Origin of the sequence: Micromonospora sp. NPDC049900 (genome assembly GCF_044461025.1) — a bacterium.
Lineage (GTDB): Bacteria > Actinomycetota > Actinomycetes > Mycobacteriales > Micromonosporaceae > Micromonospora.
Genome location: NZ_JBITKM010000026.1, coordinates 1 through 50,520, shown reverse-complemented (window position 1 = coordinate 50,520; position 50,520 = coordinate 1). Strand labels below are relative to the sequence as shown.

The window sequence follows — 50,520 nt, the reverse complement described above, 5'->3', positions numbered from 1 at the left end:
ACCACGAAGGCGGAGATGCCCCGGGAACGCGCCGTCGGGTCGGTCACGGCGAACACCGTGTAGTACTCGGACACCCCGGCGTTGGTGATCCACCGTTTCACGCCGTTGAGCACCCAGTGATCGCCGTCGCGCACCGCGCGGGTGGTCATCGACGCCGCGTCGCTGCCCGCCTCCGGCTCGGAGAGGCAGTACGAGAACATCGCCTCGCCCCGGGCGACCGGTGGCAGGTATCGCTGTTTGAGGTGGTCGTCCGCGGCCAGCAGCAGCGGCATGGTGCCGAGTTTGTTGCCGGCCGGGATCAGCGACGAGGTGGCGCAGGCCCGGGCGACCTCCTCGATCACGATCGCGGTCGCGAGGGCGTCGGCACCCGCGCCGCCGTACTCGACGGGGATGTGCGGGGCGTGGAAGTCGGCCGCGCGTAGGGCGTCGTAGGAGGCCTGCGGGAACGCGGCGTTCTCGTCGGCGGCGGCGGCGTGCGGGGCGACCCGGTGGTCGCAGACCGCCCGGACGGCCTCGCGAACGGCCTCGTGCTCCTCGGGCAGTTGGTACGCGGAAAACGCCACGGAGTACCTCCTCGTCCTGAACCCTGGCGGGAGCATACCATCCGGTCGGTATGCTTTGACTCCCGCCGTCCCACGAATGGAGCCGCCCGATGCGCACCGCCTCCCGCACCATCGCGCCCACCCCGGCCGACCTGCTCGATCTCGTCGGCCGGGAACTGGGGGCCAGCGAGCCTCGGGTGATCACCCAGGAAGAGGTCGACCGCTTCGCCGACGTGACCAAGGACCACCAGTGGATCCATGTCGACGTCGAGCGGGCCCGCTCCGGTCCGTTCGGCACGACGATCGTGCACGGGTTCCTCACCCTGGCCCTCGTGCCGCGTCTGCTCGCGGACATCCTGGAGGTCACGACGTTCTCGATGGGCGTCAACTACGGGTTGGACCGGGTCCGATTCGTCAAGCCGCTGCCGCCGGGCGTACCGATCCAGGGCACCGCCACGTTGCTCGCCGCCGAGCCGATCGCCGGCACGGAGGGCGGCGTCCAGGCCAAGGCGTCGGTGGTGGTGGAGTTCGCCGAGGACTCCACCACCTGCTGCGTGGCGGAGATCCTCTTCCGCTACCTGCCGTGACGGCGGTGACCGCCGGGCGTACCGGCGGTCACGTCCCCGGCGTCCCGGCGGGTCACTGCCCCGGCGTGCTCGACGGTGCGACGAACCGTCCCCGGTAGAACGACAGCGCCGGGACGGTCGTCTGCTTCAGGTGCACGTGGTCCACGTCGAGCAGGATGATCACGTGGTCGCCGCTGGTGATCGCGGTGTCGCGGCGCCCGGCCAGGACCGCCGGCGTGCCCGGCAGCAGCGGGACGCCGTCGGGGCCGGGCACCCAGGACACCCCGTCGAGCTTGTCCGCCCCCGAGAGCCCGGAGGTGGCGAACCGGCGCGCCACGTCCTCCTGGTCCTGGCTGAGGATGTGGATCGCGATCCGGGCCGAGTCCATCAGCACCGGGAAGCTCGACGAGGAACTGGTGACGCAGAACAGCACCTTCGGGGGCCGCAGCGAGACCGAGGTGAAGGAGTTCACCGTCAACGCGGCGACGGTGCCGTCACCGGTCACCGCGGTCACCGCCGTGACGCCGGTGGGGAAGTGTCCGCACACCTGGCGGAACTCGGCGGAGTCGAACAGGGGCTCGGCCGTCATCGGGTCACCGCCGGGTCGGAGGAGGGATGGTGCGGGCGAAGTCCGCCTTCCAACTGGATCAGGCAGAGGGTGTGCCCGCCGGGATCCTTCACCAGGTGCAGGCGTCCGTGCGGGCTGTCGACCGGGCCGACGGTGGGCGTGCCGCCCAACGCGACGACCTGACGCAGCGTCTCGTCCAGGGAGGCGACCGCGAAGTAGGTGATCCACTTCGACGGGATCAGGTTCGGCCAGTCGTTGTCGAGCGCGAGCACGCCGGCCACCGGTACGTCGTCGAGCATCAGCAGGCTGTACGGGCGGGCGGTGGGGGAGTCCCCGTGCTGCTGGGTGGTGTAGCCGAACAGCGACCGGTAGTAGGCCACCGCGCGGTCCGGCTCCCCGGTGTCCAGCTCGTTCCAGCAGAGCGCGCCGACCGAGTTGAGCATCTGCACACCGGCCCGGGACTCGCCCTGGTAGAGACCGAACGCGGCGCCGAACGGGTCGATGACGGCGGCGCCGGTCCCGGCGGCGGGCAGGTAGCGCGGCGGGGTCACCAGCTCGCCGCCGAGCGCGACGGCCTGCGCGGCGGACCGGTGGATGTCGTGGACCGCGAAGTAGGCGATCCACCCCCGGGGTCGACCGCCGTGCAGGGCGGTGGCGTCGGAGATGCCGGCCACGTCGCGGCCGTTCAGACTGCACATCCGGTACGTGGTGGTGCCCAGCCGCTCGGTCCGCACGGTCCAGCCGAACAGCGTGCGGTAGAACTCCTCGGCCTGCTCCGGGTGCGGGGTGCACAGCTCGACCCAGACGGCCTCGCCGGGCCGGAACGGTTCGCTCATCCGGACACCTCCGGGGTGCTCAGCCCCGCCACGATGGTGTCGGCGGAGATCTCGTAGGCCCGGTCGGGTGTGCCGGACTCCCGGCTCGACTCGACGACCTGGACCACCGCGCGCACCGTCCGGGCCGGCACGGCGAGCAGCGTGTCGACGAGGGCGTCCACCGCCCGGTCGACCTCGTCGTCGGGTACCACCTGGGCGACCAGGCCCCAGGCGAGCAGGTCCCGGGCGGTCGCCGTCGCGGCACCGGTCAGCAGGTGGTAAGCGTGCGGGCGGGGCACGGACCGGGCGATGGTGTGGCCGACCCCGGCGGGGGCGAAGCCGTACCGGGCCTCCGGGAGGGAGAGCCGGACGCCCTCGCCGGCGACCGGCAGGTGGATCGCGCTGAGCAGGCCGGCACCGAAGCCGACGACCTGTCCCCGGACGGCGGCGACCACGGGCACCGGGAGTCGCCGGACGCGGTGCAGGGCGGCGTCGCTGTCGCGCAGACCGGCGGCGACCGTCGCGGCGGTCGCGCCCCGGAGTCGGCCGAAGGCCGAGGTGTCCCAGCCGCTGCAGAAGTGCCGACCGGCCATGTCGAGGTGGATGACGGCGCACGCCTCGTCGGCCGCCACGGTCTCCAGGGTGTCCACGAGATCGCGGAGCGTCGTGTCGTCGAGGCAGTTGCCGCGGGCGCTGTTGTCGAACCGCACCCGGGCGACGTGGCCGTCGCGTTCGTGGGTGAGTGTGGGGGTCACCCTCGGCATAATACGTACCGGTCGGTATGAAGGCAATGTCTGGCCTTGACCTGCCCATGTGATCTGATTGTCATGAACGAGATACCGGCTTGACCCGTTGACTTGATACCGGCTGGTCGGTACTTTGTGGCGAACGTCACCGCCGCGTCACGCGGGGCACGACGGGTCCATCCCCTGTGAAGGACAGCCATGATGATCATGAAATCTTCGCGCTCCCGGCGCACCGTGGCGCTGGCCACGGCACTGACGCTCGCCGGTATCGGCCTGACCGCCTGCGGCGACTCCGACTCATCGGACTCCGGCGCATCGGACTCGACGCCCATCCGGGCGCTGCTCGCGGCCCAACCGGCGACCCTCGACCCCATCGTCGGCGCACGGTCCGGTCAGATCGTCTGGGCCACCATGCTCGAAACGCTGATCGGTACCGACGACAACCTCGGCCCCGCCGACACCAGCCTGCTCACCAGTTGGACCCGTACCGACGCGACCACCTGGACCTTCGCCGTCCGGCCCGACGTCAGCTTCAGCAACGGCGAGAAGGCCGACGCGGCGGCGGTCGCGAACACCATCACCCTCACCCGGGACAGCGAGGCGTCACAGCTCAAGTCCTACTTCGGCAACGTCACCTCGATCGAGGCCCCGGACGCGACCACGGTCGTGCTGAAGACCAAGACCCCGCAGTACAACATCCCGGACCTGCTCACCACGGTCTACCTCGTGCCCCCGAAGTACTACGAGGAGAAGGGCTCGGACGGCTTCGCCGCCGCCCCGATCGGCACCGGGCCGTACGTGTGGGCGGGCGCCAACGCCGGACGTGACATGTCGGTGAAGCCCAACCCCGACTACTGGGGTACGGCACCCAGCAACCAGGGCATCACCTTCACCTGGGCCAACGAGGCCGCCCAGCGGCTCGCCCTGATCCAGAGCAGGAGCGTCGACATCGCCTTCGACCTCCCGCCGGCCCAGGCGTCCGCCGCCAAGGCGGCCAATGTCGAGGTGGTCAGCACCGAGACCGCCATGAAGATCATCGCTTTCCTGGACTCGACCAAGGCCCCGTTCGACAAGCCCGAGCTGCGGGAGGCGGCGGCCCTGGCCATCGACCGCGACGCGATCGTGCGCGGCATCTTCGACGGCCAGGCGGTCGCCGACGCCGGACTGCTCAACGTCCGGCCCGGCGAGCAGCCGGCGCAGAGCGTGGCCCCGAACCTGGACCGGGCCAAGCAACTGGTCGGTTCCGGTGGCCCGACCGTCCAGATCACCTACCCGGCCGCGCAGTACACCAACATCGAGGAGGTCGCGCAGGCCGTCGGTGGTGGCCTGGAGCAGGCCGGCTTCAAGGTCACCTACGAACCGCTCGACTACGGCACGCTCGTCAAGCGCGTCATCGGTCGCCAGGTGCCCGGCATCGCGATCTTCGCCGGGGTGCCGAACGTGGCGGTGCCGGACTTCTTCGCCAGCGGCTTCATGAAGACCCAGTCGATCACCGGCAACTGCCCCGACCCGCGCTTCGACGAGATGGTCCAGGACGCGCTGGAGCAGGACGACGCCGACCAGGCCGCCCCCATCTACGAGCAGCTCAACACCATGGGCGTGGTGGAGAAGCACTGCTACGTGCCGCTGTACCGGCAGGTGTTCAACTACGCGACCGGCCCCGGCGTCACCGGCGTCGAGTTCGGTCCCCTGAACACCGTGGACTTCACGAAGACGACCCGCTGACGATGTCGGAGGCAGTGGAGACGGGGATGCCGGGCGACACCCGGCATCCCCGCACCCCCGAGGCGGACGTGCCCGTCCTGGCGGTCGACGACCTCGTCGTCGAGCACCGCAACCGCAGCACGGGGGAGGTCTTCCGGGCGGTGGACCGGGTGTCGTTGCGCATCGCGGCCGGGGAGAGCGTCGCCGTCGTCGGCGAGTCCGGCTCCGGCAAGACGACGCTGGCGATGGCCGCGACCGGACTCGGGCCACGCGGTACGGGCGACATCCGGCTGCTCGGCCGCTCGCTCTCCTCGATCGGACGCGGGCAGCTACGCCGGCTGCGTCCCGAGGTGCAGGTGGTCTTCCAGGACCCGCACGGCTCCCTCGACCCCCGCCAGTCCGTCCGCTCCGGGCTGCGGGAACTGCGTACCCTGCAACCCCGACGCACGTCCTGGATCACCGACGCCGACCTGCTCGGCCGGGTCCGGCTCGCGCCGGAGATCCTCGACCGGTTCCCGCACCAGCTCTCCGGCGGACAGGCACAGCGGGTCTGCATCGCCCGCGCGCTGCTCATGCGTCCCCAACTCATCGTCGCCGACGAACCGACCTCCGGTCTCGACGTCTCCGTCCAGGCCGACGTGCTGGACCTGCTCCGGGAGATCCGGACGACCACCGGCGCCGCGTTGCTGATGATCAGCCACGACCTGGCCGTGGTCCGCGCCGTCTGCGACACCGTGCACGTCATGTTCCGCGGTCAGGTGGTCGAGGCGGGACCGTGCGAGACGGTCTTCGTGACACCGCGACACGACTACACGCGCGAACTGCTCGCCGCGATGCCCGGCGCGCGATGGAGGAACCGCCGATGAAGGCCAGCACCGTACGCCGGGTCGGCGTCCGCCTCGCGTCGCTGTTCGCGTCGCTGCTCATCGCGCTCAGCCTGGCGTTCGCCCTCGGCCGTCTCTCCGGCGACCCGACCACGATGATCCTCGGGCCGATGGCGCCACCGGAACAACGCGAGGCGCTGCGCGCCGAACTCGGGCTCGACCAACCGCTCGTGGTGCAGTACCTGAACTACCTCAAGGGCGTCTTCACCGGCGACCTCGGACAGTCGTTGCAGTTCTACCAGGCGAACACCGCCATGATCGCCGACCGGCTGCCGTACACCCTGCAACTGGTCGCCGCCGGCATGGCCCTCGCCCTGCTCGTCGGCGTCCCGCTGGGTGTGCTCGCGGCCACCCGGGAGGGCACCTGGTGGGACCGGGCCGCCTCCACGCTGGCCCTGCTCGGCCAGTCCGTGCCGGTCTTCTGGTTCGGCATGATGCTGGTGGTGCTGTTCGCGGTGAACCTCGGCTGGCTACCCGCCGGACAGTCCGGCAGCCTCCGGCACCTGGTGCTGCCCGCCCTCACCATGTCGGTCTATCCGATGGCGCACATCGCCCGGCTGACCCGGGCCTCGATGAGCGAGGCGCTGACCGAGCCGTACGTCGACGCCGCGCGGGCCCGGGGCATCGCCGGGCTCCGGGTGGTCTGGCGGCACGCGTTCAAGAACGCCATGATGCCGATCCTTACCATCGTCGTCCTACAGACCGGCATCCTGCTCTCCGGCGCGGTCGCCGTCGAGTACGTCTACTCCTGGCCCGGCCTCGGGCAACTCGCGTTGCAGGCCATCCAGTTCCGTGACTTCCCGCTGGTGCAGGCGATCGTGGTGTTCGGCGCACTGGTCTTCGTCCTGCTCAACCTGCTCGTCGACGTCCTCCACTCGATCGTCGACCCGAGGGTGAGGTGAGTGCCGTGAGCCAACTCGAACTCGATCCGGTCACCGCGCCGGTGCCACCGGCCCGCACCGCCCGACGTGCGCGTACCTCGGTGTTCTGGCTGTCCCTGCCGCTGGCCGTGGTCGCCGTGCTGGTGTTCGTCCTGCCGTTGACCGGGCTGCTGCCCGAGCGCGGACAGAACCTGGACGCCACCCGCCAACCACCCGGCTTCCTCGACGGCGGGAGCTGGGCGCATCCGCTGGGCACCGACAAGCTCGGCCAGGACCTGCTGACCCAGTTCGTCTCCGCCGGCCAGCTCACGATCATGATCGGCCTGGTCGGCGCGCTGGTCGCCATCGGCCCCGGCACGCTGCTGGGCGTCCTGGCCGGCTACTTCCGGGGCTGGGTCGACCGGGTCATCTCGATCCTCATCGACGCCCAGCTCGCCCTGCCGTTCATCCTGGTCGCCCTCGCGATCATCTCCAACCGGGGCAGCTCGCTGCCGGTGCTGTTCCTGGTGCTGGCGCTCACCGGCTGGGCGGTCTGCGCCCGGGTCACCCGCTCGGCCACCCTGGCCGTCCGGGAACGCCAGTTCGTGACCGGACTACGCGCGGCCGGCGCCTCGGAGGCCCGGATCGTCTTCCGGCACGTCCTGCCCAACCTCGCCGGGACCATCGTCGCGCTCGGCACGCTCCAGGTCGGCACCGCGATCCTGATCGAGAGCGCACTGAGCTTCCTCGGCCTCGGCGTCGGACCCGCGCGGGCGAGCTGGGGCTCGATGCTCGCCTCCGGTCAGGACGAACTGAGCCAGGCCTGGTGGCTCGCGTTCTTCCCCGGCCTCGCCATCACCCTGCTGGTGCTGCTGGTGAACCTGCTCGGCGACGCGTTGCTCACCCACCACGACCCACGGAAGAGGCGCCGATGACCGACCTGTTGGCCATCAACGGCCTCACCGTCACCGCCCGACTCGCCACCGACGACCTGCGGCTGCTCGACGCCGTCGACCTTGAGGTGCGGGGCGGCCAGATCGTCGGGGTGGTCGGCGAGTCCGGCAGCGGCAAGACCACCCTGGCCCGCTGCGTCGTCGGGCTGCTGGAACGCAACGTCCGGGTGGAACAGGGTTCCGTCACGCTCGCCGGTGACGTCGTCGTGGCCCCCGGGGTGGACCGCACCGGACGGGTCCGGGGCAGCGCCGTGGGCATGGTGTTCCAGGACGCGTCGCGCTCGCTCAACCCGCTGATGAAGGTCCGGGTGCACCTCGCCGAGGTGCTGCGCCGACACGTCCCGGGCATCAGCCGGGCCGAGATCGAACGCCGTTCGGTGCAGGTGCTGGAGCAGATGCGTATCACCGACCCCGCCCGGGTGCTGGACAGCCATCCCCACCAGCTCTCCGGCGGGCTGCGGCAGCGGGTGGCCATCGGCCTCGCCGTCGTCACCCGCCCCTCGCTGGTGATCGCCGACGAGTGCACCACCGCCCTCGACGTCACCACCCAGACCAAGGTCGTCGAGCTGTTCCGCACCCTGGTCGACGAACTCGGCATCGGCCTGCTGTTCGTCACCCACGACCTGATGCTCGCCAGCGACCTGTGCGACCGCATCGCGGTGATGAGCGGGGGACGGGTCGTCGAGGAGGGAGCGGCCGAACGCGTACTGGACCGGCCGGAGCAGGACTACACGCGGCGACTGCTCGCCGCCATCCCCTCGTGGAGCTGAAGGAGAACCCGGCACCCATGCACGAGCAGCACGGCATCGACGCGTACGCGGCCTATCTTCCGGCGTACGCGCTCGACGACAACAGGATCGACGCGTCCGGACCACCCCGCGCCGGAGGGCCGGTGCGCGGCGTCGCCGCCTTCGACGAGGACAGCATCACCATGGCGGTCGAGGCGCTGCGGCACATCGCCACCGGCATCCCGGCCGACCGGCACCTGCTGCTGGCCACCACGAGCGCGCCCTACCAGGGGAAGACCTCCGCCGCCGTGGTGCACGAGGCGGTCGGCCTGGACCCCGGGATCAGCGCCGTCGACCTGCACGGGCACCGGTCCGGTGCGGTCGCGCTCGACACGGTCCTGCGGGCCGGAGCGGTGGCCGCCCTGGCCGACGTACGGACCACCCGCCCGGGTGCGCCCGACGAACTGGCCCAGGGCGACGCCGCCACGGCGTACGTGGGTGGCGGCACCCGCGCCGCCGTCCTGCTCGCCCGCGCCGGCCGGACCGTGGAGCTGCTGGAACGGTGGCGGCTGCCGGGGGAGCGGCACGACCGGGTCTGGGACGAGCGGTTCACCGCGGAGGTCCTCGCCGAGGCGGGGCTCGACGTGGCCCGCCGGGCCCTGACCGAGGCGGGTCGGGACGGCGTCGACCACGTGGTCGTGTCGTCGTCCAACGCCCGCTGCGCGGCGGTGCTGCGGCGCGCGCTCGGCGGCGCGGGTCAGGACGCGGCGATCGAGCGGCTCACCGGCTTCACCGGTGCCGCCCATCCGGGACTGCTGCTCGCCGCGACGCTGGACGAGGCGGAACCCGGTCAGCACATCCTGCTGCTGTCGGTCACCGAGGGGGCCGACGCGTTCGTGCTCCGGGTCGGCGACCAGGTCCGCGTGGCGCGCGGCGGAGCGCCGGTCCGCGCCCAGCTCGACGCCCGGCACCGCCTCGGCTACGGCCGCTACCTGCGCTGGCGTGGACTGCTGGACGTGCAGGGTCCGGCCCGGCCGGCGGCACCGGCACCGGCCGCCCCCCCGATGCACCGCCGCGCCGGCTGGAAGTACCGGCTGGAGGGCTCCCGCTGCACGGCCTGCGACACGGTCACCACACCGCCCAGCCGGGTCTGCGCCCGCTGCGGTGTCGCGACCCTGGCGGAACCCACCACGGTCTCGCTGCGCGACCGCACCGCCCTGGTCGTCTCGTCGACCCGGGACCACCTGACCACCATGCCGGAACCGGAGGTGGCGATCGTCGTCGCCGACGTGGCCGGCGGAGGTCGGCTCAGTGCGTACGCGACCGACGTGGACCCCGCCGACGTGGTCGTCGGGATGTCGATGACGCCCACCTTCCGGCGACTGTGGACCACCGACGCGATCCACAACTACTTCTGGAAACTCCGCCCGCGCAAGGAGACCCCCGATGGCCAGTAGGCGTATGGCCCACGACGTCGCGATCGTCGCGATGGGCTGCACCCCGTTCCGGGACCACTGGCACTCCTCCGCCGACGACCTGCTGGTCGACGCGGTCCGCGAGTGCGTGGCCTCCCAACCCCGCCTGACCCTCGACGACGTCGACGCGTTCTGGGTCGGCACCCAGGGATCCGGTATGTCCGGGCAGACGCTGGCCCGCCCGTTGCGGCTGGTCGGCAAGCCCGTCACCCGGGTCGAGAACTACTGCGCCACCGGCTCGGAGGCGTTGCGCAACGCCGCGTTCGCGGTGGCCTCCGGCGCGTACGACATGGTGATGGCGACCGGCGTGGAGAAGCTGAAGGACTCGTCGTACTCCGGCCTGTCGGCGGTCTTCCCACCGGCTGACGGCACCGACGTGGACTGGACCGCGCCGGCCGGGTTCTCCCTGCTCGCACCCGCCTACCAGCGCGCGTACGGGGTCGAGGCCCGGGACATGCGCAGCGCCCTGACGAAGGTCGCGACGAAGAACCACGCCAACGGCGCGTTGAACGAGCGCGCCCAGTTCCGCAAGGCGGTCTCCGCCGAGGCCGTGGAGCGGTCGCCCCGGATCGCCGGGGACCTCGGCGTGCTGGACTGCTCCGGGGTCTCCGACGGCGCGGCGGCGGCGGTGCTGGTCCGCGCCGAGGACGCCTACCGGTACACCGACAAGCCGATCTTCCTGCGGGGGATGGGCTTCGTCGCCGGCTCCGGTGCCGGGCTGGCCGCCGACGGCTACGACTTCACCACCTTCCCCGAGGTGGTCGAGGCGGCGCGGCAGGCCTACGAGCAGGCGGGGATCACCGACCCGGCCACCGAGATCTCGCTGGCCGAGGTGCACGACTGTTTCACGCCGACGGAGGTGGTGCTGATGGAGGACCTGGGATTCTCGGCGCGCGGAACGGCCTGGCGGGACATCCTCGACGGCCGGTACGACCTCGGTGGCGCGCTGCCGGTCAACACCGACGGCGGGCTGAAGTCGTTCGGCCACCCGATCGGCGCCACCGGGCTGCGGATGGTCTTCGAGTGCTTCACCCAACTGCGGGGTGAGGCCGGTGCGCGGCAGGTGCCCGACGCCCGGTTGGCGGTGGCCCAGAACCTCGGCGGCCAGCCGGGTTCCTGCGTGGCGTTCGTCGCGGTCCTGGGGAGCGGGCGATGAGCCGGGTCAGCCTCGACGGTCGGGTCGTCATCGTCACCGGTGCCGGCAACGGCATCGGTCGGGCACACGCCCACGCGCTCGCCGCACGCGGCGCCAAGGTGGTCGTCAACGACCTCGGCGGCGCGGTCGACGGCTCGGGCTCCTCCGGTGCCGCGCAGACGGTGGTCGACGAGATCCAGGCGGCCGGTGGCACCGCCGTCGCCTCCACCGACTCGGTGGCCACCGCGTCCGGCGGCGCCGACCTGGTCGGCCGCGCCATCGACGCGTACGGGCGGGTGGACGGCATCATCCACAACGCCGGCATCCTGCGCGACCGGACCCTGGCCAAGATGACGGAGCAGGACGTCAGCGCCGTCCTCGACGTGCACCTGGCCGGTGCGTTCCACGTGCTGCGGCCCGCCTGGCCGCACCTGGTCGGGCAGGGCTACGGCCGGATCGTGCTGACCAGTTCGTCGTCCGGACTGTTCGGCAACTTCGGGCAGGCCAACTACGGTGCGGCCAAGACCGGCCTGATCGGCCTGATGAACGTGCTCGCGTTGGAGGGCGCCCGTCGGGGCGTCCTGGTCAACGCCATCGCGCCCACCGCTGCGACCCGGATGACCGAGAACCTCCTCGGCGACCTGACCGACCGGTTCGACCCGCAGCACGTCGCGGCGGTGGCCACCTTCCTCGCCTCCGAGCAGTGCCAGCTCAACCGGCACATCCTCACCGTCGGCGGCGGCCGGGTCGGGCGGATCTTCCTGGGCGTCACGCCCGGCTGGTACGGCGGCGTCGCACCGGCCTCGCCCGACGACATCCTCGACTCGATCGACGACATCTGCCGGCTGGACGACTTCATCGTGCCGGACAGCGGCGCCGACGAGGTCGCCCTGATCCAGCAGGCCCTGTCCGGCCCGTCGGACCGTACGGAAGGCGAGTGACATGCCGGTCAGCGAAGTGCACCACGTGGCGGTGACCGTCTCCGACGTCGACCGGGCCGCCGACTTCTACGAGCAGGCGCTCGGTTACCGCCGGACGCTGCGTACCGACGTCGGCGGGCCGGGCATCGAGGTGTCGCTGGGGCTGCCCGCCGGCACCACCGGCCGGGTGCAGTACCTCCAGGGGCCGAGCCAGATCGGCCAGCTCGAACTCATCGAGTGGAACGGCACCCCGACCCGGACCGCCACCGGCGGGCACCTGGAACTGGGTACCTTCCTGCTCAGCTTCGCGGTGCCGGTGGACGAGATGGAGGAGCTGCACGCCCGGCTGGTCGCGCTGGGCGCCGAGTGCCTGACCCCGCCCAACCGGGTGCTGCTGGACAACTACGGGTACATCACCGCGTTCGCGGCCCGCGACCTCGACGGCAACCTGTTGGAGTTCGTGTCGCTGCCGTCGCGGGAGGAGATCCTCGCCCGGCGGCGGGAGGCGGACGGCTGATGGCCGGCAGCAACTTCTCGCTGACGCTGCGCCGGCAGGCCCTGCGCCGCGCCGACCGGGAGGCCCTGGTCGACGGTGCGGCCCGGTGGACGTACGCCGAGCTGGACGCCGACGTCGACCGGCACGCGGCGGCGCTGCTCGCGGCCGGGCTGCGCCCCGGTGAACTGGTCGGCGTGCTGGGGCGCAACACCGCCACGTACGTCCTCGAACTGCTCGCGCTGAGCCGGATCGGCGCGGTGTCGGTCCCGTTGAACTGGCGGCTGCACCCGAACGAGCAGGCGTACGTCATCGACCAGGCCGGCATCACCGCGCTGCTCTACGACGACGACTTCGCCGACGACGCGGGCCGGCTGCTGGCCGGTACCGGCCTGCGGACCGCCGTGGCCAACGGCGACCGGGTGGTCGGCGACGCCCGGCGGCTGGCCGTGCTGCTGACCGGGCAACCGGCGGGTGTCCGGGTCCCGGACGCGGCCAAGGAGCCCGGCGACGTGCACCGGCTGCTCTACACGTCGGGCACCACGGCCCGTCCCAAGGGCGTCGTCCACACCTACGGCAACCTGACCGCCAACCACCTCGCCCAACTGCTCGAACTGGAACTCACCCCGCAGGACCGGATCCTGGTCTCCGCGCCGCTGTTCCACGTCAGCGGTCTGGAGGCACCCGGCCTGGCCACCTTCGTGGCGGGCGCGACGATGGTGCTGACGCCGACGTTCAAGGCGGCGGACATCGCCCGCGTCGCCGCCGAGGAACGCGTCACCGGCATGGTCCTGGCCGCCCAGATCCTCTTCGGACTGCTCGACCTTCCCGAGCCGCCGGACCTGCGGTCCCTGCGCTACCTGCTGTTCGCCGGGGTCGCGCCGAGCGTGCGGCAGGAGGTGAAACGGCGGCTGCCGCACGTGCGGCTGGTCGACACGTTCGGCATGACCGAGCTGTGCAACGGCGCATGCTACCTCGACGCTGCCCACGAGCAGAGCAAGCTCGGCGCGCTCGGTGCACCGTTCCCCGGCGTGCGGATCGAGATCGTCGACGAGCGGTTCCAGCCGGTGCCCCCGGGCGTGGAGGGCGAGATCGTGGTCCGGGGCGAGAAGGTCTCGCCCGGCTACTGGAACGACGACGAGGCCAACCGACGGACCCGCCGCGACGGCTGGTTCCTCACCGGCGACGTGGGCCGGATCGACGCCGACGGCTACCTGTGGTTCGTCGACCGGCGCGCCGACCTGATCAAGTCCGGCGGGGAGAACATCGCCAGCGCCGAGATCGAACGGGTCCTCGCGCAGCATTCCGACGTCGCCGAGGTCGCCGTCATCGGCGTACCGGACCCGACGTGGGACGAGGTGCCGAAGGCGTTCGTCATCCTGCGCGACGGCGCGACCGTCACCGGTGAGGATCTGCGCGGGCACTGCCGGGCCGAGCTGGCCCGCTACAAGGTCCCGAAGTACGTGCAGGTGGTCACCGCGCTGCCGCGCAACGACTCCGGCAAGGTGCTCAAGAAGGGGCTGCGCGAGATCGAGGCGGCCCGGTGAGCACCGCCAACCTCGCCGCCATGCTGGGCCGCAACGCGCGGCGCTTCGGCGACGACGACGCGCTGGTGTTCGAGGGCCGGCGCTGGACCCACCGGCAGCTCGACGAGGACGTCAACGCGCTCGCGGCCGGTCTCGCCGCCGAGGGGCTGGGCCGGGACGACCGGATCGCGATCGTGGCGAACAACGTGCCCGAGTTCCTCATCCTGTCGCTGGCGGCGGCGAAACTCGGTGCGGTGTTCGTGCCGCTGAACTACCGGCTGACGCCGGGCGAGATCGAGCGGCTGCTCGCGCACGCCGACGTGTGCGCGGTCGCGACCGTCCCCGAGTTCGCCGGGCTGACCGACCTGGCCACCGCACGCCTGCCGCAGGTACGCCGGTTCGCGCTGGAACCGATCGGCGACGGCTGGACCGACCTGCGGGGGCTGATCGAGGCCCACCGTGGCGCCCGGGTGCCCGACGCCGACCTCGATCCGGACGCCCTGCAACGGATCGTCTACACCTCCGGCACGACCAGCCTGCCCAAGGGCGTGCTGCTCACCCACGGCAACGTGAACATGAACATGCACGCCCAGATCGTCGAACTCGGGCTGGGGCCGGGCGACCAGGTGCTCAACTTCGCGCCGCTCTATCACGTCGGCGGCACCGACCTGCCCGGGTACGGCATCTGGCACGTCGGCGGCTGCATGGTGCTCCAGCGCCGCTTCGCCCCGGCGGCCGTGCTGGCGGCGATCGACACGGAACGGATCACCGGGATGGTGATGGCCGCGACGATGCTCGACATGCTCCGGCGCGAGACGGCGGACGCCGACCTGTCCTCGGTGCGCTGGGTCATCTACTCCCAGGTGAGCGCGGCCCTGTACGCGGTGGCGCGCACGCTGTTCCCGAACGCGCGGCTGATCGAGGGGTACGGGCTCACCGAGACGTGCAGCGGGCTGACCTACCTGGACGCCGCCCACGCGCAGAGCAAGCAGGGCTCCGTCGGTATTCCCGCCCCGTGGGTGCAGGTGCGGGTGGTGGACTCGAACGGCGACGACGTGCCGGTGGGGGAGAACGGCGAGGTGATCGCGCGCGGGCCGAAGGTGAGCCCCGGCTATCTCGACGACCCGGAGGCGACCCGTGCCGCGTTCCGCGACGGCTGGTTCCACACCGGCGACGTGGGCTGCTTCGACGCCGACGGCTACCTCTACATCCGGGACCGCCTCAAGGACATGATCCGCAGCGGCGGGGAGAACATGTCCAGTGCCGAGATCGAGAACGTCCTGGCCGGGCATCCGCTGGTCCTGGCCGTCTCGGTGGTGGCGGCACCGCACCCGGTGTGGCTGGAGGTGCCGGTGGCGTTCGTGGTAAGCCGCCCGGGGCTGGACGCCGAGGAGCTGATCGCGTACGCCCGGGAGCGGCTCGGCGGGTTCAAGGTGCCCAAGGAGGTCTACCTGGTGACCGAGTTGCCCACCAACCCGTCGGGCAAGGTACTCAAGCGCAGTCTGCGGGAGCTGCGCCCGACGTTGCGGCCGGACTGGACGTACGGCGACCCGCGGCCCGGCTGAGCGTCACCGGCCGGGGCCGGTCGCCGTCCGCAGCAGGGCGAGGGCGTGCACGAGGTGGAAGCGGCGGGTGCCCCGACCCAGTTCCTCCCACGGCTTCTGCCAGGTCATCCGCCGGGCCAGCGTCCACGCGTCGTCGCCGACCGTGGTCAGGTCCCGCACCGCGTCGACCTCGTCGCGGTGGTACGCGCTCAGCTCGTCGACCCGGGCGGCGACGTCGCGGTAGGGGAACTGGTGGGCCGGGCAGGCCACCGCCGCGTCGAGCGCCCGGATGCGGGCCAGGCTGCCGAACAGGTCGGCGGCCGGGTCGTCCTCGGGGCGGCTGACGATCGCGAGTTGGGTGGGTCCCTCGGCCATCATGGTGTCGCCGGTGAAGACCAGGCCCCGGGTGTCGAGATAGACGGTGTGCCCGTAGGTGTGCCCCGGGGTGGGTACGGCGCGCACGGTCACGTCGCCGAAGCGGAACTCGGTCTCGTCGGTGACGGTCACGTCCGGCCGCAGGTTCTCGTGGTGCACGGCGACGTCGACGGCGTCGGCGTACATCGACTCGACCACGTCGGTGGGGGCTCCGGTGAGGTCGAGCGCGGCGCGCAGTTGGGCGAGGAACGTGCCCCGGGTGCGGTGCATGGTGGCGAAGTCGTCGGGGCGGCCGATCACGATCCGGGCCCCGGCGACCGTCTGGAGCCGGGTGGCGAAGCCGACGTGGTCGGGGTGGTTGTGGGTGAGCAGGACGGTGCCGATCGCCTCGACCCGGTGCCCGAGGGACTCCACGGACTGCGCGAACGCGCGCCAGCAGACCGGGTGGTCGTAGCCGGCGTCAACGAGGACGAGCCCGTCGGCGGTGTGCAGGAGGTAGACCGTCACGTAGCGCAGGGCGCTTCCGGGCAGGGGCACGGGCACGGCCCAGACACCGTCCACGACCTGGGCGGGGGTGGGCACCTCACGGGCGCGGTAGCTGGCGGCGTGGGCGTCGATCGCGGGTATGGACATCGTCGCTCGGCTCCCTTACGGTGGGACAACACAACATACCGGATGGTCGGAATTTAACTCAAGGAGTCCGATGAGCGAGGAGCGGACCGGCTTTCGGCTGTGGGCGACCGCAGCACCCGACCTGTGCGCGGTCGTCACCCACGACGACCGTCGGATCTCCTACGGGGACCTGTTCGCCGAGGTGAACCGGATCTCGCACGGCCTGCGTACCCGGGCCGGGCTGGAGGTCGGCGACACGGTGGCCGCGGTCATGACCAACAGCGCCGGGATGATCGCGCTCTACCTCGCGGCGATGCAGTCCGGCCTGTACCTGGTCACGCTCAACTACCACCTCACCGAGCCGGAGATCGCGTACATCCTGGCCGACAGCGGCGCCAAGGTGGTGGTCGGGTCCGCGCGTGTCGAGCAGGTCGTCGTCTCCGCCGCCGAGGCCGCCCCCGGCATCCAGGTCTTCGTCGACGGCACGCCGCAGACCGACCGGGCCCGGCCGCTGTCGGCGCTCACCGCCGACATGCCGGCGGTGAGTCCGGAGCAGGTCCCCGCAGGGTCGCTGATGATGTACACCTCGGGCACCACCGGCCGCCCCAAGGGCGTCAAGCGACCGCTGAGCGGCATCGACGCCGATGCCGGAGCGCTGACCTACCGCTGGCTGTTCGCCGAGTTCGGGATGGAGCGTCCGGCCTTCGCGTCCTGGCTGGTCTCCGCGCCGATGTACCACTCCGCCAACATCACCCCGGCGATGGGCGCCCTGCACGCCGGCGGCACGATGGTGCTGATGGACGGCTGGACGCCGGAGGGCTTCCTGCGGCGCGTCCAGGAACAGCGGGTCACCGGCACCAGCATGGTGCCGACGCACTTCTACCGACTGCTGCAACTGCCCGAGTCGGTACGCGACGACTACGACGTCTCCTCGCTGCGCTACGTACTGCACGGCGCGGCACCCTGCCCGCTGGAGGTCAAGCAGCGGATCATGGACTGGTTCGGGCCGGTGGTCTACGAGTACTACGGCTCCACCGAGGTCGGCACCACCATCGCCCGCCCGCACGAGTGGCTGGCCCACCCCGGCACGGTCGGGCGGCCGGCGTCCATCTCCACCCTGCGGATCCTCGACGAGCAGGGCGAGGAGGTGCCGGTGGGACAGACCGGCATCGTCTACATGCGTCAGGGCGAGGACCGGGTCGAGTACCACAACGATCCCGGCAAGACCGAGGGCGCCCGCCGCGACGGCCTGATGACCGTCTGGGACGTCGGCCACGTCGACGCCGACGGCTTCCTCTACATCACCGGCCGGGCTTCCGAACTGATCCTGGTCGGCGGCGTGAACGTCTACCCGGCCGAGATCGAGGCGGCGCTGCTGGCCCACGAGTGGGTCGCCGACGCCGGGGTCATCGGCGTACCCGACCCGGAGTTCGGTGAGGTGCCGCAGGCGCACGTCGTCCTGCGCGACGACGCACCCGACGGTGACGCCGCCGTCGACGAACTGCGCCGCTACCTCGCCGACCGACTGGCCAAGCCGAAGCGCCCGGTCTCCTACCTGGTGCGCGACGCGCTGCCGCGCGATCCCAACGGCAAGCTCTACAAGGCCCGGCTGCGGCGTCCCCGTGAGGTGACCGCGTGACCGGGCGGCACGACACGAGGGGAGGGACGGATGGACTTCGATGACAGCGCGTCCGACCTGGCGTTCCGGCGCGAGGTCGGCACCTGGCTGGACGAGGCGCTGCGCGACGTCCCCGACCAGGAGGAGTTGTCGCAGGACGAGCGCGAGCACTGGTCGCGGGTGTGGCAGGACCGGCTCTGCGCCGGCAACTGGGCCGGCCTGTCCTGGCCGGTCGCGCACGGTGGTCGGGGACTGGACTCGTTGGCGCAGGCCATCTTCAACGAGGAGGCCGCGGTGCGCGGAGCGCCGTACCCGCTCAACGGGGTCGGCATGATGCTCGCCGGACCGACCGTCATCGCGCACGGCACCGACGAACAGCAGGCCCGGCACCTGCCCGGCATCCTGCGCGGCGAGGAGTACTGGTGCCAGGGCTTCAGCGAGCCCGGCGCCGGATCCGACCTGGCCGGCCTGCGGACCGCCGCGACGAAGGTGGACGGCGGCTGGCTGATCAACGGCGCCAAGATCTGGACGTCGAACGCGCACAACGCGTCCCGGTGTCTGCTGCTCGCCCGCACCGACGCCGACGCGCCCAAGCACCAGGGGATCACCTACTTCCTCGCCCCGATGGACGGGTTCACCGTCCGGCCGCTGACGATGATCAACGGGGACACCGAGTTCAACGAGATGTTCCTCGACGACGTCTTCGTCCCCGACGCCGACGTGCTCGGCGGGGTCGGCAACGGCTGGCGGGTGGCCCTGACCACGCTCGCCTTCGAGCGCGGCAGCATGGCGCTGAACCTGTGGGTGTGGGCCCGCCAGGCGGTGGACCGGGTCGTCGACCTCGGGATCGCGCGCGGGGTCGCCGACGACAACGCCTTCGTCGACGCGGTCGGCGCGTTGCAGTGCGACGCCGAGGCGGTGCGGATCGGGTCGATGCGGATGCTCGGCGAGAGCCGCGCCGGGGGAGTGCCCGGGCCGGAGACCTCGGCCCTCAAGAGCCTCTGGGCCGGGGTGGTGCAGCGCGCCAACCGTCTCGCCGTGCAACTCGACGACGGGGGCGGCGTGCTGCTCGACGGCGACGGCGCCGCCGCCCGGATGCGCCGCTACCTGCGCGCCCGTGCCCACACCATCGAGGGCGGCACGGAGGAGGTCCAGAAATCGATCCTGGCGGAGCGGGTGCTGAACCTGCCCCGCTCACGCTGAGCGGAGTCATCGCGTGCGGGCAACTTTCACCCAGGAACAGCAGGACATCGCCAAGACCGTCGGCGCGTTGGCCGAGTCGGAACGGGCCACCGGCGGGCTGCCGACGCACTGGCAGGCCCCCGTCGGTGACGCGACCCTCCTGCGGGACTTCGGGCTCCTCGGGGTGCCGGAGCAGGTCGGCGGCATCGGGTCGAGCCTGATCGACCTGCTCGTCGCCGTCGAGGCGCTCGGCGAGCGGCTCGTCGCGAGCCGGTTCCCGGCGCACGCCGCGGCGGTGCAACTGCTCTGCGGCAGGGGGCACGGTACGCCGCTGCCGGACGACGTGCTCGACGGCAGTCGGGTGCTGACCCCGGCGGTGGACGTCCCGGGGCACACCGCGCGGGCCGACCAGGTGTCGACCCGGACGCCGGTACGCACGCTGGTGCCGTACGCGGCGCAGGCGGACGCGGTGGTCGCGTTGGGCGCCACCGACGGGGTGTGGACCACCCGGCCGGTCGAGGTGACCGCGCGTGAGTCGGTCGACCCCTCCGTGCCGCTGTCCGACGTCACGCTGCCCGATCCGCAGGACATCGTGCCGGCCGGCACCGGGGCGGCCCGTGCCACGCTGGTGGTCGCCGCCGAACTCTGCGGGGTCGCGCAGGGCGCGATCGAGCTGGCCGCCGAGCAGGCGCGTACCCGTCAGCAGTTCGGACGGGTGATCGGCTCGTTCCAGGGCGTCGCCTTCCAGCTCGCCGAGGCGGCCACGGCCCGCAAGGCCGCCTGGGACCTGACCCTCTACGCCGCCTGGGCGGTCGACAACGGACGACCGGACGCGGAGATCCAGGTGCACGCGGCCAAGGCGGCGGCCGGGGCGGCGGCGGTGTTCGCCGCCGAGCGGTGCATCCAGGTGCACGGAGGCATGGGCATCACCATGGAGGCGGTGCCGCACCTGTACCTGCGCCGGGCGATGGTGCTCGACGCCCGGTTCGGCCGCGGTTCCTGGCACCGCCGCCGTGTCGGCGAGCTGCGCATCGCCACCCGACGTTCGTCGTAACCCCACTGACCTGCGAAACCCTTGCAGGCCGGATACCACGGCGGTAACATACCGGCTGGTCGGAATAAACGAGGAGAAGCCGTGAAGTTCGGAATCATGAACCTGTTCCCGGTGAGTGACGGCACATCCGATCACCAGGTGCTGCGAGAGACCCTCGACGAGATCCAGTTGGCCGACGAGCTCGGGTTCGACTCGATCTGGCTGGCCGAGCACCACTTCTCGAAGTACGGCATCCTCGGCAGCCCGGTGAACTTCGGCATGGCCGTCGCCGAGCGGACCCGACAGATCACCATCGGCACCGCCGTCCTCGTGCTGCCGCTGCACCACCCGCTGCGGCTGGCCGAGGACATCGCCGCCCTCGACGTACTCAGCGGAGGCCGGGTCTCCATCGGCGTCGGCCGCGGCTACCAGCCCGCCGAGTTCGCCGGCTTCGGCATTCCACTGGAGGAGTCGAAGCAGCGCTACCAGGAGACGCTGGAGGTGTTGCGACTCGCCCTGTCGCAGGAGAACTTCTCCTACCACGGCAAGATCTTCCAGTACGACAACGTCACGACCTACCCCCGGCCGTACACGCCCGGCGGGCCGCCGATCCTGCAGGGCACCGTCTCCCCGGACAGCTTCCGCGAACGCGGCGCCCTGGGCGAATCGATCATCACCTCGCCGAACTTCACCCCGTTGGGCGTGATGCAGCGCAACTTCGACCTCTACCGGCAGAGCATGCGGGAGAACGGATTCGACATCAGCACCTACGACCTGCCCTTCATGCAGCAGGTCTGGTGCGGTGACGGCAGCGAGGGACTGCGTGCCGCCGCGCAGGCCGCCCTCAACTACTACAAGTCCGTCGGCAAGGTCATCCCCGGCTCGGAGGAGGCCATCGACAAGGAACGCGCCTACTACGCGGCGGTCGCCAAGAACATCGAACTGCTGACCCTGGAGCAGACCCTCACCCACGGCGGCAACTTCGGCTCCGCGCAGCGCGTCATCGAGACCATCGAGATGCTGCGCGAACAACTCGGCATCAACCACTACATCGGCTGGCTGCGGATCCCGTCGCTGGACCGCAAGGCCGCGCTCAAGTCGATGGAGGAGTTCGCCGCGAAGGTCATCCCGCACTTCCGCGCCACCGCCGCCACCGACGACCAGGTGAGCGCGCCCGCCGCCGCCCAGGCGGTCGTCGGGTGAGGATCAGCTGCTTCCTCAGCGCCCAGTTCGACCCGGCGGCCTCGGCCACCGAGGGCATCGACGGCGTACTGGCCCAGGCCGCCGCCGCCGAGGCGGCCGGCTTCCACGCCGTCTACCTCGGACACCACTACCTGGCCCGGTCGGCGTTCGTGCAGCCGATCCCGCTCGCCGGTCACCTGGGACACGCCACCAGCCGGATCCGCATCGGCTTCGGGGTGCTGCTGGCCCCCCTGCTCAACCCGATCGCCCTCGCCGAGGAACTGGCCTCCCTCGACGTGCTGACCCGCGGACGGTTGACCGTCGGGATCGGCGCCGGCTACCGCCGCCGGGAGACCACCGCCTTCGGCGTGGCGTGGGAGGACCGGCTGCGCCGCCTCCGCGAGTACGTCCCGATCCTGCGCGCCCTGTGGCGTGGCGAGACGATCGACGCCGCCGGCAGTTGGGGCGAGGTGCCACAGGCCGACCTGCCGCTGCGCCCGGTGCAGCCCGGCGGCCCACCGATCTGGATCGGCGCGTTCGCCGAACCCGCCATCCGACGCGCCGCCCGGCTCGACGCCCCCTGGCTCATCGGCCCCAAGGGCGACGACGCCGAACTCGCCCGACTCCTCGGCATCTACCGTGCCGAACTCGCCGACCGGGGCTTCGACCCCGTCCGCGAATACCCGATGAGTCGTGAGGCGTTCATCGGCGACAGCTACCGCAGCGCCGTCGCGGCGGTCCGCCCGCACCTGCAACGCCAGTACGCGGGCTACAAGTCGTGGGACGAGGCCCAGTCGCTGGATCTGGACCGGTACCTGGCCCAGGACTGCCTGGTCGGGTCCGCCGACGAGATCGTCGACAAGCTCCGCCGCTGGGAGAACGACCTCGGCATCACCGAGGTGTCGCTGCGACACCAGTTCGTCGGCGCCAGCCAGGAGGAGGCGATGGAGCAACTCGCCCGGTTCGGCGCCGAGGTCATCAGCCGGGTCGCCACGCCGAGCACCGAGGAGACGACGCGATGAGCGGCGCGAATCTCGCCCTGATCCTGCACGGCCGCAGCACCGACCGGGCCGACGTGCCGGGCCTGCACGGCGAGGACGGCCGGTCGTGGACCTTCGACGAGGTCGACCTGCTCTCCGGTGGCGTCGCCGCCGCGCTGCGCGCCGAGGGCGTCGGCGCCGGTGACCGGGTGGCCTGCTACCTCACCAACGGCCCCGAGGTCGTGTTCTTCCTCTTCGGCGCGTGGAAGATCGGCGCGGTGCCGGTGACGGTCAGCAGCCTCTACAACGCCGCCGAACTCGCCGAGTCGGTCGCCAAGACCACGCCGCGCCTGCTGCTCGTGGACGACCGTCGGCCCGAGGTGGTCGCCGAGTTCCGCACCGGCACCGACCTGCCGGTCCGCTCGGTCACCGAACCGGTCGCCGGGGCGCCCGCGCTGTCCTGGCGACACCCGACCCGGGTACCCGCCGTCGACGTCGCACCGGACGCGGAGGCGTGCATCCTGTTCACCGGCGGTACCACCGGCCGACCCAAGGCGGTCAGCGTCACCCACGGCGGGTCCCGGGAGTCGCTGATGCGGATGGCGCGGGTGGCCACCGGCACCGACGCCGAGGGCAGCGCCGCGACCGATGCGAGACCCAACCTGATCGCCCTGCCGCTGTTCCACAGCGGTGGCCAGCACTCGCTGCTCTTCGCGTACTTCGTCGGCCGGGCCGCAGTGGTCTGGGAGCGCTTCGGCGTCGACCGCCTCGACACGCTGATGCGACGCTTCGCCTTCGACAACTTCTTCTTCCTCCCCACCATGGTCTTCGACATCGTGCACACCGAACGGGACCTGCCGTTCGAGGGCGTCAAGTCGGTCCTGGTCGCCGGGCAGGCCATCTCGTGGCCGGTACGACGCGCCTTCGAGCAGCGCTACCACGTACCCATCCTGGTCAACTACGGGTCGACCGAGGCCGGGCACATCGCCGGATGGAACGGCCGGGACATGAAGGCCGGCCGGTGGAAGCCCGGCTCGGCCGGCCGGGTCTACCCCGGGGTGGAGCTGGAGATCCGCGACGACGCCGGCACCGCGCTGCCGGCCGGCGCGGAGGGCGAGGTGGTGGTCCGCTCCGCGCTGACCAAGGGGTACGTCGACGACCCGGACGCCTCCCGGGAGTTGGTCCGCGACGGCTGGGTGCACACCGGCGACATGGGCTACGTCGACGACGACGGCGTGCTGTTCCTGGTCGGTCGGAAGCGAGACATGATCAAGTGCGGCGGCTTCCAGGTGTGGCCCGAGGAGATCGAGGACGAACTCCGCGAGCACCCCCTGGTCAACGACGTGCGGGTGCTCGGTCGCCCGGACGACCGGCTGGGCGAGATCCCGGTGGCCCTGGTGGTCCGGCGGGCCGACGACTCGATCCCCGACGCGGTCCTCGCCGAGGGCATCGTCGCCTTCGCCCGCGACCGCCTGGCGCACTTCAAGGCACCCCGGCGCGTCGAGTTCGTACCCGCCCTGGAACGCAGTGCCACCGGCAAGACCAGCCGGGTCGCGGCGCCCGCCGCCGAGGGAGGTCGGAGCTGATGAAGTTCGGCATCATGGCGTCACACCAGTACCCGCACGGCGACGACCTCGGCCGGCACCTGAACGACCTGTTCGGCACCGTGGAACTCGCCGCCGAACTCGGCTACGACTCGGTCTGGACGATCAACCACTTCCAGTCCAACCTGGCCACCCCACAGCCCATCTCGATGCTGGCCAGCCTCATCCCGCGCTCCGGCGAGATGACCCTCGGCACCGGCATCCTGCTGCTGCCGATGTTCCATCCGGTGCACGTCGCCGAGGAGTTCGCGACCCTGGACCACCTCTCCGGCGGCCGGGTGGTCCTCGGCGTCGGCGCCGGCTACCGGGAGAACGAGTTCGCCGCCTTCGGTCTGGACCCGCAGGCCCGGTTCCGTCGCTTCGACGAGAGCCTGCGGCTGATCCGGGCCCTCTGGAGCGGCACGCCGGTCACCCACGACGGCGAGTTCTATCCACAGGCCGAGGCCACCATCGGCATCCGGCCGCTGACCCCGGGCGGCCCGCCGATCTGGATCGGCGCGGGCGGTCGCAAGGCCGTCCGCCGCGCCGCCCGCCTCGGCGACGCCTGGTACGCGCCGGGCAACTCGCCGAGCCGCCGGTTCCTGCCCGAGCACCTCGCCGTCTACGACGAGGCCCTGGCCGAGTACGGCCGCGACCCCGCCACCGTGCAGCGGCCGGTCGGTGTCGAGCTGTACTGCGCGCCCACCACCGAACAGGCCGTCGAGGAGGCGCTGCCGCACGCCCGGCGGGAGTACTCCACCTACGCCGAGTACCCGGCGCTGCGCTGGCAGCGCGACCGCTTCGACGACCTGGTCCGCAACACCCTGCTGCTGGGCTCGCCGGAGTTCCTGATCGAACGCATCTCCGCCCTGCGGGACCTCGGCTTCGACCATCTCATCTTCCGCCCCGGGTGGCTCGGCATGCCGACCGAGCGACTGCGCGCCTCGCTGCGGCTGTTCGCCACCGAGGTGTTCCCCGCCTTCCGCACCAGCCGACCCTAAGGAACCGCCGTGAAGAAGACCGAAGCCGAACTGCTCGCCGACCAGTGGGACGTCGAGAACATGGAGGTCGACCCCGAGGTCCTCGCGACGTACGTCCGGTACGACGTGGACGAGGAGCGGTCGGTCGCGACGATCACCTTCGACCGCCCCGACCGGCTCAACGCCATCCCCGTCGCCGCCTTCGAGCGCGTCGGTGACCTGGTCCGTGAGGCGGAGACCGACGACCGGGTGAAGGTCATCGTGTTCAAGGGCGAGGGCGACCACTTCGGCACCGGCGCCGACGCCGCCGAACTCGGCCACTACATCGGCTACAAGACCGGCACCGACAAGGCGTCCCGCCGTCGCCCGGCGCAGCGGCAGCGCATCCTGCCCGACCGCAACGTGCTCAGCTCCGGCTTCACCCGCCCGATCATCGAGTCGTTGAAGGCGACCATCTGCCAGGTGCAGGGTTACTGCTACGGCGGACACTTCCAGATCGCGCTCTCCGCCGACATCGTCATCGCCAGCCCCGACGCCCGGTTCACCCACCCGGCCTTCCGCTACCTCGGCCCGGCCCCGCAGGACATGTACCACTGGATCGAGAAGGTCGGCCTGACGACGATGAAGGACGTCATGCTGACCATGCGGGCCATCGGCGCCGAGGAGGGCGAACGCAAGGGCCTGGTCACCAAGGTCGTCGAGCGCGAGGAACTGTCGCGCTGGGTGGACGACTACGCCGACGCCATCGCCGTGATGCCGCTCGACTCGCTGATGATGGGCAAGTCGATGATGCAGGTGGTGATGGAGGCCCGGGGCAAGGGTCTGGGCGCGATGACCGGGTGGGTCGGCCACGGCTGGGCCACCAACGTCAGCTTCGAGGAAGGCGACTGGAACTTCCTCAAGGAGCGGCGGGAGAAGGGCATCGCGCAGGCGCTGGCCGACCGGGACCGGCTGGTCGCGCCGTACTTCCGGCTCAGCGACTCGCGGGCCCGCGAGAAGTAGGCCGCGATGAAGTTCGGCGTCCTGCTCGACCACCAGTACGCGTACGACGACGACCTGGGTCGACGCCTCGGCGAGACCGTCGAGTACGTCCAGCACGTCCGCGACCTGGGCTACGACTCGGTCTACGGCATCCACCACTACCTGTCGTCGCTGCGGACCCCACAGCCGTTGCCGCTGCTGAGCCGACTGATCGACCACTCCGGCACGATGGAGCTGGGCACCGGGATCCTCATCCTGCCGCTCGGGCACCCGGTGCACTGGGCCGAGGAGATCGCCACCATCGACCAGATGTCCGGCGGTCGGTTCGTCCTGGGCATCGGTGCCGGCTACCGGGAGGTGGAGTTCGCCTCGTTCGGCATCGACCGGCGCACCCGGGTCTCCCGGATGAACGAGGCGCTCGCCGTGATGCAGCGGCTGTGGACCGGCGAGACGGTCCACCACGAGGGCCGACACTTCACCCTCGACGGCGTACGGTGCAGCGTGCTGCCCGTCCAGCAGCCGCACCCGCCGGTCTGGGTCGGCGCCAACGGCCCCACCGGCATCGCCCGGATCGCCCGGCAGGGCCTGCCCTGGCTCGCCCCGTCCAACGTCCGCCGTAACTGGGCCGTCGGCAACCTCGCCGACTACCGGGAGCAGCGCCGCGCGGCCGGCTTCGGCGAGGAGGGGGCGGTCTTCCCGATCCACCGCGACCTCTGCGTGGCCGACTCCTTCGACGACGCGTACGCCCTCGCCGGTGACGCGGTCCGTCGCTCCTACGGCGAGTACGTGCAGTACGGCATGGACTTCTTCGAGTCCCAGTGGGAGGCCATCAAGGAGCGGGCCCTCTTCTTCGGGTCCCCCGACGACATCGCGGCGAAGGTCCAGGACTTCGCCGACGCCGGTTTCAACCACTTCGTCTTCCGCGCGCAGTGGCTCGGCCTGCCCATCGAGGACTCGATCCGGATCGTCGAACGTTTCGCCCGCGAGGTCATGCCGAGGTTCCGCAGATGAAGATCGGACACGTGATCGTCCCCGCCGACGAGCTGGACGCCCAGCTCGACTTCTACACCGGCCTCGGGCTGGCCGTACGCTTCCGCGACGGCGACCGGTACGCGGCGCTCACCGACGGCACGGTGACCGTCGGCCTGGCCGACGCGTCGCAGCAACCCGTCGCCGGTCGTACCCTGCTCAGCATCCAGGTCGACGACCTGGACGCCTGCCTCGCGCAGGCGACGGCCGCCGGTGGCACGGCGGGCGACGTCGTGGTGGGCCCGCACGAGCGACGCGCGGTGGTCGTCGACCCGGGCGGCAACCCGCTCGTCGTCTACCAACGCCTCGCCTGACCGACTACCGTTCGGCCCCGGCCCGGGACGTCGGCCCGGTCGGCGTCGGGGAACCTCGCCGGAGTCCGGGTCAGCCGGGGGCGGTGGCGGCCACCGCCAGCAAGCGGTCGAGTACGGCGAGCTGCTCGTGCTCGCCGGCCTCGTCCAGGATGTCGAGGGCTTCCCGGCAGCGCACCTGCGCGACGTGATGGTTCCCGGTGACCACGAGAGCCTCCGCGAGGACGGCGAGCGCCCGCGCCTGGCGTAACGGATCGGCCAGTTCCTCGCTGACGGCGCGGGCCAGGGTGGCGTCGGCCAGGCAGTTGCGGTGTTGCCCCAGCCGCAGGCGGGCCTCGGCAGCGACGACGAGGGCGTCGCAGCGGATGCCCTCGTCGTTGACCCTGCCGTGTAGACCCAGCGCGACCTGGGCCTGCGTGAGGGCGGACTCCGGGTGACCGGTCTGTACGTGCAGTTCGGCGAGACGTACGTGGTTGAGGCTTCGTCCGCGCAACGAACCGACCCGCTCCCAGAGGGTCAGGGCCTCCTGGAAGAGGCGACGGGACCGGTCGTACTGCTCAAGCTGCCGGTGCGCGTCACCGAGGTGGTAGAGGGTGTACGCCTCGCCGGTCACGTCGCCCACCGCCCGGCACGCGGAGAGTACCTGCTGAAAGACCTCGACGGCGGTCGTGACCCGACCGGTACGGAGATGTACCGAGCCGAGGTTGTGCAGACAGGCCAGCTCGATCTCGGTGAAACCGTGCTCCACCGCGAGGTCCAGCGCCTGGGTGAAGAGGTCACCGGCCTGCTGGTAGCTGTGTCTGGCGAAGTGGACGGCACCGAGGTTGGCCAGGGTGCCGGCCCGGCCGCGCAGGTGCCCGTCGGCGGTTGCGGCATCGAGCGCGACCGTCAGCATGTCCCACATGTCGTCCTGGGGACCGGAGCGGTCGTACACCTCGTGCACCGTGTCGGCGAGCTGCCAGGCATGGCGCGAGAAGCCCTGTGCGGCTGCGGCCCGGACGACTCCGGGCAGATTGCTCCGCTCTGCTTCACACCACCGCAGCGCGTCACCCTCCGTGGTGAATCGGACCGGCGTGACCCCGACGCCCTCGGGCAGGTCCGGCACTGCCGGGCGCTGCGGTTCCAACCACCGAACAGCATCGACGGCGGTCAGCAGATACCAGTCGAGCAGCCGCCGCAGGGTGGCGTCGGGTGCCCCGTCGGGCCGGTCGTCCTGTTCGCTCGCGTATCGGTGCAGCAGGTCGTGCATCCGATACCGACTGACGGAGTCGTGGTTGACGAGATGAGCGCGGGCGAGCCGGTCCAGCGCCCGCTCGGCCACGACGGCGTTCGTCCCGAGAAGCGCCGCTGCGGCCTCCGCCGCGACGGTCGCCCCGGGAAAACGCCCGAGACTTCGGAACAGTCGGGCCGGCAGAGGCGCGAGCGCATTGACCGACCACGCGAAGACGGTACGCAGGGTTAGTTCGTCGCTGTCGTCGCCGTCGAGGTCGAGCAGCCGGTCCGCGAGATCGTCGGCCAGGTCGCCGAGAGGGGCCCGAGGGTGGGCGGCGACACGCTCGCCGATGATCCGCAGTGCGATCGGGAGGCCGCCGGAGAGTCGACCCAACGTGTCCAGGGCGGCGGGGTCGGTAGCGGCGCGTTCGGCTCCGACGATGCGGGTGAGCAGGTGCTGCCGGTCGGCGTGCGGGAGCGGCGTGACAATCAGGCTACGGACTCCGTGTCGGACGCTGAGTCCGCTGAGACGATTTCTACTGATCACGATCGTCAGGCTGGTGTCGGACCGGGGGATGAGCTGTTGTGCCTGGTCCGAGTCGAGCACGTTGTCGAGCACGACGAGCATCCGCCGGCCGCTCATCAGCCGGTGGTACAGCTCGCCCCGTTGCATCGGGTCGACCGGCACCCGGTCGGCGGGTACGCCGAGGCCGACGAGGAAGCGCCGCAGGGCGTCCTCCGGACACATCGGTGGCACCCGGCTGTGCGCCTCGGCGTTCAGATAGAGCTGACCGTCGGGAAACCAGTCCCGCCGATGGTGGCCCCAGCGGGTGGCGAACGCCGTCTTGCCGACCCCCGGCATCCCGGCCAGCGCGATCACGTTCGGGGTGCCCTCGTCGGTGGCGAGGGTGTCCAACTCGGACAGGAGTTCGGTGTGACCGGTGAAGTCCGGTACGTCGTAGGGCAACTGCCGGGGCACTGATGTCGCCCCGTCCCCGGTCGGGGCCGTGCCCTGCCGACCTGCGGGGGCAGGCGGGGAGAACTCGGTGAGGTCCAGTTGCGGATCGGTGCGCATCCTGCGCCGGAAGCGGCGTCGGAAGGCGACGACGAACTGGCGGGCGTCGTGGGTGCGACCGGCGCTGTGCAGAGCGGTGGCCCGCAGCCGGGCGACCGCCTCGTCGTACTGGTTCTCCGTGACCAGGTACTCCGATCGGACCAGCGCCCGGTCGTACTCGCCGACGGCCAGTTCGCTGGACGTGAGTAGTTTCTGCGCGGCCAGCAGATGCTCCTGCATGTCCCGCCGCAGGTGTTCACACCGTGCTCCGCGAAGTTCCGGAAGGGGATCGTGCCGCCACAGCCCGAGCGCGGTGTCGAGCAGCGAGACACACCGGTCGTGCCGGTTCTCCTCGGCAGCGCGCCGGGCCTGCGAGGTGAGGCTGCGGAACCGGTGATAGTCGACGAGTGTCGGCTCGACGTCCAGCCGATAGGCGTTCACCCCGGGAACTCTTTGCAGCGCCTCGGGTAGACCGGCGTCACGTAGAACGCTGCGAAGTCGACTCGCGAGCGGATAGAGCAGGGTGCGACAGGAATCGACATCCCGTTCCGGCCATAGAAGTTCCACGATGGTCTCGACCCGTACTGGATCGCCGGCGTGATAGAGAAGGACGGCGAGCAGGCCACGTTGCTTCGCGGTGCCGAGTGGTGTCGACCGTTCCCCGATCCTGAGTTCTGTGGGCCCCAGAATCGTGAACTCCATGGACCCCACCCCCGCCAGGATTGATCGATCGCCAGCGATTTTTATTCTGTGTCATCTCGACGAATGGGCCAACCCTCCTGCTCAGAGTCCGAAATCGGACAATCCACTGCCCAGCTCCGGATAAGCGGACTGCAAGGTGGTCGGCAATGTGATCGGCAGGTCGGCCGTCGACGCTGGCCTCCTCGAGCCGGGTCCCCGAGGAGGTCGAAATGACGTTGCCGGAATGGTTGTCCACTCCCGTTGGTATCGATTCTGATCATTGGATCACGCGTGCCGGATGCCGGACGGTGCTCGCGGTGGCGCACACGATCGCCAGTTGCCACCGGCTACTCGACGTGATCGATCACATCGAGGGGGACGCCCGGGTGCAGGTGGTCTTCACCGTCGCGCCCGACGTGTTCAACCAGCGGCTGACCCGTCACCTGGAGCGCCTCGGCGCTCTCACGCTGCCCTGGTCGCAGGCGACACGGGAACGATTCGACCTCGGCATCGCCACCTCCTGGGGTGGGCTGCACCAGCTACACACGCCACTGCTCGTCATGGCCCACGGCGCCGGCCGCAGCAAACGGGTGCGGCCCGGAGGGTACGGCGGGCCGCACCTGACCGACACCGCCGTGTACGGGCTCGACCGGCAGCGACTCACCCACAGCGGCCGGGTGTTGCCGACCGCGCTCGCCCTCTCGCACGAACACGAGATGGATGTGCTGCGACATCAGTGCCCCGAAGCCCTCGGCGTCGCGACCGTCGTCGGCGACCCGTGCGTCGACCGACTGGTCGCCAGCCTCGCGTACCGACCCGTCTACCGGCAGGCCCTCGGTGTCCGCGAACACCAGGAGCTGACCGTGGTCAGCTCGACCTGGGGGCGTGACGGCCTGTTCGGACACTGGCCCGACCTGTTGCCCACGCTGATGACGCAGCTCCCCGCCGACCGTCACCGGGTGGCCGCGCTGTTGCACCCCGCAGTCTGGGACGCCCACGGTCACCGTCAGGTCAGAGCATGGTTGCGGCACTGCCGCGAGGCAGGACTGCTCCTGCTCGACCCGACCCAGGACTGGCGCGCCCTGATCGTCGCCGCCGATCGCGTGATCGGCGACCACGGTTCGGTCACCGCCTACGCTGCCGCCGTCGGACGTCCGATCCTGCTGCTGACCAGCCCGCAGGCGGCACCCGTCACGGGGACACCACAGCACCTGGTCGCCACCGGTGCCGCACACCTCGACCCGGCGCAGGCGTTGCTACCGCAGCTCCGCCGGGCCACCACCCTCGACCAGAGGGCGGTGATGGCGGCCCTGACCGGCCACCCCGGGCAGACCGGCACGCTGCTGCGACGCGCGCTGTATCGCCTGCTCGGTCTTACCGAGCCGGGCCGTCACCGACGGGCGGATCCGGTGCCCGTGCCGCGTCTCGTCGACGGGGAGATCCTGCCGTGACCGATCGCCCCGATCCCGTCATCGTTTCACTCCTGGTGCCCCGACCGTCGTCCCGGCTCGCCCGGCTCGCCGACATCGTGCTCACCACCGCCGGGCCGGACACGCTCACCGCTGTCGGGCAGCGGATGATGAACGCCTATCCGGGAGCGTCCCTCGTCGTCGTACACGCTCCGTCGGGCGAGGTCGAGGTGCACACCCGATCCGGGACGCGACACCGTCTCACCACAGGTGGGCGCCCGCGGCGCCTGCCGATCGCCGCGCTGGCGGCCACCGCCCGGGAACTCCACCATCGGTGGGCCACCGGTGACCTCGTGTCCCGTCACCTGACGGTGCCGAGCCTGCTAGCCGGTGCCACCGAGCCCGTCGAGCCGACCGCGCACCTCCGCACGGCGAGGCGAGCCGACGGAGTCGAAGAAGGCCACCGCCTCGGCCCAGTGCCGCCGTGCGTTCTCGTGGTCACCGCGCCGTTGGGCGACACGCCCGAGCAGGTCCAGTGCCTCCGCCCGCTCGTTGGCGGACCCGAGCTCGGTCATCCGGTGCGCTGCCTCGGTCGCCGCCTGCTCCGCACCGTCGAGGTCACCCAGGCCGAGCTGCGCGTCGGCGCGGCCGAGCAACACCCGAGCGCCGTTGTAGGGATCGACCTCGGCCAGTCCGGAGAAGATCTCCCCGGCCTCCGCGAGCAGGGGCAGGGCGTCGTCCGGCCGACCGGTCCGGGTCAGTGACATGCCGAGATTGAGGCAGGTCAAGCCGGTACTCCGGGGGTTGGCCAGGGCACGGCGGGCGTCGAGGACCCGGGTGAACACCCGCACGGCCTGCTCTGCTCGACCGGTGTCCGCGTACAGGGTGGCCAAGCCCTCCTCGGCGTCGACGGAGCCCTGGACGTCGCCGACCGAGCGGTACCGGTCCACCGCGGCGCGGCCGTACGACTCTGCCGCGCCGTGGTCTCCCCGCCGATTGTGCACCCGACTCAGACGCTTGAGCATGTTCGCCTCGGCCAGCGGGTTGCCCCACGACCGGGCGGCCTGCAGGCCCCGCTCGTCGACTTCCAGGCGATCGGTGTAGTCCTTGACGTAGAGGAACAGCGGCCAGAGAACGTCGCTGAGATGCCAGGCGAGTTCGTGGTGGCCGAGCTGGTACGCGGTGCGCCCGGCGTCCAGCAGGTTGCTGCGTTCGCGCTGCAACCAGCCGAGGGCGTCGGCGCGGTCGGCGAACTCGGGAAGCCACTCCGGCGGTGGCGGACCGGCGTACGGCAGCCGACGACGATAGGGGGTCACCACGAGGTCCGCGCGATGCGCGGCGGCGAGGTAGAACTCCAGCATCGCCCGCTGCACGGTGTCCCGCTGCGTCGGGGTGTCGCACCGTTCCGACACCTCCCGGGCGTACAGCCGCAGCAGATCGTGGAAGCGGAACCGCTCCTCGGCCACCTCTTCCAGCAGGCTCGCCTCGAGCAGTTCGTCGATCAGGTCGGCCACCCGGGCGCGGTCGGTGGTCAGTGCCGCCGCGACGACCAGTTCGAGACCGAACTCCGCTCCCGGATGCCACGCCAGCCCCCGGAACAGAGTGGCCGCCTCCAGGGACAGCGCCTGGTACGAGACCTCGCTCATAGCTCTGATCGACACTCCTTCCACCACCGACAGACGCGCCAGCCGCTCGGTCTCGTCGGTCAGCTCGGAGACCAGTCGGCGGACGCTCAGCCGAGGTCGGCCGGCCAACCGACCGGCGGCCACCGCCAGCGCGAGCGGCAACCCGGCGCAGATGTGCACCAGTTCCTCGGCCGGGCCGGGCTCCCGAACGATCCGCTGTCGCCCCACCGTCCGCGCCAATAGTTCCACTGCCGCCGTCGTCGGTAGGGGACCCACGTCGAGCAGCCGCGCACCGTCGGGAATCAGACCGGTCAGCCGTCGACGGCTGGTCACCACGACCATTGCGGACTCCGAGGCCGGCACCAGTGGGCGGACCTGAGCCGCGGAGAACGCGTCGTCGAGCACCACCAGGATGGACCGGTGCGCGGTGACCGTCCGGTACAGCGCCGCCTGCTCCGGCAGATCCATCGGGATCCGTTCTGCCGCGACGCCCAGTGCGCGCAGGAAGGCGGCGAGAGCCGCGCCGGGGTCCAACGGCGGCTCACCGCTGAATCCACGGAGGTCGGCGTGCAACTGTCCGTCGGTGAACCTGTTCCGTACGGTGTATGCCCACTGGCGGGCCAAAGCGGACTTCCCGACGCCACCGGAACCACAGATCACGACGACCCTGCCGTCCCCGCGGAGAAGATCGTCCAGTGCCGCTATCTCGGTCGTCCGGTCCGTGAAGTGCCTCGACGGCGCGGGAAGTTGTCGGGGAACCATCCTCGATTCTCCCGTGCCGGCGAAATGGATGCCACCGTGAACGATCCCGGCCTGCACGCTCGGCCCGATAACCGCCCCGGAAAGCTCGTTGGTCGTTCCGCTCGGTGTGCTCTGATCAATTCCGTTGTGTGGGAATTCCAACCGACCATGCCTTTCGCCCACGACATGCGACTCGACGGCTAGAAGACCACGTCCCCCTTGATGTCGCGTGCCTGGACCACTCGCTCCGCCGTCCCGTTGAAATTGTTGACCACATTGTGTCGCGAGCTGTTGTCGATTTGATTCGACAGGCGATGCCAAGCCGCCCGCACGGCCGCGTCGAACGTCGGGTCACGGGACATCTCGCTGGCCAGGAACGAGGCCAGGGTGGCTTGGAGCGATCGGTCGTCCGGGTGCGCCATGGCGGCGGTGAGAGCATCGCCTTCCCGGGTCCCACTGCAGAAGCGACCGCGGACGAGGCGGACGAGCGTGCCGGTCGCACTGCGCGCTCCGGACACGAGAGCCTCGGCTCCCTTGCTCGCCAGCGTGGTGGTGACGGCCAAGACCAGCTGATCGTCCATCGGCCCCCCGCCGAGTCGCAGATAGATAGGTCTCAGTGCTGTGGCGGCCAGCCTACCGTCCGTGAGCCAGTGGTCGGTGAGCCGTGCACCTGGTGTGGACTCTCGACTATGGCAAATGTTGACACATAAACAACCTTGTCCGACATTGCTTACTTTCTGTTATTTGACTATGTCAATTCGGTAAAGATATCCCATCTGGTGAAACGTCACGTCGCCCGCCATGATCGCTCTGTAGCCTTCGCCCATGGAAATGATCATCCCTACGGCGGTCGCCGCGTTGGCGGATTTTGTCGCCGACCCGCCGAATCTCGTGGCGTCGGTGGCGGCGCTCGGCGAAACTTTGCACGTCATGTGGGTGAAGTGGGTGTCGTAATAACCTATTGTTACTGTCTAACTACTATCTGATGATGTGCCGCCTATTGCTGGGCGGCACATTGTCGTTCGGGGCCTGCTGCGCCGGTCAGCGCACGTGTTGGCCGGCGCACAACCATCCCGGCTCGACGACCTCGGCGTAGGCACCGAAGCAGGCCGCCTGGCCCAATCCGACCACGGGGACGCGATAGCCCGGGCCAGCGCGCTCAGCACGCCCCGATCAGCGGGTACCTCCGGTTGGGTCAGCCCGGGCACCACACACCGACGAGCACCCGCAGCAACGCGTCACCGAGGCGCAGTTCCTGACCCGGCTCGGGATCGCCGGGCGCGTCGAGCAGCAGGTTCGGCCGGAAACGGGCCGCGACCGCGCCGGCTCCACCGGGCCGTGCGCCCAGCGTGGACAGTGCGCCGGTGGTGACCAGGTGGACGGCACCGAAGTCGACGAAGCGTCCGCCCGGCTGCGCGCCCCGGCGAGCGCCGTGACGGTGTCCTGGCCGGGACCTGTGTCGTCCATCCGCTGCGGCACCAGGCCCGCGTCCTGCGGCAGCGTCCGGTGCAGCCTCGGGTCGGACGGCACCTCCCGGGTCAGTCGCACCGGGGGCCGAGGTGGTGGCCGAGTACCGTCTCCGCCTCGATGGTCCCGGCCCGTGCCTCGCGGTCGCCGACGCGCAGCGTCAGCGTCGGATGCTGGCGAGTCCGCTGCTCGCGGCGGCCGGACGGATGTAAGGAGGGGTCCCCTGCTATACACCAGGCGATAGCAGGGGACCCCTCCTTACACCCCCGGCGCCTCGGTAAAGCCTATCTTTTCGGTAGGTTTTAGGAGGTCAGTGAGCTGGGGGCCGTCCGGCGGTAAGGGGATCGAAAGGGCTCCTCGGCATAGTCCTGGTCGCTGCGACAACGCGCGACAAGGGGGAGACATGCGGTTCAAGGTGTTGGGTCCGTTGACCATGATGCCGGGGCGACTGCCCAGCGCGCCGAAGCAACGGCAGTTGCTCGCACTCCTGCTCCTGCACGCCAACACCGTCGTCACCATCGACGACTGTGTCGACGAGCTGTGGGGCGAGCAACCACCACACAGCGCGCACTCGACACTCCAGACGTACGTGATGAACCTGCGCCGGGTGCTGCGCCTGGAGGCGGAGCCACCGGGCGGCGGTCGCATCGTCACCCGGGAACGCGGCTACGCCCTGCACCTGGAGCCGGGCGAGCTGGACCTGGAGGACTTCCAGCGGGTGGCCGGCGACGGCAGCGAGGCGCTCGCCGCCGGTCGCCACCCGGAGGCGGCCCGGCTGCTGCGCGCCGCGTTGGAGATGTGGCGCGGACCGGCCCTGGTCGACGTGCAGGCCGGCCCGATCCTGCGGGGCCGTCTCGACGGTCTGCGTGAGGTCCACCTCGCGGTGCAGGAGGAGCGGGTCGAGGCCGACCTGCGCATCGGTCGGCACCGCGAGCTGCTGGGCGAGCTACGCACACTGGTACGTCGGCACCCCACCCACGAGAACCTCTGCGCCCAACTGGCGCTGGCGTTGTACCGCAGTGGTCGCACCACCGAGGCGCTGGCCGTGCTGCGGCACCTGCGCACCACGCTCGGCGAGCGGTTCGGGCTGGAGCCGTCACGGCGACTGCAACGCCTGGAACGGGCCGTGCTGCGCGCCGAACCGGCGCTGGACCTGCCCGCCGCGTCGTCCGCCGACCGCAGCGTGCACCACCTGCTCGTCAACTGATCCTCGTCACCGTCGCGAAGGAGGCAGCCATGCCGGTCACCGAGCCCGCCCGCACCCGACCGCCCGTCATCGACGCCCGTACGTACGCCGAGATCCTGCAGTTCTACGCCTGGCACTTCCAACTCCTCGACGAGGGACGGGCCGAGGAGTGGGCGGACCAGTTCACCGAGGACGGCGAGTTCGCCCAGAACGTCAAACCCGAACCGCGCCGGGGCCGCTCCGCGATCGCCGCGTCGATGCGCCGGGGGATGGACGGCATCGCCGAGCGCGGACTCGTCCGTCGCCACTGGTACGGCGGCGTGACCGCCGAGCCGGCGGGGGAGGACACGGTACGGACCCGCTACTACGCGACCGTGTTCGAGACCTCGCGCGGCGGTGGTGAGGCGCGGGTGTACCTCAGCACCACCGCCGAGGACGTCCTGGAACGGCGTGGCGACGGCTGGTTCGTCCGTCGTCGCCACGTCGCCCATGACGGGACCTGAGCCGGGGCGGCGGCCCGCACCGGGCCGCCGCCACCAGGCATCCGGGCTAGTAGTCCAGGCCGCCGTCGACGTGCAGCACGTGCCCGTTGACGTACGAGCTGTCCGGCGAGGCGAGGAAGAGCACCGCGCGGGCCACCTCGTCACCGGTCGCGGCCCGGCCCGAGGCCAGCGAGCCCCGCAACCGGCCCCAGAGCCGTTCGTTCGCCAGGATCTGGCGACCCATGCCCTCGTCGACGACGCCGGGGGCGACGGCGTTCACGGTGATGCCGTCGCCACTCAGCTCGGCGGCGAGCACCCGGGTCAGCGTCTCGACCGCCGCCTTCGACACGCTGTACGCGCCGGCTCCCACGACCGGCCGCCGGGCCAGCAACGAGGAGACCGTGACGACCCGCCCGGCGCCGGAGGCCCGCAGCAGCGGCGCGGCGGCCTGTACGCAGTGCAGCACGCCGGTCAGGTTGGTGGCGAGCACCTCGTCCCACTGCGACACCGGCAGGCCGACCAGCGGACCGGGTCGGCTGATCCCGGCGTTGGCGACCAGGATGTCCAGCCCGCCGTACCGGTCCTGCACGCCGGAGACCAGCGCGTCGACCGAGGCGCGGTCGGTGACGTCGACCGGGAACCGGTCACCGCTCGCCGGTGCGCCGCGCGACGCGGACACCACGGTGGCCCCGGCGTCGGTGAGCGTACGTGCGATGACCCTGCCCAGGCCGGCGGTGCCGCCGGTGACCACCGCGACTCTTCCCTTGAGGACCATGAGAACTCCCTTCCGCGTCTGCCGGACCACCGGTCCGGCCGTGTCGTGGCCGGTGCCGCGCACCGGCCGTCGCCGCCCACCGCTACACCGACGTGACGAGCGGGCCGCCGTGCAGGTGGACCATGTCCCGGACGACCGGCCGCGACGACAGGTACGCCCCGGGTGCCTCGCCGCGTTCCTCCGCGTACGCCCGGTGCAGGTTGGCGACGAGCCGCTCCGCCTCCGGCAGGTGGGCGAACGGATGGCCGGTGGCGCCCCGGGCCGCCGCCAGCGCGGGCAGCCGGTCGGCGACGCCCTGTCGGGCCAGCCCCCGCAACCAGTGCAGGTACGCCTCGGTGGCGTCGAGGACCTCCGGCCCGCTCACCTCACCGTGCCCGGACACCACCACGCGCGGCCGGAGCGCCCGGATCCTTGCCAGCGCGTCCAGCGAACCGGTCACCGACCCCATCAGCACGAAGGGCGTGCGTCCGGAGAAGACGACGTCCCCGGCGAACAGGACCCGCCGTTGCGGCAGCCACACCACCACGTCGTTGGTGGTGTGCGCGGGACCCAGGTGCATCAGCTCGACGCGTACCCCGCCCGGGTCCAGCGTGAGCTGCTCGCGCAGCGTGACGCCGGGCAGCCGCAGCCGGATCCCGGACCAGTCCACGTCGGGCCACAGCTCGCGCATGGCCAGCCCGGTCCGCGCCATCTCGGCGCGTGCCTGCTCGTGCGCCACGATCTCGGCGTCGGCCGGGAAGACGCAGTTGCCGAAGACGTGGTCACCGTGGTGGTGGGTGTTCACCACCACCTGCGCACGGCCCGGCGCGACCCGGCGTACCTGCGCGAGCAACGCCTCGGCCCGGTCCCGGGTGGCGGCGGTGTCCACCACCACGACGCGGTCGGTGCCGACGACGATGCCCGCGTTGCCGACACACCAGCCGCCCGGCCGCTGGACGTACGCGTACACGTCCGGTGCCACCGGCACCAGCGTGGCCTCTGGCCTGGCCGTCATCTCACCCCCGGTTCCACGGCGGGGTCACCGCCCCCAGTGAGCCCAACCGGGCTCGGTTCCGGCTGGAGCCGCCGTCTCGACCGGGAGGCCCGGCGATGACCATCGACGTCCTGGGTGGCCTGCGGGTCGGTGGCCCCGGCGGGGACGCCGGCCCCACCGCGCCCAAGCAACGTCAGTTGCTCGGTCTGCTGGTGCTGCGGGCCGACGAGGTGGTGCCGGCCGCCACCTGCATGCGGGAGCTGTGGCACGACCATCCGCCGCGCAGCGCGGCGACCACCCTCCAGACGTACGTCATGCACCTGCGCCGGGTCCTGGTTGACGCGGACGTGCCGGCGCGGGTGGTCACCTGTGAGCGCGGCTACCGGCTGCGGGTCGACCCGCTCGACACCGACCTCGGTGTGGTCCGCGCGCGGGTGCGGGAGGGCGAGGAACGGGCCGCGGCCGGCGACCCGACCCGGGCCGCCCGGTCGTGGCGGCAGGCGCTCGCGCTGTGGCGCGGCGCGGTGCTGGCCGACGTCCGCACCGGCCCCGTCGCCCAGCAGATCGCCGGTCACCTCGACCAGTGGCGGCTGTTGCTGGTCGAGCGGTACCTGGAGGCGGAGCTGCGCTGCGGCCGACACCGGCAGGTGGTGCCCACGGCCACCGCCCTGGCCGGCCGCCATCCGCTCAGCGAGCCGATCCACGCGAGCCTGATCACCGCGTTGCACCGCAGCGGTCGGCAGGCCGACGCGATTCGGGTCTACGAACGACTCGCCGCCGCGCTTGGCCGCGACCTCGGTGTCCCACCCTCGGAGCCGCTGCGGCGACTCCACCAGGCCGTCCGCACCGGCGCGGCATGGCTCGAACCGCCGCCGCCCGCCGCGCCGGTGCTCAGCCTGGACGCGCTCGCCGCGCTCGACGCCGGGCGGCGGCCCTTCCTCGTTCCCACGCCACCCGCTGGCACATCCTGATCGGAGGCGGCCCCGTGCCGATACCCGTGCAGCGTGACCCCGAACTGACCCGTACCCGGCTCGCGCAGTGGCTGCGGGACACCCTGCCCGCCCGCGACGTGGTGGTGGGGCCGGTGACCGTGCCACCCACCGCCGGCTTCTCCGCCGAGATCCTGCTCTGCGACGCCAGGTGGCGTGAGCACGGCCGGGAGCGCACCGTGCCGCTCGCGGTACGGGTCGCACCGACCGGGCATCGCATCTTCCCCGACCTGCGGTGGCGGGAACAGGTCGCCGTGCAGGTGGCGCTCGCCGACACGGCCGTGCCGGTGGCGCCGGTGCTCGGCCACGAACCCGACCCGCAGCCGCTGGGCGCGCCGTTCGTGGTGATGGCCCGCGTCGTCGGCGACGTGCCGGCGGACCTGCCGTCGTACCACCGGCAGGGCTGGCTCGCCGACGCGACGCCCGCGCGGCAGCGGGCGGTGTGGTGGCGGGCGCTCGCCGCGATGAGCCGCCTGCACCGCCTCGACCCGGCGACCCTGCCGGTCACCGCCGCACCCACCGGTGACCTGGAGTTCTACGCCGGACACCTGGACCACTTCGGTGCCGACGGCAACCCGGCCGTCGCGGCGGCGTTGGCGTGGCTGCGCGCCCACCGGCCACCGGCACCGACCGCGCCCGCACCGCTGTGGGGCGACGCCCGACTGGGCAACATCGTGTTCGCCGGGGACCGGCCCGCCGCCCTGCTCGACTGGGAGATGGCCGACGTCGGCCGCCCCGAGAGCGACCTGGCCTGGTTCCTGCACATGGACCGCTTCCTGAGCGCCGGCATCGGCGCCGCGCGCCTGCCCGGCCTGCCGACCCGCGCCGAGACGGTGGCGTACTACGCCCGGCTGCTCGGCCGCCCGCTGGAACACCTGGCGTACCACGAGGTCGATGCGGCGTTCCGGTTCTGCGTCGTCACCGCCCGGGTGGTGCGGCTGCTGGAGGCAGGCGGCGTCGTGCCGCCGGGGTCGGACTTCCCGCTGCACCGCAACGCGACCACCCTGCTGCGCCGTCGCCTCGCGGAGGTCGGTGTCGATCTCTCCAGCGCCGGTGTACCTGGCCTCTAGCGAGGACCGCCAGTGTCGGCGGAGCGCGGGCCGGCCGCGCAGCACGGCGGGTGGGAGGGGTACGCATGGCGGTCGACGCGTCCACGTTCCGGGCGCTGTTCGGCACGGTACCCGGCGTCGTGGCGGTGGTGACCACCCTGGACGGCGACGAACCGGCCGGACTGACCACCAGCGCGGTGTGCGAGGTGTCGCTGGACCCGCCGCTGCTGCTGGTCTGCCTGGACGAACGGTCCCGCACCCTGCCCCGGATCCTGCGCAGCGGCGCCTTCACGGTCAACTACCTCGCCGGGCACCGGCGCGATCTCGCCGCCCGCTTCGCCGGCAGCGGCGTGGACAAGTTCACCGACGTGCCCTGGACGGGTTCGCCGGGGGCCCGGGGCGCACCACGGCTCGACGACGCGTCCGCCGCCCACGCCGAGTGCACGGTGCGGCACGCGGTGCCGCTCGGCGACCACACCGTGGTCGTCGGCCTGGTCGAGGCGGTCACGGTGACCGGGCACGCCCCACTGCTGTACCGGCGCGGGACGTACCGCGCCTGGTCCGACGCCGCCACGGTCGCACCGGTCGTGGCCCGTCCGAACCCGAGGGAGCTGGCATGAAGTTCGGCATCAACCTGTTCCCGACCGTCGGCCCGCAGGACAAACCGGCCGGGCAGTACTTCTCCGAGAGCCTGCGGCTGGCGGAGCTGGCCGACGAGTTGGGCTTCCACCACGTCAAGACCGTCGAGCACTACTTCTCCCCGTACGGCGGCTACAGCCCGGACCCGGTCACCTTCCTCGCCGCCGCGGCCGCCCGGACCCAGCGCATACGCCTGGTCACCGGCGCGGTGCTGCCCGCCTTCACCCACCCGGTCAAGCTCGCCGGCAAGCTCGCGATGCTCGACGGCATCTCCGGTGGTCGGCTCGACGTCGGCTTCGGCCGGGCGTTCCTGCCCGACGAGTTCCACGCGTTCGGGATACCGCTGGACGAGAGCCGGGCCCGCTTCGACGAGGGGGTGGCCGCCTGCACGCTGCTGTGGACCACCGAGAACGCGGTGTGGGAGGGCAGTTTCCACCGGTTCGGCCCGGTCACCCTGCTGCCCCGGCCGGTGCAACAGCCGCACCCCCGGATCCTGGTGGCCACCGCCAAGTCACCGGAGTCGGCCGAGGCCGCCGGCCGCAACGGCCACGGCGTGATGCTGGTGCCCTCGATCAACTCGCGGGAGCAGGTGCAGGACGTGCTGGCGCTGTACCGCAAGGCCGCGGTGGCGAACGGCTTCACCCCGACCGACGAGGACGTCCACATGAGCTACAACGCGTTCCTGGCCGAGGATCCCGACGAGGCGCGCAGGCTCGGGCGCGGCTACTCCGAGCAGTCCCACCGGACGCTCGCCGACGCGGTGTCGGCCTGGGCGCACACCCGCAGCACCGACTACCCGGGTTACGAGAAGATCGTGGAGCGGGTCGGCAAGGGCGACTTCGACCGGCAGGTCGCCGCCGGCAAGGCCCTCGTCGGCTCACCGGAGCAGGTGATCGCGGCGGTGGAGAACATCCGCGAGTGGTTCGGCGACGTGACGCTGAGCCTCCAGGTGGTGTCCGGCAACGTCCCGTACGAGCAGGCCGCCCGCTCCCTGCGGTTGTTCGCCTCGCACGTGCTGCCCCGGTTCTGACGGCACCGGTGACCACCCGCACGGTCGTACCGACCGACACCTACCTCACCGCCCCGCCCGCCCCACCGGCGTACCGGCGCAGCCGCCGGGTGGCCGCACTGGCCGGCCTGGTGGTGCTGCTGCTCGTGTTGCAGAACCTGGCGCGCAATCCCGCACTCCAGTGGGACGTGGTGGCGCAGTACCTCACCGCCGACGTCATCCTCGACGGGCTCCGGATCACTCTCCTGCTCACCGCGATCGCCCTGGTCGGCGGCTTCGCCCTGGGTACGCTGCTGGCGGTCATGCGGCTCTCCGGCAGCCTGCTGCTGCAGTCGGTGAGTTGGGGGTACACCTGGCTGTTCCGGTCCGTGCCGATCCTGGTGCAGCTCCTGTTCTGGTACAACATCTCGCTGCTCTACCCCCGCATCACCGTCGAGGTGCCGTTCGGTCCGACCCTGCTGGACGTGCAGACCCGAGGTCTGATCAACGGCTTCCTCGCCGCGGTCATCGGGCTGACGCTGCACGAGGCGGCGCACGCCAGCGAGATCGTGCGCGCCGGCCTGCTGTCGGTGGACAAGTCGCAGACCGAGGCGGCCCAGGCGCTGGGGCTGTCGCGGACCCGGACGTTGTGGCGCATCGTGCTGCCACCGGCGATGCGCGCCATCGTGCCGCCCTCGGCGAACCAGGCCGCCGCGCTGCTCAAGGGCACCTCGGTGGTGAGCGTGATCGCCGGACAGGATCTGCTCTTCTCGGTCCAACTGATCTACAACCGCAACTACCTGGTGATCCCGCTGCTGCTGGTGGCGACGCTGTGGTATCTGCTGTTCACCACCATCCTCAGCGGACTCCAGTACCTCCTCGAACGCTACTTCGGACGCGGCAGCGGCCGGAACGGCCTGCCCCTGCGCGCCCGCCTGCGGGCCCTCGCCGAGGGAGCGGAACGGTGAGCACCACGATGCACGACGACGACCCGCTCCGGCCGATGGTGCAGCTCGTCGGCGTCCGCAAGGCGTTCGGCGCCACCACCGTGCTCGACGGGGTGGACCTCACCGTCGACCGGGGGACCGTCACCTGCGTCGTCGGCCCGTCCGGCTCGGGCAAGAGCACCCTGCTGCGCTGCGTCAACCGTCTGGAACGCGCCGACGCCGGCATGGTCCTGGTCGACGGCCGACCGGTCGGCCAGGTGCTGCGGCGCGGCCGACTGGTCGAGGCGTCGCCACGGCTGCTGGCCCGGCACCGCACCGAGGTCGGGATGGTGTTCCAGGCGCTGAACCTGTTCCCGCACCTGACCGTCGTCCAGAACCTCGTGGAGGCACCCATCGCGGTGCAGCGGCTGCCCCGCGACGCGGCCCTCGCCCGCGCCCGCGAGCTGCTGGACCGGGTCGGCCTGGCGCACAAGGAACGCTCCTACCCGCGCGAGCTGTCCGGCGGCGAGCAGCAGCGCGTCGCCATCGCCCGGGCCCTGGCGCTGCGTCCCAAGGTGATGCTCTTCGACGAGCCGACCAGCGCGCTGGATCCGGAACTCATCGGCGAGGTGCTCTCGGTGGTCCGCGACCTCGCGTCGGGCGGCATGACGATGCTGATCGTCACCCACGAGCTGCGCTTCGCCGCCGAGGTCGCCGACGAGATCGTCTTCATGGACCGCGGTCGCATCGTCGAGCAGGGGCCACCCGCCACGATGCTCGACCGCCCTCGCGAGGAGCGCACCGCGCGGTTCTTCGCCACCATCCTCAACCGTTGAAGGAGACAATGTGTATTCGTCGCGTCACACCCGCTGGATGGTCGCCGTGACGGCGACCGCCGTGCTCGGCCTGCTGACCGGATGCGTCCACGCCGCGCCGGCCCCCACCGGTGGGGAGGCGCCCGCCGACCTCGGCGCCCAGGACGTGGTGTCGCAGGTGCAGGCCGCACCGGACATCGCGGCGCTGCTGCCGGCCGAGATCCGCGAGCGCGGTCGGTTGACCGTCGGCTCGGCGGTGGGTACCCCGCCGATCGCCTTCCACCCTCAGGACGGTGGCCCGCCGCGCGGCGTCGACATCGACATCGCCGACGCCGCCGCCCGGGTCCTCGGCCTGACCGTCAGCCGCGAGCAGGTCAGCGGCGCGTCGCTGCTGACCGGGCTGACCGCCGGCCGGTTCGACGTCGGCACCGCCAACTTCGCGGTCACCGAGGAACGCAAGAAGGTGCTGGACTTCACCGTCTACCTCACCGACGGCACCGGTTTCATGGTCCGCGACGACAGCTCGTTGCGCGAGGTCACCGACGTGTCGCAGCTCTGCGGGCTGACCATCGGCACCGGCGTGGGCAGCACCTTCGAGCAGGACCTGCGCCAGCGGGAGCGGGTGTGCGTCGACGCCGGCAAGCCGTACAAGATCAGCACCTACAGCGACGCCGCTGCGCACTTCCTGGCCCTGCGGGAGGGACACGTCGACATCCTGGTCAGCACCTCCAGCGTGCTGCGCTACGCCGCGAGCCAGCAGCCCGGGCTGCGCTTCGTCGGCGAACTCGGCCGCCGTGACGTCGGCCTGGCCACCAGCAAGGGCGCCGGTCTCGCCGAACCGCTGCGGGCCGCGGTGGACCGGCTGATCGCCGACGGTACGTACCGCCGGATCCTGACCAAGTGGCACCTGGAGGCCAGCGGGGTCGAACGGTCCACGGTGAACCCGGCGGCGGCCTGAGGCGTAGCGCCGCTCACCCCGCCCACCCGGGCACCTCGTCGATCTCCAGCACCGCACAGGTCCACGTGTATCCCGCTCCGACCCCGGCGAGCAGCACCCGCTCGCCGGGGCGCAGCGTTCCACTCTCCACCAGGTGCGCGAGCCCGCTGAACTGGTCGCCGGCCCCCAGGTGCCCGACCGTGCTGGCCCAGGCCCAGGTGGTGACGGCCCGATCCAACTGCCACGGTCGCAGGTACGAGGAGGTGAGCCGCCGCAACCCGAAGTGCGGCAACACGAACCGGTCCACGTCGGCGAAGGTCAGCCCCGCCTCGGCGAGCGCCCGGTCCACCGCCTCCGACTGGCCGGCCACCACCCGACTGATGCTGTACGACACCCCGGTCCGGGCGACGAACGCCTTCTTGACCGCGTCCAGGTCCACCGGCTGCCGCTGGGCCAGCGGCGCCGCGCCGAACGGGTCGTCGCCCCGGTGCAGACCCTCCAGGTCCGACTCGGAGACCGTCACCAGACTCAGCAGGCGCGCGAACCCGGCGTGTCGGGAGAGCACCAGCGCCGTACCGGCGTCGCCGTAGACCGTGCCGGGATCGCTGTTCCACCTGTCGAAGCCCGGTGGGCAGAAGCGGTCCCCGGTGGTGAGCAGCGCCGCAGCCCGTCGCGGCGCGGCGGTGAGGTACGCCGCCGCGAGATCGAGGGCGGCGAGTCCACCGTTGGAGAGCTGCCGCACCTCCAGCGCCGGACAGCGGTTGCCGAGCACCATCCGCTGGATGTACGACGCCGGCGCCCACACGTCGTGTCCCTGGTGGTAGACGGTGGCGTGCAGCAGCAGCGCCACCTCGTCCGGGGTGTGCCCGGAGCGTTTGACGGCCAGCTCGGCGGCGCGTACCGCCAGCTCCGGCCCGGACTCATCGCTCGACACGCTCACCGCGTCGAGGCCGGTCTGCGTCGCGAGCCGCTGACTGCACCGGCCGTCGGCTACCGCGTCGCGCACCCGCGTCCGCCCCGGCACGTACGCGGCCACGCCGGCCACCCGAACACCGTCGAATCGCATCTGTCTGCCGCTCCCTCGGATCGCCGGATTCGCGACGGGCTCCGGGCGTCCACCGCCGCCGGAACGTCGCTCGTGGCGTCGGTCCGGCGGCGGATCGCCGGCCGGTCGTGGGGCGGGCGATGGCGCGGAGCGCCGGGGTTCGCCTCGGCACCGCCGTCGCGTACCGCCACGGTCGCGCGCCGTGCTCGGCCGGGACTCGAGAACCCGTCGAGCGGGTACGGCTTCAGTCGCCCTCAAGGGGCAGGTGCGACGGTCGGGGCATGTCTGCACCCACGACCCGACGCGTGGCCCTGCTCTTCCCCGGGCAGGGCGCCCAACGATCCGGCATGGCGGTGGGCCTCTACCACGGACACCCGGGCTTCCGCCGCCACGTCGACGAGGTGTTCGCGCTCTGGGGCCCGGAGGGTGACGCGATCCGCGCCGACTGGCTCGCCGCGCGCCCGGCCGTACCCCTGGACGACCTGCGCCGCGCGCAGCCGCTGTTGTTCGCGATCGGCTGGGGGCTCGGGCGGACACTGCTCGACGACGGCCCGGAGCCGGTGGCCCTGCTCGGCCACAGCGTCGGCGAGGTGGTGGCGGCGACCCTCGCCGACGTGCTGAGCCTGTCCGACGCGGTACGCGTGCTCCGCGACCGGCTCGGGCACCTCGCCGACGCCCCGCCCGGCGGCATGCTCGCCGTGGCGGCCACCCCCGAGCAGGTGCGGCCGTACCTCGGTGACGGGGTGGTCGTCGGCGCGGTCAACGGGCCGGGACAACTGCTGCTCGCCGGCCCGGAGGCACCCCTGACCGATGTCGAGCAGCGGCTGCGCGCCGCCGCCGTGACCTGCCGTCGGGCCCGGTCGACCACCGCGTTCCACAGCCCCGCACTGGCCGTCGCCGCCGCGCGTGCCGAGCCACTGCTGCGCACCCTGCCGCTGCGTCCGCCGCGCCTGCCGCTGTTCTCCTGCTACACCGGCCGCCGGATGACCGCCGAGGTGGCCACCGACCCGGCCTACTGGGCCGCCCAACCGGCCGCACCGGTCCGGTTCGGCGCGGCGCTGGACGCCCTGCTGGCCACGGAGCCGCAGGTGCTCGTGGAGGCCGGTGCGCCGCACGGACTGACCGCGCTGGCCCGTCGGCACCCGGCGGTGCGGCAGGGCCGCTGCACGGCGCTGGCGGTGCTCCCGACGCACGCCGGCAGCCGCGACGCGGACCTGGTCGCCGTCGCCACGGCCCGGACCGCCGTGGACGGCGTCCGTTTCCAGGAGGGCTCGACCGTCGCTTGAGCACCCGCTGCGACCGTCGGACCATGAGCCGTCGCGTGGTCGTCACCGGACTCGGGGCCGTCGCCCCGGGTGGTAGCAACGTCAAGCAGTTCTGGGACCTGCTCTCCTCAGGCCGCACCGCAACCCGGGGCATCACCGCCTTCGACCCGTCGCCCTACCGCTCCCGGATCGCCGCCGAGTGCGACTTCGACCCGGTCGAGGCCGGGCTCAGTCCACAGGAGGCCCGGCGGATGGACCGGGCCACCCAGTTCGCCGTGGTCGCCGCCCGGGAGGCGGTCGCGGACAGCGGCCTCGACCTGCCGGGCGAGGAGGGTCACCGGGTCGCGGTGTCGCTGGGCTGCGCGGTCGGCTGCACCACCAGCATGGAGCGGGAGTACGTCGTGCTCAGCGACGGCGGCCGGTCCTGGCTGGTCGACCCGACGTACGCGGTACCGCAGCTCTACGACTGGTTCGTGCCCAGCGCGGTGGCCGCGGAGGTGGCACACGTCGTCGGCGCGCAGGGCCCGGTCGCCCTGGTCTCCGACGGCTGCACCTCCGGCCTCGACGCGGTCGGGCACGGCGCCGAACTGATCCGCGAGGGCAGCGCCGACGTGGTGGTCACCGGCGGTACCGACGCGCCGATCTCACCGATCACCCTGGCCTGCTTCGACGCGATCAAGGCCACCAGCCCGCGCAACGACGATCCGGAGCACGCGTCGCGCCCCTTCGACTCGACCCGCAACGGCCTGGTGCTCGGCGAAGGGGCCGGGGTGCTGGTCCTGGAGGAACTGGAGCACGCCCGCCGCCGAGGCGCCCCGGTGTACGCCGAGGTCGCCGGCTTCGGCAGCCGCTGCAACGGCTACCACATGACCGGGCTGCGCGCCGACGGCGTGGAGATGGCCGAGGCGATCCGGGTGGCGCTGGCCGAGGCGCACCTGGCACCCGAGCAGGTCGACTACGTCAACGCCCACGGGTCCAGCACCAAGCAGAACGACCGGCACGAGACGGCGGCCTTCAAACGCAGCCTCGGCGAGCACGCCTACCGCGTGCCGGTCAGCTCGATCAAGTCCATGATCGGGCACTCGCTCGGCGCGATCGGTGCGCTGGAGCTGGTGGCCTGCGCCCTGGCGATGGAGCACCACCTGGTGCCGCCCACGGCCAACCTGCACGTACCCGACCCCGAGTGCGACCTCGACTACGTGCCGAACGTCGCCCGCGAACACCGCACCGACACGGTGTTGAGCGTCGGCAGTGGATTCGGCGGCTTCCAGAGCGCGGTGGTGCTGGCCCGGCCCGATCGGCGGGCGGCGTGAGCGCCCCGGTCGTGACCGGACTCGGCGTGGCCGCGCCCACCGGTCTCGACGTGGAGGCGTACTGGCAGGCCACCGTGCAGGGGCGCAGCGGCATCCGGTCGATCACCCGCTTCGACGCCACCGGCTACCCGCTGCGGGTCGCCGGTGAGGTGCCCGACTTCGTCGCCGAGGAGCACCTGCCGGGACGGCTGCTACCCCAGACCGACCGGATGACCCGACTCAGCCTGTACGCGGCCGAGCAGGCCCTGAGCGACGCCGGGGTGCCGGCGGTCGAGGGCGTCCGGTACGACGTCGGCGTGGCCACCGCCTCCTCGATGGGCGGCTTCGAGTTCGGGCAGCGGGAACTGGAGAACCTCTGGAGCAAGGGCGGCAGCCACGTCAGCGCCTACCAGTCCTTCGCCTGGTTCTACGCGGTCAACTCGGGACAGATCTCGATCCGGCACAACCTGCGCGGCCCGGGAGCCGCCCTGGTGACCGACCACGCGGGCGGGCTCGACGCGATCGGGCACGCGCGACGGCAGATCCGTCGGGGCACTCCGGTGGTGCTCACCGGCGGCGTCGACGGCGCACTGTGCCCGCTCGGCCTCGCCGGTTGGCTCAGCACCGGCGGGTTCAGCAGCCGTACCGACCCGCGACGGGCGTACCTGCCGTTCGACTCGGACGCCGACGGTGCCGTGCCCGGCGAGGGGGGCGCACACCTGGTGCTGGAGGACGCGGACTCCGCGCGGGCCCGGGGTGCCCGGGTCTACGGCGAACTGGCCGGCTACGTCGCGACGTTCGACCCGGCCGGTGTGCCCGCGACCGGGCTGCGCCGCGCGATCACCGGCGCGTTGCGCGACGCCGGCATCACCCCCGACGACGTGGACCTGGTCTTCGCCGACGGCGCCGGGGACCGCGCGGCCGACCGGACCGAGGCGACCGACCTGGCGGAGGTGTTCGGGCCACGGCGGGTGCCGGTCACCGCGCCCAAGAGCACGGTCGGCCGGCTCCAGGCCGGCGCCGCCGCTCTGGACCTCGCCACCGCGCTGCTCGCCATCCGCGACGGCGTCGCGCCGCACACCGTCGGCGTCGACGCCCCCGCTCCCGACTGCCCGATCGACCTGGTCACCGGCGAGCCCCGGTCGCTGCCACTGCACCACGTGCTGGTGGTGGCCCGGGGCCGGGGCGGCTTCAACGCCGCCGCCGTGCTCCGCCGCGTCGCCTCGTGACCCGGACCGACCCGACCCGAAAGGACGATCATGACCGCCGACCAGCCGCTCCACCTCGACGATCTGCGCCGCATCCTGCGCGCGTCGGCCGGCGAGGACGATTCCGTCGACCTGGACCGCGAGATCCTGGACACCCCCTTCGTCGACCTGGGTTTCGACTCGCTCGCCCTGCTGGAGACCGTCTCCCGGATCTCCCGCGAGTACGCCGTGACGCTGCCGGACGAGGTGGTCGAGAGCTGCGACACGCCACGATCGCTGCTGGACTACGTCAACCGGGTCTGAGCAGCGGGGGGGGGGGGGGGGGGGGCGCGGCCGGGGGGGGGGCCCCCCCCCCCCGCCCCGCGGGGGGTGTTTCCCCAGCGGCACCCCCCCAGCCCCTGCGCCCCCCCCCTCGGCGGGATGCCCGCCCCCACGCA

48 protein-coding genes are annotated in these 50,520 nt (G+C 71.8%); 37 read left to right on the top strand and 11 right to left on the bottom strand.

Annotated elements, in window-relative coordinates; translation table 11 throughout:
- Positions 1-563 (bottom strand): acyl-CoA dehydrogenase family protein (locus ACIBMZ_RS29605; protein WP_396699457.1); only part of this gene is annotated, 563 nt, incomplete at its 3' end.
- Positions 564-652: 89 nt separating this feature from the next.
- Here ACIBMZ_RS29605 and ACIBMZ_RS29600 point away from each other — a divergent pair.
- Positions 653-1,129, top strand: coding sequence for a MaoC family dehydratase (locus tag ACIBMZ_RS29600; protein WP_396699455.1), 477 nt, complete (start codon positions 653-655; stop codon positions 1,127-1,129).
- 52 nt (positions 1,130-1,181) lie between these two features.
- On the opposite strand, the gene ACIBMZ_RS29595 is transcribed toward ACIBMZ_RS29600, so the two are convergent.
- The 3 genes from ACIBMZ_RS29595 to ACIBMZ_RS29585 are packed head-to-tail and all read right to left on the bottom strand — an operon-like array spanning position 1,182 to position 3,246.
- On the bottom strand, positions 1,182-1,697 hold the full coding sequence (locus ACIBMZ_RS29595) for a flavin reductase family protein (RefSeq protein WP_396699453.1): 516 nt from the start codon (positions 1,695-1,697) through the stop codon (positions 1,182-1,184).
- On the bottom strand, positions 1,694-2,512 hold the full coding sequence (locus ACIBMZ_RS29590) for a VOC family protein (protein WP_396699451.1): 819 nt from the start codon (positions 2,510-2,512) through the stop codon (positions 1,694-1,696). The genes ACIBMZ_RS29595 and ACIBMZ_RS29590 overlap by 4 nt, the downstream gene beginning before the upstream one ends.
- Positions 2,509-3,246, bottom strand: coding sequence for an enoyl-CoA hydratase/isomerase family protein (locus ACIBMZ_RS29585; RefSeq protein ID WP_396699449.1), 738 nt, complete (start codon positions 3,244-3,246; stop codon positions 2,509-2,511). The genes ACIBMZ_RS29590 and ACIBMZ_RS29585 overlap by 4 nt, the downstream gene beginning before the upstream one ends.
- 198 nt (positions 3,247-3,444) lie before the next feature.
- On the opposite strand from ACIBMZ_RS29585, the gene ACIBMZ_RS29580 reads away from it, so the two are divergent.
- Genes ACIBMZ_RS29580 through ACIBMZ_RS29530 form a run of 11 tightly spaced genes read left to right on the top strand, consistent with a single transcriptional unit; the run spans position 3,445 to position 15,480 of the window.
- Positions 3,445-4,962 (top strand): ABC transporter substrate-binding protein, encoded by a 1,518-nt coding sequence (locus ACIBMZ_RS29580; protein ID WP_396699447.1) that lies wholly within the window; start codon positions 3,445-3,447, stop codon positions 4,960-4,962.
- Positions 4,963-4,964: 2 nt separating this feature from the next.
- Positions 4,965-5,807, top strand: a complete 843-nt coding sequence (locus tag ACIBMZ_RS29575; RefSeq protein ID WP_396699445.1) for an ABC transporter ATP-binding protein — start codon at positions 4,965-4,967, stop codon at positions 5,805-5,807.
- Complete coding sequence (locus ACIBMZ_RS29570) at positions 5,804-6,727, top strand: ABC transporter permease (RefSeq protein WP_396699443.1); 924 nt, start codon at positions 5,804-5,806, stop codon at positions 6,725-6,727. Before ACIBMZ_RS29575 ends, ACIBMZ_RS29570 begins: the two co-directional genes overlap by 4 nt.
- A gap of 5 nt (positions 6,728-6,732) precedes the next feature.
- Positions 6,733-7,620 (top strand): ABC transporter permease, encoded by an 888-nt coding sequence (locus ACIBMZ_RS29565; protein WP_396699441.1) that lies wholly within the window; start codon positions 6,733-6,735, stop codon positions 7,618-7,620.
- Positions 7,617-8,408: an ABC transporter ATP-binding protein gene (locus ACIBMZ_RS29560; RefSeq protein ID WP_396699440.1), complete on the top strand. Its 792-nt coding sequence runs from the start codon at positions 7,617-7,619 to the stop codon at positions 8,406-8,408. The genes ACIBMZ_RS29565 and ACIBMZ_RS29560 overlap by 4 nt, the downstream gene beginning before the upstream one ends.
- Positions 8,399-9,823: a zinc ribbon domain-containing protein gene (locus ACIBMZ_RS29555; RefSeq protein WP_396699438.1), complete on the top strand. Its 1,425-nt coding sequence runs from the start codon at positions 8,399-8,401 to the stop codon at positions 9,821-9,823. The genes ACIBMZ_RS29560 and ACIBMZ_RS29555 overlap by 10 nt, the downstream gene beginning before the upstream one ends.
- The gene (locus tag ACIBMZ_RS29550) at positions 9,813-10,997 is read left to right on the top strand and encodes an acetyl-CoA acetyltransferase (RefSeq protein WP_396699436.1); all 1,185 of its coding nucleotides are present in this window, start codon (positions 9,813-9,815) and stop codon (positions 10,995-10,997) included. Before ACIBMZ_RS29555 ends, ACIBMZ_RS29550 begins: the two co-directional genes overlap by 11 nt.
- Entirely contained in the window at positions 10,994-11,917 is a 924-nt protein-coding gene (locus tag ACIBMZ_RS29545) for an SDR family NAD(P)-dependent oxidoreductase (RefSeq protein ID WP_396699435.1), read from the top strand. Before ACIBMZ_RS29550 ends, ACIBMZ_RS29545 begins: the two co-directional genes overlap by 4 nt.
- Before the next feature lies 1 nt (position 11,918).
- Complete coding sequence (locus tag ACIBMZ_RS29540) at positions 11,919-12,413, top strand: VOC family protein (RefSeq protein WP_396699433.1); 495 nt, start codon at positions 11,919-11,921, stop codon at positions 12,411-12,413.
- Positions 12,413-13,936: a class I adenylate-forming enzyme family protein gene (locus ACIBMZ_RS29535; protein ID WP_396699431.1), complete on the top strand. Its 1,524-nt coding sequence runs from the start codon at positions 12,413-12,415 to the stop codon at positions 13,934-13,936. Before ACIBMZ_RS29540 ends, ACIBMZ_RS29535 begins: the two co-directional genes overlap by 1 nt.
- The gene (locus tag ACIBMZ_RS29530) at positions 13,933-15,480 is read left to right on the top strand and encodes a class I adenylate-forming enzyme family protein (protein ID WP_396699429.1); all 1,548 of its coding nucleotides are present in this window, start codon (positions 13,933-13,935) and stop codon (positions 15,478-15,480) included. Before ACIBMZ_RS29535 ends, ACIBMZ_RS29530 begins: the two co-directional genes overlap by 4 nt.
- Before the next feature lie 3 nt (positions 15,481-15,483).
- Here the strand turns inward: ACIBMZ_RS29530 and ACIBMZ_RS29525 are convergent, their stop codons facing one another.
- The gene (locus ACIBMZ_RS29525; RefSeq protein WP_396699427.1) at positions 15,484-16,467 is read right to left on the bottom strand and encodes an MBL fold metallo-hydrolase; all 984 of its coding nucleotides are present in this window, start codon (positions 16,465-16,467) and stop codon (positions 15,484-15,486) included.
- 70 nt (positions 16,468-16,537) lie between these two features.
- On the opposite strand from ACIBMZ_RS29525, the gene ACIBMZ_RS29520 reads away from it, so the two are divergent.
- The 10 genes from ACIBMZ_RS29520 (at position 16,538) to ACIBMZ_RS29475 (ending at position 27,328) form a co-directional block, all read left to right on the top strand.
- On the top strand, positions 16,538-18,085 hold the full coding sequence (locus tag ACIBMZ_RS29520) for an AMP-binding protein (protein WP_396699425.1): 1,548 nt from the start codon (positions 16,538-16,540) through the stop codon (positions 18,083-18,085).
- Between the two features lie 30 nt (positions 18,086-18,115).
- On the top strand, positions 18,116-19,267 hold the full coding sequence (locus ACIBMZ_RS29515; protein WP_396699423.1) for an acyl-CoA dehydrogenase family protein: 1,152 nt from the start codon (positions 18,116-18,118) through the stop codon (positions 19,265-19,267).
- 13 nt (positions 19,268-19,280) lie between these two features.
- Positions 19,281-20,300, top strand: coding sequence for an acyl-CoA dehydrogenase family protein (locus ACIBMZ_RS29510; protein WP_396699421.1), 1,020 nt, complete (start codon positions 19,281-19,283; stop codon positions 20,298-20,300).
- Between the two features lie 81 nt (positions 20,301-20,381).
- Positions 20,382-21,482 carry an LLM class flavin-dependent oxidoreductase gene (locus ACIBMZ_RS29505; RefSeq protein WP_396699419.1) on the top strand — a complete coding sequence of 367 codons (1,101 nt, stop codon included), beginning with the start codon at positions 20,382-20,384 and terminating at the stop codon, positions 21,480-21,482.
- Positions 21,479-22,483: an LLM class flavin-dependent oxidoreductase gene (locus ACIBMZ_RS29500; protein WP_396699417.1), complete on the top strand. Its 1,005-nt coding sequence runs from the start codon at positions 21,479-21,481 to the stop codon at positions 22,481-22,483. Before ACIBMZ_RS29505 ends, ACIBMZ_RS29500 begins: the two co-directional genes overlap by 4 nt.
- Entirely contained in the window at positions 22,480-24,027 is a 1,548-nt protein-coding gene (locus ACIBMZ_RS29495; RefSeq protein WP_396699415.1) for a class I adenylate-forming enzyme family protein, read from the top strand. The genes ACIBMZ_RS29500 and ACIBMZ_RS29495 overlap by 4 nt, the downstream gene beginning before the upstream one ends.
- A complete protein-coding gene (locus ACIBMZ_RS29490) occupies positions 24,027-25,025 on the top strand; it encodes an LLM class flavin-dependent oxidoreductase (RefSeq protein ID WP_396699413.1) in 999 nt (332 codons plus the stop codon). The genes ACIBMZ_RS29495 and ACIBMZ_RS29490 overlap by 1 nt, the downstream gene beginning before the upstream one ends.
- Before the next feature lie 9 nt (positions 25,026-25,034).
- Positions 25,035-26,006 (top strand): enoyl-CoA hydratase/isomerase family protein, encoded by a 972-nt coding sequence (locus tag ACIBMZ_RS29485; protein ID WP_350697081.1) that lies wholly within the window; start codon positions 25,035-25,037, stop codon positions 26,004-26,006.
- Positions 26,007-26,012: 6 nt separating this feature from the next.
- Positions 26,013-26,996, top strand: a complete 984-nt coding sequence (locus ACIBMZ_RS29480) for an LLM class flavin-dependent oxidoreductase (protein WP_396699411.1) — start codon at positions 26,013-26,015, stop codon at positions 26,994-26,996.
- Positions 26,993-27,328 carry a VOC family protein gene (locus ACIBMZ_RS29475; protein ID WP_396699409.1) on the top strand — a complete coding sequence of 112 codons (336 nt, stop codon included), beginning with the start codon at positions 26,993-26,995 and terminating at the stop codon, positions 27,326-27,328. The genes ACIBMZ_RS29480 and ACIBMZ_RS29475 overlap by 4 nt, the downstream gene beginning before the upstream one ends.
- Before the next feature lie 70 nt (positions 27,329-27,398).
- Here ACIBMZ_RS29475 and ACIBMZ_RS29470 read toward each other — a convergent pair whose 3' ends face one another.
- A complete protein-coding gene (locus tag ACIBMZ_RS29470; protein ID WP_396699407.1) occupies positions 27,399-30,293 on the bottom strand; it encodes a tetratricopeptide repeat protein in 2,895 nt (964 codons plus the stop codon).
- Between the two features lie 296 nt (positions 30,294-30,589).
- Between ACIBMZ_RS29470 and ACIBMZ_RS29465 the strand changes: the two genes are divergently transcribed.
- Entirely contained in the window at positions 30,590-31,723 is a 1,134-nt protein-coding gene (locus tag ACIBMZ_RS29465; RefSeq protein WP_396699405.1) for a hypothetical protein, read from the top strand.
- Positions 31,724-32,064: 341 nt separating this feature from the next.
- On the opposite strand, the gene ACIBMZ_RS29460 is transcribed toward ACIBMZ_RS29465, so the two are convergent.
- On the bottom strand, positions 32,065-33,879 hold the full coding sequence (locus tag ACIBMZ_RS29460; protein ID WP_396699403.1) for a tetratricopeptide repeat protein: 1,815 nt from the start codon (positions 33,877-33,879) through the stop codon (positions 32,065-32,067).
- 368 nt (positions 33,880-34,247) lie between these two features.
- A complete protein-coding gene (locus ACIBMZ_RS29455) occupies positions 34,248-34,628 on the bottom strand; it encodes a hypothetical protein (RefSeq protein ID WP_396699401.1) in 381 nt (126 codons plus the stop codon).
- 244 nt (positions 34,629-34,872) lie between these two features.
- On the opposite strand from ACIBMZ_RS29455, the gene ACIBMZ_RS29450 reads away from it, so the two are divergent.
- The 3 genes from ACIBMZ_RS29450 (at position 34,873) to ACIBMZ_RS29440 (ending at position 37,203) form a co-directional block, all read left to right on the top strand.
- The gene (locus tag ACIBMZ_RS29450; RefSeq protein WP_396699399.1) at positions 34,873-35,001 is read left to right on the top strand and encodes a hypothetical protein; all 129 of its coding nucleotides are present in this window, start codon (positions 34,873-34,875) and stop codon (positions 34,999-35,001) included.
- 916 nt (positions 35,002-35,917) lie between these two features.
- A complete protein-coding gene (locus ACIBMZ_RS29445; protein ID WP_396699397.1) occupies positions 35,918-36,721 on the top strand; it encodes a BTAD domain-containing putative transcriptional regulator in 804 nt (267 codons plus the stop codon).
- Between the two features lie 29 nt (positions 36,722-36,750).
- Entirely contained in the window at positions 36,751-37,203 is a 453-nt protein-coding gene (locus tag ACIBMZ_RS29440; RefSeq protein ID WP_396699395.1) for a nuclear transport factor 2 family protein, read from the top strand.
- Positions 37,204-37,249: 46 nt separating this feature from the next.
- Here the strand turns inward: ACIBMZ_RS29440 and ACIBMZ_RS29435 are convergent, their stop codons facing one another.
- Together ACIBMZ_RS29435 and ACIBMZ_RS29430 are read right to left on the bottom strand one after the other, a co-directional pair.
- Positions 37,250-37,957, bottom strand: coding sequence for an SDR family NAD(P)-dependent oxidoreductase (locus tag ACIBMZ_RS29435; protein WP_396699393.1), 708 nt, complete (start codon positions 37,955-37,957; stop codon positions 37,250-37,252).
- A gap of 82 nt (positions 37,958-38,039) precedes the next feature.
- Positions 38,040-38,951 (bottom strand): MBL fold metallo-hydrolase, encoded by a 912-nt coding sequence (locus tag ACIBMZ_RS29430; RefSeq protein ID WP_396699392.1) that lies wholly within the window; start codon positions 38,949-38,951, stop codon positions 38,040-38,042.
- Between the two features lie 95 nt (positions 38,952-39,046).
- On the opposite strand from ACIBMZ_RS29430, the gene ACIBMZ_RS29425 reads away from it, so the two are divergent.
- From ACIBMZ_RS29425 to ACIBMZ_RS29395, 7 genes are all read left to right on the top strand, one after another.
- A complete protein-coding gene (locus ACIBMZ_RS29425; protein ID WP_396699390.1) occupies positions 39,047-39,901 on the top strand; it encodes a BTAD domain-containing putative transcriptional regulator in 855 nt (284 codons plus the stop codon).
- Positions 39,902-39,915: 14 nt separating this feature from the next.
- Positions 39,916-40,989: a phosphotransferase family protein gene (locus ACIBMZ_RS29420; RefSeq protein ID WP_396699388.1), complete on the top strand. Its 1,074-nt coding sequence runs from the start codon at positions 39,916-39,918 to the stop codon at positions 40,987-40,989.
- Between the two features lie 65 nt (positions 40,990-41,054).
- Positions 41,055-41,588, top strand: coding sequence for a flavin reductase family protein (locus ACIBMZ_RS29415; protein WP_396699386.1), 534 nt, complete (start codon positions 41,055-41,057; stop codon positions 41,586-41,588).
- Positions 41,585-42,637: an LLM class flavin-dependent oxidoreductase gene (locus ACIBMZ_RS29410; protein WP_396699384.1), complete on the top strand. Its 1,053-nt coding sequence runs from the start codon at positions 41,585-41,587 to the stop codon at positions 42,635-42,637. Before ACIBMZ_RS29415 ends, ACIBMZ_RS29410 begins: the two co-directional genes overlap by 4 nt.
- A gap of 8 nt (positions 42,638-42,645) precedes the next feature.
- The gene (locus ACIBMZ_RS29405; protein ID WP_396699382.1) at positions 42,646-43,563 is read left to right on the top strand and encodes an amino acid ABC transporter permease; all 918 of its coding nucleotides are present in this window, start codon (positions 42,646-42,648) and stop codon (positions 43,561-43,563) included.
- Positions 43,564-43,571: 8 nt separating this feature from the next.
- The gene (locus ACIBMZ_RS29400) at positions 43,572-44,357 is read left to right on the top strand and encodes an amino acid ABC transporter ATP-binding protein (protein WP_396699459.1); all 786 of its coding nucleotides are present in this window, start codon (positions 43,572-43,574) and stop codon (positions 44,355-44,357) included.
- 10 nt (positions 44,358-44,367) lie between these two features.
- Positions 44,368-45,294: an ABC transporter substrate-binding protein gene (locus tag ACIBMZ_RS29395; RefSeq protein WP_396699380.1), complete on the top strand. Its 927-nt coding sequence runs from the start codon at positions 44,368-44,370 to the stop codon at positions 45,292-45,294.
- Positions 45,295-45,307: 13 nt separating this feature from the next.
- Here the strand turns inward: ACIBMZ_RS29395 and ACIBMZ_RS29390 are convergent, their stop codons facing one another.
- Positions 45,308-46,339: a ketoacyl-ACP synthase III family protein gene (locus tag ACIBMZ_RS29390; RefSeq protein WP_396699378.1), complete on the bottom strand. Its 1,032-nt coding sequence runs from the start codon at positions 46,337-46,339 to the stop codon at positions 45,308-45,310.
- A gap of 260 nt (positions 46,340-46,599) precedes the next feature.
- On the opposite strand from ACIBMZ_RS29390, the gene ACIBMZ_RS29385 reads away from it, so the two are divergent.
- Genes ACIBMZ_RS29385 through ACIBMZ_RS29370 form a run of 4 tightly spaced genes read left to right on the top strand, consistent with a single transcriptional unit; the run spans position 46,600 to position 50,386 of the window.
- Entirely contained in the window at positions 46,600-47,604 is a 1,005-nt protein-coding gene (locus ACIBMZ_RS29385; protein ID WP_396699376.1) for an acyltransferase domain-containing protein, read from the top strand.
- Between the two features lie 23 nt (positions 47,605-47,627).
- Positions 47,628-48,896, top strand: coding sequence for a beta-ketoacyl-[acyl-carrier-protein] synthase family protein (locus ACIBMZ_RS29380; protein ID WP_396699374.1), 1,269 nt, complete (start codon positions 47,628-47,630; stop codon positions 48,894-48,896).
- Positions 48,893-50,104 carry a ketosynthase chain-length factor gene (locus ACIBMZ_RS29375; RefSeq protein ID WP_396699372.1) on the top strand — a complete coding sequence of 404 codons (1,212 nt, stop codon included), beginning with the start codon at positions 48,893-48,895 and terminating at the stop codon, positions 50,102-50,104. The genes ACIBMZ_RS29380 and ACIBMZ_RS29375 overlap by 4 nt, the downstream gene beginning before the upstream one ends.
- Positions 50,105-50,134: 30 nt before the next feature.
- Positions 50,135-50,386 carry an acyl carrier protein gene (locus ACIBMZ_RS29370; RefSeq protein WP_396699370.1) on the top strand — a complete coding sequence of 84 codons (252 nt, stop codon included), beginning with the start codon at positions 50,135-50,137 and terminating at the stop codon, positions 50,384-50,386.
- Positions 50,387-50,520: the final 134 nt, after the last annotated feature.

Coding starts and splice junctions, on each gene's coding strand:
- ACIBMZ_RS29600 (WP_396699455.1), top strand. CDS start 653: ATGCGCACCGCCTCCCGCACCATCGCGCCCACCCCGGCCGACCTGCTC.
- ACIBMZ_RS29595 (WP_396699453.1), bottom strand. CDS start 1,697: ATGACGGCCGAGCCCCTGTTCGACTCCGCCGAGTTCCGCCAGGTGTGC.
- ACIBMZ_RS29590 (WP_396699451.1), bottom strand. CDS start 2,512: ATGAGCGAACCGTTCCGGCCCGGCGAGGCCGTCTGGGTCGAGCTGTGC.
- ACIBMZ_RS29580 (WP_396699447.1), top strand. CDS start 3,445: ATGAAATCTTCGCGCTCCCGGCGCACCGTGGCGCTGGCCACGGCACTG.
- ACIBMZ_RS29575 (WP_396699445.1), top strand. CDS start 4,965: ATGTCGGAGGCAGTGGAGACGGGGATGCCGGGCGACACCCGGCATCCC.
- ACIBMZ_RS29570 (WP_396699443.1), top strand. CDS start 5,804: ATGAAGGCCAGCACCGTACGCCGGGTCGGCGTCCGCCTCGCGTCGCTG.
- ACIBMZ_RS29560 (WP_396699440.1), top strand. CDS start 7,617: ATGACCGACCTGTTGGCCATCAACGGCCTCACCGTCACCGCCCGACTC.
- ACIBMZ_RS29550 (WP_396699436.1), top strand. CDS start 9,813: ATGGCCAGTAGGCGTATGGCCCACGACGTCGCGATCGTCGCGATGGGC.
- ACIBMZ_RS29545 (WP_396699435.1), top strand. CDS start 10,994: ATGAGCCGGGTCAGCCTCGACGGTCGGGTCGTCATCGTCACCGGTGCC.
- ACIBMZ_RS29540 (WP_396699433.1), top strand. CDS start 11,919: ATGCCGGTCAGCGAAGTGCACCACGTGGCGGTGACCGTCTCCGACGTC.
- ACIBMZ_RS29535 (WP_396699431.1), top strand. CDS start 12,413: ATGGCCGGCAGCAACTTCTCGCTGACGCTGCGCCGGCAGGCCCTGCGC.
- ACIBMZ_RS29525 (WP_396699427.1), bottom strand. CDS start 16,467: ATGTCCATACCCGCGATCGACGCCCACGCCGCCAGCTACCGCGCCCGT.
- ACIBMZ_RS29520 (WP_396699425.1), top strand. CDS start 16,538: ATGAGCGAGGAGCGGACCGGCTTTCGGCTGTGGGCGACCGCAGCACCC.
- ACIBMZ_RS29515 (WP_396699423.1), top strand. CDS start 18,116: ATGGACTTCGATGACAGCGCGTCCGACCTGGCGTTCCGGCGCGAGGTC.
- ACIBMZ_RS29495 (WP_396699415.1), top strand. CDS start 22,480: ATGAGCGGCGCGAATCTCGCCCTGATCCTGCACGGCCGCAGCACCGAC.
- ACIBMZ_RS29490 (WP_396699413.1), top strand. CDS start 24,027: ATGAAGTTCGGCATCATGGCGTCACACCAGTACCCGCACGGCGACGAC.
- ACIBMZ_RS29480 (WP_396699411.1), top strand. CDS start 26,013: ATGAAGTTCGGCGTCCTGCTCGACCACCAGTACGCGTACGACGACGAC.
- ACIBMZ_RS29475 (WP_396699409.1), top strand. CDS start 26,993: ATGAAGATCGGACACGTGATCGTCCCCGCCGACGAGCTGGACGCCCAG.
- ACIBMZ_RS29470 (WP_396699407.1), bottom strand. CDS start 30,293: ATGGAGTTCACGATTCTGGGGCCCACAGAACTCAGGATCGGGGAACGG.
- ACIBMZ_RS29455 (WP_396699401.1), bottom strand. CDS start 34,628: ATGGACGATCAGCTGGTCTTGGCCGTCACCACCACGCTGGCGAGCAAG.
- ACIBMZ_RS29450 (WP_396699399.1), top strand. CDS start 34,873: ATGGAAATGATCATCCCTACGGCGGTCGCCGCGTTGGCGGATTTTGTC.
- ACIBMZ_RS29445 (WP_396699397.1), top strand. CDS start 35,918: ATGCGGTTCAAGGTGTTGGGTCCGTTGACCATGATGCCGGGGCGACTG.
- ACIBMZ_RS29440 (WP_396699395.1), top strand. CDS start 36,751: ATGCCGGTCACCGAGCCCGCCCGCACCCGACCGCCCGTCATCGACGCC.
- ACIBMZ_RS29435 (WP_396699393.1), bottom strand. CDS start 37,957: ATGGTCCTCAAGGGAAGAGTCGCGGTGGTCACCGGCGGCACCGCCGGC.
- ACIBMZ_RS29430 (WP_396699392.1), bottom strand. CDS start 38,951: ATGACGGCCAGGCCAGAGGCCACGCTGGTGCCGGTGGCACCGGACGTG.
- ACIBMZ_RS29425 (WP_396699390.1), top strand. CDS start 39,047: ATGACCATCGACGTCCTGGGTGGCCTGCGGGTCGGTGGCCCCGGCGGG.
- ACIBMZ_RS29415 (WP_396699386.1), top strand. CDS start 41,055: ATGGCGGTCGACGCGTCCACGTTCCGGGCGCTGTTCGGCACGGTACCC.
- ACIBMZ_RS29410 (WP_396699384.1), top strand. CDS start 41,585: ATGAAGTTCGGCATCAACCTGTTCCCGACCGTCGGCCCGCAGGACAAA.
- ACIBMZ_RS29400 (WP_396699459.1), top strand. CDS start 43,572: ATGCACGACGACGACCCGCTCCGGCCGATGGTGCAGCTCGTCGGCGTC.
- ACIBMZ_RS29390 (WP_396699378.1), bottom strand. CDS start 46,339: ATGCGATTCGACGGTGTTCGGGTGGCCGGCGTGGCCGCGTACGTGCCG.
- ACIBMZ_RS29385 (WP_396699376.1), top strand. CDS start 46,600: ATGTCTGCACCCACGACCCGACGCGTGGCCCTGCTCTTCCCCGGGCAG.
- ACIBMZ_RS29380 (WP_396699374.1), top strand. CDS start 47,628: ATGAGCCGTCGCGTGGTCGTCACCGGACTCGGGGCCGTCGCCCCGGGT.
- ACIBMZ_RS29370 (WP_396699370.1), top strand. CDS start 50,135: ATGACCGCCGACCAGCCGCTCCACCTCGACGATCTGCGCCGCATCCTG.